At 47.7% G+C, this 56,327-nt stretch carries 42 protein-coding genes and 3 tRNA genes; 29 read left to right on the top strand and 16 right to left on the bottom strand.

All coding sequences use genetic code 11. The annotated features are described in order from the left end of the window. Nucleotides 1-281 precede the first annotated feature (281 nt). Nucleotides 282-1,403, top strand: coding sequence for a bifunctional chorismate mutase/prephenate dehydrogenase (gene tyrA / locus CWE08_RS05690; protein ID WP_126766516.1), 1,122 nt, complete (start codon nt 282-284; stop codon nt 1,401-1,403). A gap of 17 nt (nt 1,404-1,420) precedes the next feature. Here tyrA and CWE08_RS05685 read toward each other — a convergent pair whose 3' ends face one another. From CWE08_RS05685 to CWE08_RS05675, 3 genes are all read right to left on the bottom strand, one after another. Next, nucleotides 1,421-1,786 (bottom strand): response regulator, encoded by a 366-nt coding sequence (locus tag CWE08_RS05685; protein WP_126766513.1) that lies wholly within the window; start codon nt 1,784-1,786, stop codon nt 1,421-1,423. 211 nt (nt 1,787-1,997) lie between these two features. Further along, the gene (locus tag CWE08_RS05680) at nt 1,998-2,663 is read right to left on the bottom strand and encodes a cytochrome b/b6 domain-containing protein (RefSeq protein WP_126766511.1); all 666 of its coding nucleotides are present in this window, start codon (nt 2,661-2,663) and stop codon (nt 1,998-2,000) included. Nucleotides 2,664-2,805: 142 nt separating this feature from the next. Then, complete coding sequence (locus CWE08_RS05675; protein ID WP_126766508.1) at nt 2,806-3,288, bottom strand: c-type cytochrome; 483 nt, start codon at nt 3,286-3,288, stop codon at nt 2,806-2,808. A 340-nt stretch (nt 3,289-3,628) separates the two neighbouring features. Here CWE08_RS05675 and CWE08_RS05670 point away from each other — a divergent pair, with 340 nt between their 5' ends. The 4 genes from CWE08_RS05670 (at nt 3,629) to CWE08_RS05655 (ending at nt 10,196) form a co-directional block, all read left to right on the top strand. Then, nucleotides 3,629-6,784 carry an amidohydrolase family protein gene (locus CWE08_RS05670; RefSeq protein ID WP_126766505.1) on the top strand — a complete coding sequence of 1,052 codons (3,156 nt, stop codon included), beginning with the start codon at nt 3,629-3,631 and terminating at the stop codon, nt 6,782-6,784. Further along, complete coding sequence (locus CWE08_RS05665; protein WP_126766503.1) at nt 6,784-8,094, top strand: amidohydrolase family protein; 1,311 nt, start codon at nt 6,784-6,786, stop codon at nt 8,092-8,094. Before CWE08_RS05670 ends, CWE08_RS05665 begins: the two co-directional genes overlap by 1 nt. A gap of 143 nt (nt 8,095-8,237) precedes the next feature. After that, a complete protein-coding gene (locus CWE08_RS05660; protein WP_126766500.1) occupies nt 8,238-8,543 on the top strand; it encodes an STAS domain-containing protein in 306 nt (101 codons plus the stop codon). A gap of 6 nt (nt 8,544-8,549) precedes the next feature. Then, complete coding sequence (locus tag CWE08_RS05655) at nt 8,550-10,196, top strand: SpoIIE family protein phosphatase (RefSeq protein WP_126766498.1); 1,647 nt, start codon at nt 8,550-8,552, stop codon at nt 10,194-10,196. 119 nt (nt 10,197-10,315) lie between these two features. Here the strand turns inward: CWE08_RS05655 and yciH are convergent, their stop codons facing one another. After that, on the bottom strand, nt 10,316-10,642 hold the full coding sequence (yciH, locus tag CWE08_RS05650; RefSeq protein ID WP_126766495.1) for a stress response translation initiation inhibitor YciH: 327 nt from the start codon (nt 10,640-10,642) through the stop codon (nt 10,316-10,318). A gap of 155 nt (nt 10,643-10,797) precedes the next feature. Between yciH and cysB the strand changes: the two genes are divergently transcribed. Further along, on the top strand, nt 10,798-11,772 hold the full coding sequence (cysB, locus tag CWE08_RS05645; RefSeq protein ID WP_126766493.1) for an HTH-type transcriptional regulator CysB: 975 nt from the start codon (nt 10,798-10,800) through the stop codon (nt 11,770-11,772). A gap of 32 nt (nt 11,773-11,804) precedes the next feature. On the opposite strand, the gene CWE08_RS05640 is transcribed toward cysB, so the two are convergent. The 3 genes from CWE08_RS05640 to pabB all read right to left on the bottom strand — a co-directional run bounded on the left by CWE08_RS05640 (nt 11,805) and on the right by pabB (nt 15,387). Beyond that, nucleotides 11,805-13,178 carry an L-serine ammonia-lyase gene (locus CWE08_RS05640; protein WP_126766491.1) on the bottom strand — a complete coding sequence of 458 codons (1,374 nt, stop codon included), beginning with the start codon at nt 13,176-13,178 and terminating at the stop codon, nt 11,805-11,807. Between the two features lie 107 nt (nt 13,179-13,285). Continuing rightward, nucleotides 13,286-13,897, bottom strand: a complete 612-nt coding sequence (locus tag CWE08_RS05635) for a CoA pyrophosphatase (RefSeq protein ID WP_126766488.1) — start codon at nt 13,895-13,897, stop codon at nt 13,286-13,288. Next, a complete protein-coding gene (gene pabB, locus CWE08_RS05630) occupies nt 13,894-15,387 on the bottom strand; it encodes an aminodeoxychorismate synthase component I (RefSeq protein ID WP_126766486.1) in 1,494 nt (497 codons plus the stop codon). Before pabB ends, CWE08_RS05635 begins: the two co-directional genes overlap by 4 nt. 185 nt (nt 15,388-15,572) lie before the next feature. Between pabB and CWE08_RS05625 the strand changes: the two genes are divergently transcribed. Both CWE08_RS05625 and rmuC read left to right on the top strand, forming a co-directional pair. Next, complete coding sequence (locus CWE08_RS05625) at nt 15,573-17,084, top strand: fumarate hydratase (protein ID WP_126766484.1); 1,512 nt, start codon at nt 15,573-15,575, stop codon at nt 17,082-17,084. Between the two features lie 3 nt (nt 17,085-17,087). Further along, nucleotides 17,088-18,437, top strand: a complete 1,350-nt coding sequence (rmuC, locus tag CWE08_RS05620; protein ID WP_126766482.1) for a DNA recombination protein RmuC — start codon at nt 17,088-17,090, stop codon at nt 18,435-18,437. Nucleotides 18,438-18,604: 167 nt separating this feature from the next. Here rmuC and CWE08_RS05615 read toward each other — a convergent pair whose 3' ends face one another. Next, nucleotides 18,605-19,312, bottom strand: a complete 708-nt coding sequence (locus tag CWE08_RS05615) for a hypothetical protein (protein ID WP_126766479.1) — start codon at nt 19,310-19,312, stop codon at nt 18,605-18,607. A 295-nt stretch (nt 19,313-19,607) separates the two neighbouring features. Here CWE08_RS05615 and CWE08_RS05610 point away from each other — a divergent pair, with 295 nt between their 5' ends. The 3 genes from CWE08_RS05610 (at nt 19,608) to CWE08_RS05600 (ending at nt 22,103) form a co-directional block, all read left to right on the top strand. Next, complete coding sequence (locus CWE08_RS05610; protein WP_126766477.1) at nt 19,608-20,288, top strand: response regulator; 681 nt, start codon at nt 19,608-19,610, stop codon at nt 20,286-20,288. Nucleotides 20,289-20,292: 4 nt separating this feature from the next. Then, nucleotides 20,293-21,621: a sensor histidine kinase gene (locus tag CWE08_RS05605; RefSeq protein ID WP_126766475.1), complete on the top strand. Its 1,329-nt coding sequence runs from the start codon at nt 20,293-20,295 to the stop codon at nt 21,619-21,621. Nucleotides 21,622-21,755: 134 nt separating this feature from the next. Then, nucleotides 21,756-22,103: a hypothetical protein gene (locus CWE08_RS05600; RefSeq protein WP_198677087.1), complete on the top strand. Its 348-nt coding sequence runs from the start codon at nt 21,756-21,758 to the stop codon at nt 22,101-22,103. Nucleotides 22,104-22,274: 171 nt separating this feature from the next. On the opposite strand, the gene CWE08_RS05595 is transcribed toward CWE08_RS05600, so the two are convergent. Further along, a complete protein-coding gene (locus CWE08_RS05595; RefSeq protein WP_126766473.1) occupies nt 22,275-22,808 on the bottom strand; it encodes a sn-glycerol-3-phosphate transporter in 534 nt (177 codons plus the stop codon). 196 nt (nt 22,809-23,004) lie between these two features. Here CWE08_RS05595 and smc point away from each other — a divergent pair, with 196 nt between their 5' ends. From smc to ligA, 3 genes are all read left to right on the top strand, one after another. Beyond that, nucleotides 23,005-26,514 carry a chromosome segregation protein SMC gene (gene smc / locus CWE08_RS05590; protein ID WP_126766470.1) on the top strand — a complete coding sequence of 1,170 codons (3,510 nt, stop codon included), beginning with the start codon at nt 23,005-23,007 and terminating at the stop codon, nt 26,512-26,514. 177 nt (nt 26,515-26,691) lie between these two features. Beyond that, nucleotides 26,692-27,741 carry a cell division protein ZipA gene (zipA, locus tag CWE08_RS05585; protein ID WP_126766467.1) on the top strand — a complete coding sequence of 350 codons (1,050 nt, stop codon included), beginning with the start codon at nt 26,692-26,694 and terminating at the stop codon, nt 27,739-27,741. Between the two features lie 18 nt (nt 27,742-27,759). Beyond that, a complete protein-coding gene (ligA, locus tag CWE08_RS05580; RefSeq protein ID WP_241973838.1) occupies nt 27,760-29,805 on the top strand; it encodes an NAD-dependent DNA ligase LigA in 2,046 nt (681 codons plus the stop codon). On the opposite strand, the gene CWE08_RS05575 is transcribed toward ligA, so the two are convergent. Both CWE08_RS05575 and gloB read right to left on the bottom strand, forming a co-directional pair. Next, nucleotides 29,802-31,415 (bottom strand): lytic transglycosylase, encoded by a 1,614-nt coding sequence (locus CWE08_RS05575; protein ID WP_126766465.1) that lies wholly within the window; start codon nt 31,413-31,415, stop codon nt 29,802-29,804. The genes ligA and CWE08_RS05575 overlap by 4 nt on opposite strands. Before the next feature lie 81 nt (nt 31,416-31,496). After that, entirely contained in the window at nt 31,497-32,351 is an 855-nt protein-coding gene (gene gloB / locus CWE08_RS05570; RefSeq protein ID WP_126766462.1) for a hydroxyacylglutathione hydrolase, read from the bottom strand. A gap of 50 nt (nt 32,352-32,401) precedes the next feature. On the opposite strand from gloB, the gene CWE08_RS05565 reads away from it, so the two are divergent. Next, nucleotides 32,402-33,136, top strand: a complete 735-nt coding sequence (locus CWE08_RS05565) for a class I SAM-dependent methyltransferase (RefSeq protein ID WP_126766460.1) — start codon at nt 32,402-32,404, stop codon at nt 33,134-33,136. A 102-nt stretch (nt 33,137-33,238) separates the two neighbouring features. Here CWE08_RS05565 and rnhA read toward each other — a convergent pair whose 3' ends face one another. Next, a complete protein-coding gene (rnhA, locus tag CWE08_RS05560; protein WP_126766457.1) occupies nt 33,239-33,727 on the bottom strand; it encodes a ribonuclease HI in 489 nt (162 codons plus the stop codon). Nucleotides 33,728-33,792: 65 nt separating this feature from the next. Here rnhA and dnaQ point away from each other — a divergent pair, with 65 nt between their 5' ends. The 14 genes from dnaQ (at nt 33,793) to CWE08_RS05490 (ending at nt 51,812) form a co-directional block, all read left to right on the top strand. Continuing rightward, the gene (gene dnaQ / locus CWE08_RS05555; RefSeq protein ID WP_126766455.1) at nt 33,793-34,563 is read left to right on the top strand and encodes a DNA polymerase III subunit epsilon; all 771 of its coding nucleotides are present in this window, start codon (nt 33,793-33,795) and stop codon (nt 34,561-34,563) included. 169 nt (nt 34,564-34,732) lie between these two features. Continuing rightward, nucleotides 34,733-34,809, top strand: a tRNA-Asp gene (locus tag CWE08_RS05550). A gap of 23 nt (nt 34,810-34,832) precedes the next feature. Continuing rightward, nucleotides 34,833-34,909 (top strand) — tRNA-Asp (locus tag CWE08_RS05545). Nucleotides 34,910-35,047: 138 nt separating this feature from the next. After that, nucleotides 35,048-35,124 (top strand) — tRNA-Asp (locus CWE08_RS05540). Between the two features lie 553 nt (nt 35,125-35,677). Then, the gene (dnaE, locus tag CWE08_RS05535) at nt 35,678-39,148 is read left to right on the top strand and encodes a DNA polymerase III subunit alpha (RefSeq protein ID WP_126766452.1); all 3,471 of its coding nucleotides are present in this window, start codon (nt 35,678-35,680) and stop codon (nt 39,146-39,148) included. A 15-nt stretch (nt 39,149-39,163) separates the two neighbouring features. Then, entirely contained in the window at nt 39,164-40,120 is a 957-nt protein-coding gene (gene accA, locus CWE08_RS05530; RefSeq protein WP_126766449.1) for an acetyl-CoA carboxylase carboxyl transferase subunit alpha, read from the top strand. A 35-nt stretch (nt 40,121-40,155) separates the two neighbouring features. Beyond that, nucleotides 40,156-41,133, top strand: coding sequence for a tRNA lysidine(34) synthetase TilS (tilS, locus tag CWE08_RS05525; RefSeq protein ID WP_126766447.1), 978 nt, complete (start codon nt 40,156-40,158; stop codon nt 41,131-41,133). Between the two features lie 293 nt (nt 41,134-41,426). Continuing rightward, nucleotides 41,427-42,623 (top strand): efflux RND transporter periplasmic adaptor subunit, encoded by a 1,197-nt coding sequence (locus tag CWE08_RS05520; RefSeq protein WP_126766444.1) that lies wholly within the window; start codon nt 41,427-41,429, stop codon nt 42,621-42,623. A 3-nt stretch (nt 42,624-42,626) separates the two neighbouring features. Beyond that, complete coding sequence (locus CWE08_RS05515) at nt 42,627-45,791, top strand: efflux RND transporter permease subunit (RefSeq protein ID WP_126766441.1); 3,165 nt, start codon at nt 42,627-42,629, stop codon at nt 45,789-45,791. Between the two features lie 141 nt (nt 45,792-45,932). Then, nucleotides 45,933-46,661 carry a DUF599 domain-containing protein gene (locus CWE08_RS05510; protein ID WP_126766439.1) on the top strand — a complete coding sequence of 243 codons (729 nt, stop codon included), beginning with the start codon at nt 45,933-45,935 and terminating at the stop codon, nt 46,659-46,661. A gap of 47 nt (nt 46,662-46,708) precedes the next feature. Continuing rightward, nucleotides 46,709-47,752 (top strand): succinylglutamate desuccinylase, encoded by a 1,044-nt coding sequence (gene astE, locus CWE08_RS05505; protein ID WP_126766436.1) that lies wholly within the window; start codon nt 46,709-46,711, stop codon nt 47,750-47,752. Nucleotides 47,753-47,947: 195 nt separating this feature from the next. After that, entirely contained in the window at nt 47,948-49,141 is a 1,194-nt protein-coding gene (locus CWE08_RS05500; RefSeq protein WP_420837075.1) for a thiamine pyrophosphate-dependent dehydrogenase E1 component subunit alpha, read from the top strand. After that, nucleotides 49,141-50,118 (top strand): alpha-ketoacid dehydrogenase subunit beta, encoded by a 978-nt coding sequence (locus CWE08_RS05495; protein WP_126766433.1) that lies wholly within the window; start codon nt 49,141-49,143, stop codon nt 50,116-50,118. The genes CWE08_RS05500 and CWE08_RS05495 overlap by 1 nt, the downstream gene beginning before the upstream one ends. An 11-nt stretch (nt 50,119-50,129) precedes the next feature. Beyond that, nucleotides 50,130-51,812 carry a dihydrolipoyllysine-residue acetyltransferase gene (locus CWE08_RS05490; RefSeq protein ID WP_126766431.1) on the top strand — a complete coding sequence of 561 codons (1,683 nt, stop codon included), beginning with the start codon at nt 50,130-50,132 and terminating at the stop codon, nt 51,810-51,812. Nucleotides 51,813-51,952: 140 nt separating this feature from the next. Here CWE08_RS05490 and CWE08_RS05485 read toward each other — a convergent pair whose 3' ends face one another. From CWE08_RS05485 to CWE08_RS05470, 4 genes are all read right to left on the bottom strand, one after another. Beyond that, nucleotides 51,953-52,732: an SDR family oxidoreductase gene (locus CWE08_RS05485; RefSeq protein WP_126766428.1), complete on the bottom strand. Its 780-nt coding sequence runs from the start codon at nt 52,730-52,732 to the stop codon at nt 51,953-51,955. Between the two features lie 37 nt (nt 52,733-52,769). Continuing rightward, nucleotides 52,770-53,390, bottom strand: coding sequence for a ribonuclease HII (rnhB, locus tag CWE08_RS05480; protein WP_126766425.1), 621 nt, complete (start codon nt 53,388-53,390; stop codon nt 52,770-52,772). Beyond that, entirely contained in the window at nt 53,390-54,559 is a 1,170-nt protein-coding gene (gene argE, locus CWE08_RS05475; RefSeq protein ID WP_126766422.1) for an acetylornithine deacetylase, read from the bottom strand. Before argE ends, rnhB begins: the two co-directional genes overlap by 1 nt. Before the next feature lie 157 nt (nt 54,560-54,716). After that, the gene (locus CWE08_RS05470) at nt 54,717-56,273 is read right to left on the bottom strand and encodes an AbgT family transporter (protein ID WP_126766420.1); all 1,557 of its coding nucleotides are present in this window, start codon (nt 56,271-56,273) and stop codon (nt 54,717-54,719) included. Nucleotides 56,274-56,327 lie beyond the last annotated feature (54 nt).

The raw sequence follows: 56,327 nt of genomic DNA, 5'->3' as shown, positions 1-56,327 counted from the left end.
CTTGAAGCTCATAACAGGCCGTATATACGAGTGCAGTTTTATCCTGTTCACATCGCGCAAAGCTGGTTAAAAACAAAGTAAAACTATGTCACTAAACAACTTGCGTAATGTGAGGTGTCCATATATGTGCTCGAGCGGTTCGGTGGTGTAAGCCCCTACAGCACGGAAGGCATTCATAGCGGTAACACTCCCTTACTGCACGGAAGCCCCCACCGAAGCATTTGAATATTGCGTGCTGCATGGGTGCGCGGTAGTATCGGGGGATACTGAGGAGAAGTGGTGTGGATAGTAGGTTACAGCGGTTACGTGAAGAAATTGATGCAACGGATTCGGAGTTGGTGCGCCTGTTGGCTCGGCGGATGGAGATTTCGCGGCAGATTGGCGAAGTAAAGCATGATCTGGGGCAACCCTTGTATGTGCCGGAGCGTGAGGCTGCCTTAATTGCAGCGCGGCGGGAAGAGGCCGAAGCGCAAGGTATGAGCGGCGATGTGATCGAAGATGTGTTGCGCCGCGTTATGCGTGAATCCTATCAGCGCCAAAAGCATCAAGGTTTTCGGCGCACCGGCGATGGCCAGCGTAATGTTGTTGTTGTGGGCGGTAAAGGGCAGCTCGGTTCGCTGTTTGCCCGTTGGTTTGAGCTCTCCGGTTATCCCGTTGTGGTGATTGACCAAGATAACTTGCCAGAGCTTGCGGCAGCCACCGAAAATGCCGCGTTAGTGCTGATTTCGGTACCAGTATCGGTAACGCCGGACGTGATCGCTGCATTACCGGAACTACCAAGTGATTGTGTGCTGGCCGATTTAACCTCAGTGAAGCAAGAGCCTTTGGCCGCAATGCTCGCGCAGCATTCGGGGCCAGTGCTGGGCTTACATCCGATGTTTGGGCCCTCGGTGCCAACCCTAGCGAAGCAAACTATTTTAGTGACGCCAGGGCGGGATAGCACCGCGGCGCAGTGGTTGCTCCGGCAGTTCGAAATCTGGGGAACGAGTGTTACTGAACTTACCGCAGAGCAGCATGATAAAGCGATGTCGGTAATCCAAGTAATGCGCCATTTATCTACCTTTGTATACGGCTACCATTTGGCCCATGAAGATATCGACCTGGATGAACTTCTCAGCCTAAGTTCGCCGATATACCGGCTAGAATTGTTGATGGTAGGGCGTTTGTTTGCGCAAAGCCCGGAATTGTATGCCGATATTATTCTCAGTGATCAAGATCAGCATCGCATGATTCGACGCTACTTGAACCGGTTTAGCAATCTTTTAGATGTGATTGAAACAGAGGGCCGCGCTGGCTTCGTTCGCGAATTTCAGGCAGTTGCCCGTTGGTTTGGGCCGCATGCGAGCCATTTCTTGAAAGAATCGGTGAGCTTGTTACAACATGCCGATGATGCAAAGCGCTGAATTCGTGGCGCACACAACTAAATCATATTATAGGTTTCGAGTAACTGGGTGAGTGCATCGGGCGCTACCGGCTTGTGCAATGTTTCATTCATACCTGCATCGCGACAGTGATCAAGCTGAGTTGAACTTTGATGGCCGGTAAGGGCTACGATTGGCGTTTTGTTGAATGCTTCTTGTTGGCGCAACTTTGAACACACTTCAGCGCCAGTGAGATCGTCCATCTCATAATCAAGAATAATCAGCTGAGGTTGCTCTGCTTGCGCCAAAGCAAGCGCTTCAGTGCCGTTGATGGCGCTCACTACTTTTAAAGAATAACTTGCGAGCATCGCTTTCAAAACTTCTAGGCTGATAAAATCATCATCAGCAATGAGTATAGTTTTCATAGTACATCTTTGGTTGAGAGCTTATGTTCAGGTTGCCACGAGCGAACGGTGGGTGTCAATGGCTGCTCACTTACGGTGTGGTTCGTTTAAATGAGCGCCTGAGCTAGTATGCTTAACCAACCGAGCTGAGCCAGCCGAGCTGAGCCAACCGAGCTTAACCAACCGTACTCAGCTAACCGTACTCATTCAAATTTACTTAGCCTAAACGTAATCAGCCTAACCACCAGAAGATCCAAATTAAATTAACCGCCAGCAAAATGAAGCCGTACCCGCCGTGGCGCTGCTTGAGCGCTTCGGTTGCCGAGCTGGTAATCGCTTTCTTACCGGTAATCATTGGGCTGATAAGATTCTTTTTCATCAACAGATACACAAAGATAGCAACAATGTGCAACGCGATAATAGCGAGTATGAAATCGAAGGCTTGTTTATGGTAAGAGGTAAGCAAGCGAACAACATCGTTACTTACGGTACTTGCTAATGGGCCTCGAAAAAATATGGCGTCGTCAGAGAAAAGGCCGGTAATGGCTTGCGCCAGCAGCATAGCTAACATGATAACTACTATGATACCGCCACCGGGATTATGGGTGAGGTGCTCTTTACTGAAAGGGCTTTTGATATAGCCAATAATGGCTTTAGGGCCTTTTAAGAAAGTACTAAAGCGAGCAGGTTGGCTACCAACAACACCCCAAATGATTCGGGTGAGAATCAGAGCCAACATGATTAAGCCAAGCTTGTGGTGGACATCAACAAATTCAATAACGGTATCATTGATTTCAAGATAATCAACGCTGCCGCCGGTGTACCAAAGGCCTGCAAGTACAACCACCAGTAACCAATGAAAGCCACGTATAAAGCCATCCCAAAGCTTAATAACCATACCGCTCACTTCCTGTATTCATTCTCATCATGTTCATGGTTCTGGTGGTGATGTGCTTATTAATTACGATTAAGTTTGCACTTTATTTCGTATCGTTATCCGCACATTAATCGTTACAACAATTGGTTATTTAATCTGCACGTTAATCAGCACGGTATTCATCATGACACTGCTGGCACGTTCTTGCTGCGGCCATGAATTTTGGCCGTAATTCACGCAAACTGGCATCTTCAGAAGCACGGGCTAATTCGTGGGCTGCTTCTTTGAAAGCCTCTGCCTTATCATTAAAATCATCCCAGTTTTCCCAAATACCTGGAAGCGCATCGCTGCCATCGGTAATTCCCGCACCGGCGCCTGAGAAGCCATCAAATGGAATGTAGCTCAAATGTTTGAGTGCTTCTGCCCGCTTTTGAAATGATTCCGCATCGAATTCAATTTCGCCGCGAACCATGCCGGCCATATGGCCAAAATTCTCACGTATCAAAGAAAATGCGCCTTGGCGGTATTTTACGGCTTCATCGGCTTCGGCAAAGGCATCGGCTTTAGCCGGTGCACTGAATTGCAGTGCGGTAAGGGTGATAGCAGCCGTTGCTGCCAGAGTTAGAATCGAGGTAAAGCGCATCATGCGTACTCCTAAGCTATTTAGATTAACTATATACTTGCATTAAGCCCTTGGTTTTGCAAAACCTATGTTATTTATCATGCAAAATAAATGCTTGTAGAGCAAAACCTACCCAATAAAATAACATTTCCGTTGAATAAGGCCAGTGTAACGCAGAATTGTTGCAAGATAATGGCGTTTTCATCCCCTTAACACTGCATTTCATCGGAGGGTGGATTGTACGGAACGGCAATACAGGTTTTAATACTTAATATAAAAGCAACATTTCGCCAACTCATTTTTTGCGCAAGTGTTTTGCGTGCCATTTTGTGAGCGGTGCCATTACAACCAACAGGGGATACCCATGAAGCAACTTCCTATCAAGCGAACAGCCGTGCTGGTTGGCTCGGGTTTGCTTGCAGCTGGATTATCTTGGAGTAGTGTGGCGGATCAAACCACACCAGTTCAGGGCTTATATCAGCACAATCCAAATCTCATTGCATTTACCAACGCCACGCTAGTTACCGAACCCGGAGAGCGCTTAGAGAACGCCACTCTGGTAATGGAAAATGGCATTATTCGTTCCATTGAGCGGAATAACCGAGCGCCACAGGGTGCGCGCGTGATCGATGCTTCTGGTTATACTTTGTATCCAGGGTTTATCGACCCATACTCAAATTATGGTGTGGCCGAGCCTGGTAGCGCAGCGCCGCGTGGGCGTAGCGGAACACCAATTTATAGTAATGAGCGGCAGGGTGGTAATGCATCAAACTCAGCGATTCATGCCGAGAAAAATTGGGTGGATACCTTTCAACCCAATGCTGATCAAGCAAAAAATTACGTGGCACAAGGCTTTACCACAGTACAAAGTGCGCGCCTTGATGGTATTTTTCAAGGCCAAGCCACCACGGTTTCACTCGCCAATACGATTGCGAACGATGCCATTTACCTCGCCAACGGCCAGCACTTTGGTTCTTTTGATAAAGGAAGCTCAACCCAACAATATCCGGCATCCTTGATGGGCAGTATTGCGCTTGTGCGGCAAACGCTTTCAGATAGCCGTTGGTATGCAGAAGCCGCTGGCCTGCAAGCCAGTAATGGACAAGTTGAATTTAATGCCGCATTAGCCGCCTTGGCGGAACTCAGTAATCGTGGTTTAGTTTTTCACGCTGATAACGAACAAAATTTATTGCGCGCGCATCAAGTGCTGAACAGCTTCGAAGTGCCAGTTACCTATGTTGGTTCAGGTTTTGAATATGCCCGTATGGACGATATTAAAGCCACGAACGCGCGATTGATTATACCGCTGAATTTCCCCGCAGCGCCGCAATTAAGCGAACAATATTCCGAACTAGATGTTTCTTTGGCTGATTTGCGCCATTGGGAGCGTGCGCCAAGTAATCCCGCCGCGCTTGCTGAGGCCGATGTGGCTTTTGCATTCACGCTTCATGGTATGGAAAAAGCCGCGGATTTTTGGCCTAACTTACGCAAGGCAGTAGCGCACGGGCTTAGCTCAGAACGCGCGTTGGCGGCACTTACTACGGTTCCCGCGGAGATTGCAGGTGTTGCAAATCAAAGTGGTAAGTTAGCCCCCGGTTTTCGTGGCGATTTAGTTGTGAGCCGCGGCGATTTGTTTGCCGATGGTGAAATCGTATCGGTGTGGCTGCAAGGTGAAGAAACAAAATTACAATCCATGCATCCAGTTGATTTTAAGGGTGAGTGGCAGTTGCAAGCCATGGGTACTGAGTTTACGCTGAATGTATCAGGTAATGGTGCACTGCAAGGTAAGCTAAGTATTGGCTTCAGCGATGAAGCGGGCGATAACGATACAAGTGTAAAGGTAGCAAACCTAAATCAAGCCGATGAGCAGTTGCGTTTCACTGCTAATTTAAATGATCTCGGGATGCCGGGTGTGTTCCGTTTTGCGCTTACTCAATCTTCTTTGAATAGCTTGCAGGGCTCGGTCGTTGATGCCAACGGGCAAACACATCCGCTCATGGCACAAGCGAGCAGCGCAGCTTCTGCGGAGAATGAAGAGGCCTCTGCAGCATCTGCTAACGCGCAAGCAGAGCCTTTAATTAGCCGTGTTACTTATCCAAACGTTGCTTTTGGCCAAGAGCGTTTGCCGGAGCAGCAAAACTTGCACATCCGGAACGCCACGGTGTGGACAGCGGATGACCAAGGTGTATTGGAGAACGCTGATATCATTGTTCGCAACGGCATTATTCGCCGCGTTGGCCAAGATCTTTCTACGCCTCGTGGTTACCAAGTAATTGATGCTACTGGCTTACACGTGACACCGGGCATCATTGATGAGCATTCTCATATTGCCATCTCTCAAGGCGTAAACGAGGGCACCGAAGCTATCACCTCAGAAGTTCGCATTGGGGACGTGGTAAACCCAGATGACATTCACATTTATCGTTCATTGGCTGGTGGCGCTACAGTAGCACACCTGTTGCACGGTTCCGCTAACCCCATTGGTGGCCAAGGGCAAACGATTAAATTGCGTTGGGGCGAAAATGCCGAGGGCTTAAAGTTTCGGGAAACTCCACCTACGATTAAGTTCGCTTTGGGTGAAAACGTGAAGCAAAGCAATTGGGGTGGTGCCAACACCATTCGTTACCCACAAACGCGGATGGGTGTAGCGCAAATTATGCAAGATGCGTTTCAGCAGGCGCGTGAGTACGAACAAGCAAAACGCGATTATGAAAATCTTAGCCGTGCAGAACGCCGCCGCACCGCGCCGCCACGTACCGATTATCGTTTAGAAGCGATTTTGCAGGTGATCAATAGCGAACGCTACACGCACGTGCACTCTTATGTTGCTTCGGAAGTGTTGGCTTTGATGGATGTAGTAGAGCAGCAAGGTTTCAAAATCCACACCTTCACGCACATTTTGGAAGGCTACAAAGTAGCTAAAGAGATTGCGGAGCACGGTGCTGGCGCCTCGAGCTTTGCCGATTGGTGGGCTTTTAAAATTGAGGCCTTCGATGCGATTCCGCAAAATATGTGTTTAATGATGGAGCAAGGCGTTTTAACGAGTATCAACTCCGATAGTAATGATTTACAACGGCGTTTGAATACTGAAGCGGCGAAATCAGTTCGCTATTGCGGTATGAGCGAAGCCGATGCGTTGAAAATGATTACCCTCTATCCGGCGATGCAGTTAGAGATTGATGAATACGTTGGTAGCATCACAGAAGGCAAGCATGCGGATTTGGTATTCTGGAACGCACATCCATTATCTGCTTATGCACAGGTACAGCAAACTTGGATCGAAGGCCGCAAATATTTTGATCGGGAAGCTGATTTACAGGCTCGTGAAGCCGTGAATGCTGAACGCCAAGCGCTTATTCAAAAAGTACTGGGTGCTGGTGAAGAAGCCTATCGTGGCGCAAGTAATGGCTATCGGCAACAACAGCCAACTTGGCACTGCGAAGATAATCATGATGTTTGGTTAGATTGGTTTGGTGATCATCATCATGGCCACAGCCACGAGCTTGGAGGCACAGAATAATGAAAAAAGTAATACGATCGTTAGCATTAGGAATGGCAGTGGCAAGTACCCTATTAGCGGGTAGCGCAACTGCGAATAACATTGTACCCGGAGCGCCTCAAAGTGCGCCTGTGTTGTTGCAAGGCGGCACTGTGCATACGGTAAGTGATGGCGTGCTAGAAGGCGCCGATGTGATTTTTGCCGATGGTAAAATTGTAGCCGTGGGTAATAACCTTAGTGCGCCTGAGGGTGCGCGGATTCTCGATATTACCGGGCAACATGTGTATCCGGGCTTTATTGCCCTCGATACAACATTGGGCTTGGTAGAAATGGAAGCGGTTCGTGCAACGGTGGATACCAACGAGGTGGGGAACTTTACCCCTGAGGTACAAGCACATCATGCTTACAATGCGGATTCGAATGTAACGCCAACAATCTTGTATACCGGCATTACCCATGCGCAAATTGTGCCAGAGGGTTCGCTGGTTCGCGGGCAATCAAGCTTATTAAAACTAGATAGCTGGAATTGGCGTGATGGCCTGGAGCAAAGTGATTTAGGTATTCACCTCTCTTGGCCGCGAGTTGGGTTAAATACCGCCTGGTGGGAACGCCGTTCGCCAGAAGAGCAAAAGCAAGCTCAAGCTCGGCAACGGGAAGAGTTAGCCGAAATTATGGAAACTGCTGAGGTGTATCATGGTGCGCGGGAAAGTGGTGTACAAACTCGTATTGATCGCCGTTGGGAAGCCATGCGCGGCCTATTTAGCAAAGAGAAAAAGCTTTTTGTACATGCTGATGATCGGCGCCAAATTGAAGAGGTACTGGCTTTTAACGAGCGCCACGGATTTGATTTGGTGTTAATGGGCGGCCGCGATGCTTGGATGCTAGCAGATGCCATTGCCGCGGCGGATATCCCGGTGGTGTTTGGTTCCCCATACGGTTTGCCTGCTCGGGTAGATGAAGCATACGATACCGCTTTCTCAACGCCAGCTCGGTTGGCCGAGGCCGGTGTTGAATTTGCCATTGCGTACCCGGGTTTCTGGGATGTGCGTAATCTAGCATTTGCGGCCGGTAATGCGGTTGCTTTCGGTTTGGATTACGATCAAGCGGTAGCGGCGATTACCCATGCGCCGGCGAAAATTCTAGGTGTTGAAGATCGCCTAGGTTCAATTTCCGTAGGCAAGCAGGCTACTTTGATTGTATCTGCGGGTGATGCTCTTGATCACCTAGGGCAACGAATTAACTTTATGTTTATTGGTGGCCGCGAGGTTGATTTAACCAATAAGCAAAAAGAGTTGTACGAGAAATATCAGCAACGTGCTGATTCTGAGTAAAGGTTTCTCGAGAGGCTGGCATAAATATGTTGGCTGAAAAACAAAAAAGTGCCGATTTGTCTCGGCACTTTTTTTGTTTCTTGTTTGTTTTTCTATGGGCTGTGCTAACCTAAGGAAGTAAGCATGAACACAGGAGTAAGATCATGAGTTTGCACACAGAATATGCCAATGATGGCAAGCACTTCATAATTCATATTAAAGGGAAATTTGATTTCGGATTAGTTCAGGAGTTTCGGCAATCTTATGATGGTTTAAGCGATCGAGTAACTACAGTTATTATTGAGCTTAGAGAAACCGATTACATTGATAGTTCAGCCCTAGGCATGCTGCTAAACATGCGGAAATCTCTAGGAGCAGGTAGCCGTAACATTCATTTGATTAATTGTCGGCCAGAGATTCGTCAGATTTTAGATATCTCCCGTTTCGATAAACTATTTATTATTGATTAAGATAACGTGCGCGTACTCATTGTCGATCAGGAGAAAGCAAGTCAAGAAAGCCTAGTTAACGTGATTCATAGTTTGGGTTACGAAACTCGCTGCGTAGCTATTGGTAGCCAGGCTATCGAGGTTTGCAACGAATTTGCTCCTGATATAGTGCTTTTAGATGTTGCAACAAACGACATCGCCTTGAGTACTTTGGTGCCTGAGTTAAAAGCGCAAACTTCTTCAGTATACCTACCGATTATTTTATTAGCTGATGTAGATAACACTGCGTTATTAGATAGATACTTACAACAAGGGGGCGATGATTTTCTCACCAAACCCTTTAATGCCATTATCTTTCAGGCGAAAATTCGTGCGCATATTCGTACTCGAGAACTGAGCCGATCGGTTGCTGAGCAAAATCGAAGTTTGGCTTGGCATAGCGAGCACATGCAACAAGAGCATCGGATTGTGCAAAATATTTTCTCCAATGCATTGAGCCGAAGCTTACAAGATTTTGCCAATATTCAAACCTACTTGCGGCCTCACACTATTTTCAATGGCGATCTCTACTTGTTGGCGCGCGGCCCTTTGGGTAACTTATATTTACTTCTAGGCGATTTCACGGGCCATGGTTTACCTGCGGCAATTGGCACTTTGCCGGCATCGCAAACGTTTTTCGCAATGGCTGAGCTTGGGGCTCCTGTAGGCCAAATCGCAGAAGAAATTAACCGCCAACTTTATCAACTGCTTCCAGAGAGTATGTTTTGCTGCGCGACAATCTTAGAACTATCCCCTTCAGGTGAGCGCATTAGTTGGTGGAGTGGCGGCATGCCACCGGCATTATTAATTTCGCCCACTAATGAGATAAAAGAGCATTTACAGCCACAACATATGCCACTGGGCATTTTATCGACACCGGAATTTGAAAGTGGTATCACGATAACGCGTGCCACGCCAAAAGATAGATTATTGCTGTATTCAGATGGCGCTATTGAAGTGGGTGCACAGCAAGGCAATTCTTTTGGTTATGAGAATTTTAAAACGCTTGGTAAAGCGTGCCGTTGGCAGCTCGATGAACTAGCCAGTGAGATTGAGCGCCGCATCGAGCAAGATGGTTCGGAAGATGATATTTCCTTGGCGCTTTTACATTGCATACCAACCGGCCTAAGCCCAAAGGAGAAACAGCAGGAGCGCTTAAAATTACCTTTTCAGATTGTTACTCGCTTGGGCCCAGAGGAAATCCGTGGTGTTGATCCGGTAAGCACGATATTAAGCGGCTTATCGCAATTGGAAGGGTTTAAAAAATTTAAAGCGCCACTGTATACGGTGCTGGCCGAAGCCTATAACAACGCTGTCGATCATGGCTTGTTGCGTTTAACATCGTCGGCTAAAAGCTCGTTAGATGGTTTTGAAACCTACTATATTGAGCGCAGCCAACGGTTAATGCGATTACAACACGGATATGTTGAGATAATTTTGCAGTATGTACCAAAAGAAGGCTGTATTTACGCAAAAATTTCCGATTCTGGGCAAGGTTTTAAGGCCACAGGGAACTCAAATCAAGGGGATGAGTATACCTTCGGCCGCGGTTTGATGTTGATGAAAGAACTTACTCAAGATTTAGTTTGGAGCGACGATGGCCGCTGCGTGGAATTCACTTTTTCGGTTCGCTAACTTATGTAAAAGGCAGCGAAAATAGGTTGCTGTGGAGTAAGCGAGTTTAGCTGCTAAAGAAACGATAGAAAATCAAAAACCAAAAGCGGCAGAAAGATGCACCAAAAAAACAGGCAAGATCAACCTCCGCTCAATTTTACTTTATAGCCTTGCTGTTGCAGATATTGCATACAGGTTTCGCGCTGATCACCCTGAATCTCAATGGTGAATTCTTTTACACTTCCGCCCACACTGCAACGCTTTTTCAAGGCTTTGGCTAATGGTTTCAAATCATTTTCGCTCAAGCCGAGCCCTTCAATTACGGTAACCCCTTTACCTTTTCGGCCTTTCGTTTCGCGGCGAATTCGCACAATACCATCAGTTTCTGGAATCACTGGTTCGGCTTCCGGTTCGCCGATACGGCCTTGGTCGGTGCTGTAAACTAAGCGAGAAAGCTGATCGCGCATAAAAACTCCATTTGGTGAAAAAAAATCCAAGTTGAATCGCCGTGTTTGCGATTAAATATGAATGATAGCAAACAGGATGTTTGACACTCGGCATAGATACTGACAATCTTAGTTCATTATAGAATATAAGCTTAGTCAAACTCAAAGATACCATTATGAAATTACAGCAGCTCCGTTATATCGTTGAAGTGCTCAATAATAATTTAAATGTATCTGCTACGGCAGAAGCTTTGTATACATCGCAACCAGGCATCAGCAAGCAAGTACGCATGTTAGAAGATGAGCTCGGCGTGCAAATCTTCGGCCGTAGTGGTAAGCACCTTACCCATGTTACCGCGGTTGGTGAAGAAATTATCCAAATTGCTCGCGAAGTGTTATCTCGTGTTGAAGGCATTAAAGGGGCTGCAGCGCAATATAACAGGCCAGATCAAGGCACGCTGAATATTGCTACCACACACACCCAAGCACGCTACGCGCTACCTCGCATTATTCAGGGCTTTATTGAGAAATACCCGGGTGTTTCTTTGCACATGCATCAAGGCTCACCAGAGCAAATTAGTGCTTTTGCCGCGAAAGGTAAGGCGGATTTTGCTATTGCCACGGAAGCGCTGCACTTGTATCAAGATTTGATTATGTTGCCATGCTATCGCTGGAACCGTTGCATTTTAGTGCCGCCTAATCATCCGCTCGCAAGTTTATCGAAGGTGAGCATTGAAGATGTGGCGGAGTTTCCATTAGTAACTTATGTGCACGGGTTCACTGGGCGCTCTCGCTTAGATCAGGCGTTTAGTGAAGCAGGGCTTACACCCAAAATCGTATTTACCGCCACCGATGCGGATGTCATTAAAACTTACGTGCGTATGGGTTTAGGTATCGGTGTAATTGCTACTATGGCCTATGAAGCAGATAAAGATACCGACTTAGTTGCCATACCGGCCGGACATTTGTTTGCACCAAGTACTACTAAAATAGGGTTCCGGAAAGGGGTGTTTATTCGTGGTTATATGTATGATTTTATTGAGCGTTTCGCACCACACTTAACCCGCGCAGTAATTGATGAAGCTATTCAGCTGCGCGAATTAAGTGTCATTGAAACCATGTTCAAGGATATTGAACTACCCACCTATTAAGTGGAAACTTGAGCGCCGGCGCACTAAGTGATTTAACACTCGATAATGTTAACCGCTAGGCCGCCGCGCGCTGTTTCCTTATATTTACTCTTCATATCGTTGCCCGTATCCCACATGGTTTTGATCACTTTATCCAGTGATACCTTGTGATCGCCACTGCCGCGCATGGCTAAGCGAGCCGCGTTAATTGCTTTCACCGCACCCATGGCATTGCGTTCAATACATGGCACTTGCACCAAGCCACCTACTGGATCGCAGGTAAGGCCTAAATTATGCTCCATACCAATTTCCGCAGCGTTTTCTACCTTCACGATATCGCCGCCCATTAATTCGGCAAGTGCACCGGCAGCCATAGAGCATGCTACGCCTACTTCACCCTGGCAGCCAACCTCTGCGCCAGATATAGAGGCATTCTTTTTGTACAAGATACCGATAGCCGCTGAGGTTAACAAAAATCGCGTAATGGCATCTTCATCAAGGGGCTGAATAAACTTATCGGCGTATTTCATAACGGCTGGAATAATACCCGCAGCACCATTTGTAGGTGCGGTTACTACACGGCCGCCGGCGGCGTTTTCTTCGTTCACTGCGAGAGCAAATAAACTCACCCAATCCATTGCTTGCATAGGATCGGCTGATTTTTCCGTTTTCAGGGTTTGATACAAAATCGGGGCGCGGCGGCGAACTTTTAAACCGCCGGGTAAAATGCCTTCGGTGGATTTACCGTTGTTAATGCACTCATCCATAACTTGCCAGATATGCACTAAACCATCGCAAATTTCCTGTTTACTGCGGAACACCATTTCGTTTTGCATCATTAAAGAGCTGATGCGTAAACCATGGGTTTTACATTGTTGCAGTAACTCTGCGGCGCTATTGAAAGGATAAGGTATAGGCTTACTACTTTGTTCTATGGCTTCTTCTAAACTGTCATCAAAATCAGCATCACGAACGATAAAGCCACCGCCAATTGAATAATACAAATCTTTAAACAGCACTTCGGAGCCATTGAGTACTCGTAGCTCCATTGCATTGGCATGCTTAGGCATAGTTTTCCGGCGATGAAAAACAATCGCACCTTGGCGCGGGAAAGGTACTTCATGTTCACCGAGTAGTTTAATTTTTTGGGTTTTGTCTACTTCTGCAAGAAATGCATCTACCTGGGTGGTATCAACTTTCTCCGGCGATTCGCCAACCAAGCCCAACATTACGGCTTTTCCAGTACCGTGGCCTTTACCGGTTTGGCCTAATGAACCGAATAACTCAACTTCAATACCGGTTACTTTTTCGAATCCGCATTTTTCTTGTACTTGCAATAAGAATTCGCGCGCAGCCCGCATGGGGCCCACAGTATGTGAGCTTGAAGGGCCGATACCAACTTTATAAATATCGAACACGCTAATCATAAGTTTCAGTACTCCAATTCTCCAGAATGTGCGTAGTGTGGGGATAAATCACAGATTTCGCAAGCCCTAGCGTACTGGTCGGGCATTCTTCCGGTGGTGGCTTATATTTACAACCCGTGAAAGGGTAAATGCAGGTGCTTGTTCTGTGGGTAGAGCTGATCCGCGAGGCGACGAATAATGGCGGCGGTTGCACCCCAAATGAGTTGGCCATCAACCGGAATAAATACCAACTCATGATACGGCAACTGCTGTATCTTTTTGCTTTTGATGTTCTTGGTATAGTGAGTGCGGTGATCGACCAAGCGCTGCAATGGCACCCGAACCACTTCCGAAACTTCATTCGGATCTGGCCGAAACTCAGTTTCATTAGCAATGAAACCAATATAAGGTTGAATCATAAAACGGGAAAGCACAGGCTGGCTGGGAAGTTGCCCTAAAATTTCAATTTGCCCGGAATTCACTCCTAATTCTTCTTCAAGTTCACGCAACGCGGTGTTTAATAACGAACCATCACCGTGATCTTGGCGGCCTCCGGGGAAACAAATTTGTTGGGCATGGTTGCGCAGGTGTTCGGCCCGGCGTGTGAGAATTAAATCTAGCCCATGCTCGCGCTCTTGTAAGGCAACAAACACAGCCGAGGGTTGCAGCTCAATGGGTGGCCATTCAATGCTCGGTTGCGGGTGTAATAGAAACTGTTGCAAAAACTGGTGGCGATTCATGATGCCTGCCGCGTGTTTTGTTTCACCGCGTTGATAGTTACCGAATTTGGCTTTTCGGCACTGGTATCTTTAGCATTTGCACCTGCAACCGCTGTATCTAAAGCGCCAAATTCAGGTGTATTCACATTGAGCGAGCTCAAAACGGGTAATATTTTTGCTACCTTATCTAAGGTTTCCTGATATTCCGCTTCCGCTTTTGAATCAATTACAATTCCGCCTCCAGCCCAACAGTAGATGTGGTCATCAACGCAACAAAGCGTACGAATGGTAATGCTGGTATCGCTGTGGCCATGCACACTAAAGTAGCCAATTGAGCCGCAATACACCGAGCGCCGATGGGGCTCAAGGCTTTCAATTATTTCCATAGCACGAATTTTCGGCGCGCCGGTAATAGAGCCGCCAGGAAATGCCGCAGCTAACAGTGAAAGTGGTGTTTGCGCCGGCGCGAGCTTGCCCTGAACGGTACTAACAAGATGATGCACTGCATGGAAGCTTTCAATTTTAAATAGTTCTGGAACCGATACGCTGCCCGGTGTGCAAACTCGGCTTAAATCATTGCGCAAAAGATCAACGATCATCAGGTTTTCGGCACGATCTTTAGCTGAGTTCTTGAGGATTTCGGCTGAGCTGGCATCGTCGGCTGCATCTTTTCCCCGCGGCCGCGTACCCTTTATCGGACGTGTTTCCACGCTACCATCTGGGTAAGTTTGCAGAAAACGCTCGGGGGATAGGCTTAAAACAACACCGCCCGGAATATTTAGCCAAGCAGAAAAGGGCGCTTGGTTCGTTTCCCGCAAGGCCAGATAGGCGCCCCACGGATCGCCAGAAAATTCGGCGTGAAAACGTTGGGCAAGATTAATTTGATAACAATCACCGGCGCGGAGAAATTCATGAATGGCATTAATGCGCTGAGTGTACTCAGCCGCATCCATGTTACTTTGCCAAGGCGTACGTAAGGTGAATTTACCTTGATTCGGATACTTGGCCCCAGCGCTGTTATTTGCAGCCCAAAATGCTTCTGGAGTGATAGTGGCGTTTTTGGGGTGTATTGCTACAACGCGCTGGCGCTGATGATCGATAATCAAAGCATGAAAATATAAGCCTACCGCGATATCGGGTAGTGCGATATCCGCCGTAGCAATTTCAGGAATATGCTCTAACGTGCGGCCCAAATCATAACCAAATAAGCCCGCAAGGCCGCCTTGAAAGGGTAAATCTGCGTATTCTTCAGGCAGTTCAGTAACCGTGGCAGCGTTCAACCATTGGTTAATTTCGGCGAAGGGCTCGCCGTCTATTGTGCTTATTTCGGTGCATGTTTTTTCGGGTTGGCGTAGCAAAATATCATAGCGGCTATTAGGATGCTCAGCACCCGCGGAATCGAGCAACATGGCCCAAGGTTCATGAGCAAAGGGGGCGAAAATAGCACAGGTATCCTGCCATTTTTCATAGGCTAAAGGGCTTGCAGTAAGCTGAGGATGCTTAAACGCCAATGTGAAATCTCCTAAACCAAGCCAATGATGTAGCGCATTCTGAAACCAATCACGAAACACGTGCTGAAAAAACAACCCGTATTGCGCCTATTTACGGGTGGCGGAAACTGGCAGCACAACGCAGAACAGAGTATCATAAACCACACATTTCAGCACCGTATTCAATAGCCTGAACGAGGTTTGGCATGGCAACAATTCGACAGCAAGATTTTATCGATAGCATCGAAGATGCACTTCAATTTATCTCCTATTATCACCCCTTAGATTTCGTTAATGCTCTGGCTGAGGCTTATGAGAAAGAGCAAAGTGAAGCAGCGAAGAATGCCATTGCGCAGATGTTGGTGAACTCACGGATGTCGGCTCAGGGCCACCGCCCGTTATGCCAAGATACCGGCATTGTTACCTGCTTTGTGAAAGTAGGTATGGATGTAGCTTGGGATAAAACCGATTTAACCGTGCAACAAATGGTAGATGAAGGAACGCGGCGTGCTTATTTGAACCCAGATAATCCGCTTCGCGCTTCTATCGTTGCCGACCCGGCGGGTAGCCGAAAAAATACGAAAGATAATACGCCAGCTGTTGTGCACATTGATATGGTGCCGGGTGGTGAAGTGGAAGTAATGATTGCCGCCAAGGGTGGTGGTTCGGAAAACAAAACCAAAATGGCGATGCTGAACCCAAGTGATTCGGTAGCTGATTGGGTGGTAGAAACCTTGCCGAAAATGGGGGCTGGTTGGTGCCCACCGGGTATGCTGGGTATTGGTATTGGCGGCACTGCGGAAAAATCAGCAGTGCTTGCGAAAGAAAGCTTAATGGAGCCCGTTGATATTCAAGAATTGATCGCCCGTGGCCCAAAAACAGCCGAAGAAGAGCTGCGCTTAGAAATCTACAACCGAGTAAATCAATTAGGCATTGGCGCCCAAGGCTTGGGTGGCTTAACCACTGTGGTAGATGTGAAAATTAATAGTTTACCCACCCATGCGGCCTCGAAGCCGGTAACTATGATTCCAAATTGTGCGGCCACGCGCCATGTGCACTTTCATTTAGATGGTTCTGGCCCCGCAGATTTGCAGCCGCCAAAACTGGAAGATTGGCCGGATATTACCTTTGAAGTGGGTGATAACGCTCGCCGGGTAAACCTCGACACCCTAACCGCTGCCGATGTGCAAGAGTGGAAAATGGGGGAAACTGTGTTGTTATCCGGCAAGCTACTCACAGGCCGTGATGCTGCTCACAAGCGCATTAAAGATATGCTGGATAAAGGTGAAGAACTGCCAGTAGATTTTACCAATAAGTTTATCTATTACGTTGGTCCGGTTGATCCTGTAGGCAACGAAGTGGTTGGCCCTGCTGGCCCTACAACCGCCACACGCATGGATAAATTTACCGATATGATGCTCGAGAAAACCGGTATTATCGGCATGATTGGCAAAGCGGAACGTGGGCAACAAACGGTTGAAAGCATTGCTAAACACAAGGCCGTTTATTTAATGGCCGTGGGTGGCGCCGCTTACTTGGTAGCGAAAGCCATCAAGAAAGCCGAAGTGGTAGCTTTTGCCGATTTAGGTATGGAAGCCATTTATGAGTTTGAAGTTGAAGATATGCCGGTAACCGTAGCTGTGGATAGTGCGGGTGAGAATGCGCATACCTCAGGGCCGGCGATTTGGCAGGTTAAAATTGCTGAGATGGAGAAATAAAGTTTGTTGCAAACTGAGTTTCTACTTTGGATAGCCGCTACCTTAGTGAGCGGCTTATTCTTGGGTTGGTTGTTCACTTTTTTTGTTTTTCGCCGTGCTGTGGCGCGAGAGCAGGTTGAGTTGCAGCGCACTCAGGTAGCGCAACAAGGCTTGCAAGAGCGCCTCGAACAAGAGCAAAAAGAGGCTCAACATTGGTATACCGAGTTTGAAAAAACCAAGGTAGGCGCCGAACAAGCACAAGCACATTTACAAGAAAAACTAGCGCTGCTGCAAAAAAGTGAGGAGCGGCTGCAAAAAGAGTTCGAGAACCTAGCGAATCGTATTTTTGAGCAAAAAACAGCTGCATTGGAAGCCCGGCAGGAAAAATCACTAGCTGGTACCTTGAGCCCATTACAAAAGCAGCTCGAAGGTTTCCGCCAACAAATAGCGCAACAATTTAGTGATGAAACCAAACAGCGCAGTAGCTTGCAGCAAGAGATTTTGAGCCTGCGGCAGCTGAACCAGCAAATGTCGGCAGAAGCTGAAGCGTTAACGCGAGCACTGAAAGGTGATAGCCGCCAGCAGGGGGCTTGGGGCGAAGTGGTGTTAGAGCGAATATTGCAGCAATCGGGTTTGCGTGAGGGGCACGAATACACCACGCAAACGCAACATCGAAATGATGATGGCAAACGCTATCGACCTGATGTAATTGTGCATTTGCCACAAGATAAAGATGTGATTATTGATTCTAAGGTTTCATTGGCGGCTTATGAGCGGTATTTCAATGCTGACGATGAACAACTGCGTGCTCAGGCGCTTGATGAGCATGTGCTTTCGCTCAGAAATCATATTCGCGATTTAGGTAAAAAAAGTTACCAGCAGCTCGAAGGTGTACGCACGCTCGATTATGTGCTTTTATTTGTGCCTATCGAACCGGCTTTCTTGCTTGCCGTTGATCGCGAGCCAAACCTTATTCGGCAAGCTTTAGAGCATCATATTATGCTGGTAAGCCCCACCAATTTGTTGGTAGCACTGCGTACTGTAAATAACATTTGGCAGTATGAGCAGCAAAACCAAAATGCCCAGAAGATCGCGCAAGAAGCGGCAAAACTTTACGACAAGTTTGTTGGCTTTGTAGATGATCTACAAAAAGTAGGTAATGCCCTAGATACCAGCCGTAAACATTTTGATGGTGCGATGAATAAATTGGCCAGCGGTAAAGGCAACCTGGTAAGCCGCGTAGAAAAGTTTCGTGAGCTAGGCGTACAGCCAAGCAAACAAATTGATCGCCAGCTCCTGCAGGAACAAGAAGAGAGCGAAGGTTCTGGCGAAGCAGTAGAATCTTCTCAGCCTCACGACAAACCGAAAACTTAACACGATTTATAGCGCAACTTTTCTCTCTAATCACTGCCTTGCGCATCGGCTCAGACAATAAGCACAAGCCCAAACATAAGCCAAAATATAAGCTCAAGCATAAGCCCGAATATAGGCTCGAATATAAGCCCCAGAACAGACGTAAACGAAGATCAAATAAACGCCATTTAAACTAACTCGGTGAGTAATTGCCGAGCTTTACGCAGGGCAAAATCGATCAACTCTGTATTGTTTCGGGTTTGCGTAGCGCGCACAAAACCGGCCCACACTCTTTGTTTTTGATCGGGCAAGGGAATACACAAATAGCGCACATGTTGTTGGTTATGAGCAACACAGAGATCAATTTGAAAACCCTGATTTGAGCCCTCTGCAAACAAGGATTGGCTAAACAGATCACGCTGGCTTGGCAGGTACCATTGCATAAATTGGCGAAGATTAAATCCACGTATTTTCAGGCTGGGTTCGTTGCTTGGGCCGTTATCCGAAGTTTTGCAATTCCCATTAATTGCTGAACGATATGGTGAGGCATAACCTATGTTTCGTGCAGAGCCAGCGCTAGGTTGGTTTACAGCATTTATGATTTCACCATGCAAGGCCGCAGCTGGCTTATTCCAATACACTTTGTTTAGTTCCGGTAAGAAAAGAACAAAACCGAAATCGCCTTGTTGAAAATAGTGGGTTAAATCACTTTGGTAGCCATTGCCTTGCGCGGGTAGCGGCTCATGAACAAACGCTTTCTCAGTAACTGGCTCCGCAGTAATTGGCCCCGCAGTAACTCGCTCCGCAGACCCAGTAGTTTTTCGCTTGGGCAGCGCTCGCTCATTGTTGGATCTATTGCTGGAATGGTTCGTGTTGTATTTAATTTCACAGGCCATAAATTACCTCCATGTAACTCAAATGGGCCTAAACTTAATGTGTTCGCTTTCAAGATTTCATTATGAGTAAAAAATGCTTGAGTTGGGAGGGGAGAAACCGCAGTTGCGCTTTATCGGACACTTATTCGATTTTTGCGAATGCAAGGTTCAACGTTAAAGAGTAGGTTATGAAATAGGGTAAGAATATAAACTCTCTCATTAAACTCTATTAGCACCAATGCTTTGCAAAGATACTTGGTTTGCTAAGAATTGCCCATCATAATGAGAATACATATTTTTTCGGAGTATACATCTGATGCGTGTGTTGCTTATCGAAGATCATCCTTCTTTATCGGAGGCTATGGTTCATGCCATTGCTCGAGCCGGCTACGCAGTTGATCATGCCGCTACTGTAAAATTAGCATCGCAAATGGCCGAAATTACCGATTATGCACTCATTATTTTGGATTTAGGGCTGCCCGATGGCGATGGTTTAGAGCTACTACCGAAGCTTCGCAAGCAAGGAAGCGTGCCTGTGATTATTTTAACGGCGCGAGAGGAGCTTTCGGCACGCTTAGCAGGGCTAGATGGTGGCGCCGATGATTACATTGTAAAACCCGTTGAGATGTCAGAATTACTCGCACGGTGTAGAGCTGTTTTGCGTCGTCCTGGGGAGAGAGCCTCATCCACATTAACAATAGATGGGTTGCAACTAAATACCGCTTCACGCAGCGTAACCTTTGAAAAACAGCCAATTTCATTGGGGCGCCGTGAGGTAACCGTACTTGAACACCTTATGCGTGCTGCGGGCCGGGTGCTGAATCGAAGAACGCTAGAAGAAGCCGTTTATGGCTTTGATGATGCCTACAGCCCTAATGCGCTCGAAGCATCGGTATCCCGATTACGCCGAGCGCTAGCCGAAGCTGGCTGTGAGCTAGCCATTATTACTGTGCGCGGTGTGGGCTGGATGTTACCGCAAAAAAATACGAGCAAATAAAACTATGGTGAAATCAGGCCCACCTCTGGCAAAAGTGTTAACACGCAGGCTAACGTTGATAGCCATCGTGGTGTTTCTTGTTAATTCAATGATTGTTGGCGTCTATTACGCATCAAATTCGAGAGCGATTGATTCCGAAGTGATTGCAAATCAAATGCGCCTACTTGAAGAGGGATTAAATGGGCAAATGGTACCGGCAGATGCTGAGGTGCGTGCTCTATTTAACGAGCACCCTGAATCTTATGGCTTTGCATTAATCGATAGAGGCGGCAACGTTCTTGATGCTATGAACTCGGAATTAATTCCGCCTGGTGCAATCGATCTCTACGCTGATGAGTGGATGACCCGCTCGCAACACTTGGAATCAGAGGCGCTCGTTGGAGGGATAGAATTTTATCAACGAAACGATGGATTACGCGCTGTTTTTGTGATGAAGGATGATCCCGCAAAACTAAAATGGCGCGCTTATGTATCTGAATTTTATGCACACGTGTGGTTACCTATTTTGCCACTTATCTTTTTATTGATTGGCACAAATTTGTTTTGGGTTCGCAGTGAGCTTAAACCTATATCGAAAGCTGCTGCTTGGGCGCGAGAATTACAGCCCGGTAGTTCTGAACCGCCTCCTGAGTTAGCATTTCCTGCCGAAATAGCTGATTTGGTGCAGGCTTCACAGCGAACTATTAAACGATTAGAGGATGCGTTATCGGTAGAAAGCCGCAGGGCTGCAGAAATCGCCCACGCATTGAGAACACCAGTTGCGGTTCTGCTTGCACGCATGGATGCCTTACCGGAGAGCGAATTGGCCAATAAATTACGAGCCGATACGTTAGCGCTCTCGCGAACTGTTCAACAAGTACTGGCATCGGCACGTGTTGAAGTTTTAGCTGAAAAATCTATGGAACAAGTTAATCTCTGCGAAATTGCGCAATCCGTGGTTGCCGCCCTCGCGCCGGTTGCTTATGAGAATCACTTAGATGTCAGCCTAGTAGCGCCTGCTAAACCGGTTTTCGCAAGGGCTATCGCTGAGGGTGTTGAAGTTGCACTGTATAATTTAGTGGAAAATGCAATTTTTCATAGTAGAAAGGGCCCAATTGAAATTAAGGTTGGCCCCGGATGCAGGATTAGCATTAGAGATTATGGTGAGGGCCTACCGGCTAATTTTGAACAGCAACTGTTTAAACCATTTTGGCGAGGTAGCAATGCGGCCCAAGGAGGAACGGGCTTGGGCCTCTCTATCGTGAAAAGAATTCAACAGGCCCAAGGCGGCAGCGTTAGTGCACGCAACATGCACGATGGGGGTGCTGAATTCACTCTAAGCTTTCAATCATAAAAATTAATTTCGTCAGGTTCTTGTCAGGAAAGGCTGGCACTCTATTGGTGTAGGGTAACGTTGTATCGGTTAAATACAATGAGCTACTACGAAGTGATGAGTGTTAATCGAGAGCTAAGTTGAGGAAACTTGTGATGAAATTATCTAATTTAATGATGTTTGCGTGTTTAGTGTCTGCAACGATATCTGTTAAAGCAGTTGCCGAGCAAAATGTAACGCCGATTAGCGATATTCAAAGAGGTTCAATGGTTGTTGTAAGTGGCACCGTTGAGCGGATAACTGATGAAGATGAATTTCGCCTCGCCGATTCAACAGGGAGTGTTCGAGTATATGTAGGCCCTAATTGGGTGCCTGCTAGTGTGGGCGAGGCGGTTACCGTGAGTGGCTTCGTTGATAACGGTTTTGGTTTCACGGAGATTTATGCACGAACCATGACACGAGAAGATGGCACCATTGTTACTTTTGAGCATCGCTACGATTAAGCAAGGTGTTTCCAGAGTTAGGAGAATTCCCGTTCGGCGGTTATGCTTACTCTGTTTATGTTTACTGTACCATCTTAAAAAAGGGCAAATCAGTTAACGCTGATTTGCCCTCTACGTTTATAACGAATGAAACACTATCTTTATTCACGTTAAATATGCCAGCTGTATCGCTCAAAAATTCAGACCCACGGTGAGCATTACACCGGATACGCCGAACAATGTGAGTTCGGCGAAACTGTTTTGATATTGAGCACCCAACATGGGCAGCACTGCGGGTGCTATTCCAAGTTGATTAAAGGGAATTTTATCTTTGTACTCGCCGCGATAGCCATGAATCAAGCCTGCGGTAAGCTTGCCATAGGTTTGTACTTCGCCATAACGGACAAAGTTTTGGCGCACGCCACCATAAGCATATAAGGATTTTTGCCCAAATGAATTGCGAAACCAAGCCACGCCGGCTAACGGCCGAGCATAATCGGAAATACCGCGGTAGCGTTGGTATCGGCTTGGGGGTAAACGATCGCCATAAAACTCAAAACCAATTAAATTTTGATCGTTATTGTGCTCAGGTTTCGGGTTGAAATGTGTGGTCCACAAAGAAACATGGATTTGATAATCGAAATCTTCTGAGGGTGCGGCGAATGCGGCCGATAAATTTGTGGCGGTGAAAATCAATATCGATATCAACTGTTTTATTACGCGCATAATACCCTCGAACTCCAAATGCCTGTTTATTATACAGCGATCATGGGTAGATAGTGCACTTAATTAATGTAAGGATTTGCTTCAGATGTTGTCGGCAAGGCAACGAGGAATTACACTGAGTTATTGAAATAACAACAATAACGCTAACAAGCATTGGCGAACGGTGAGGGCTCGTTTTGAGCCCTAATAAGAGAGCATGCGATTAAAACATATTAAGCTTGCGGGTTTTAAATCTTTTGTTGACCCAACCAAGGTGGCCTTTCCGGAGCAAATGACATGCATCGTTGGCCCTAATGGGTGTGGCAAATCAAACGTGATTGATGCGGTGCGCTGGGTTCTCGGAGAGAGTTCGGCGAAAAACTTGCGTGGTGATGCCATGACAGACGTTATTTTTAACGGCTCGCAAGCACGTAAACCTGTATCCCAAGCTAGCGTAGAGCTCGTGTTTGATAACACCTCGGGCAGAGTGCAAGGCGAGTTCGCTAGCTTCAACGAAATCTCGGTGAAACGCATTGTTACCCGGGAAAGCCAATCGCTGTATATGTTAAACGGCAGCAAATGCCGGCGCCGGGATATCACTGATCTATTTTTAGGTACCGGCCTAGGGCCTCGCAGTTATGCCATAATTGAACAGGGTATGATTTCGCGGCTTATTGAATCACGGCCACAAGAGCTGCGGGTGTTTATTGAAGAAGCGGCTGGAATTTCGCGCTACAAAGAACGGCGCAAGGAAACGGAAAGCCGCATGTTGCGTACCCGCGATAACTTAGAGCGGTTAGCCGATGTGCGGGAAGAATTAGGCCAGCAGTTGGCGAAATTACAAAGGCAAGCGGCGGCCGCCAAGCGTTATCAAAATTTAAAAACAGAAGAGCGTGAGTTAAAAGCGCAATTGCAGGCCATGCGTTGGCAGCAATACCAACAGCAATGCGATCGGTTAGAACACGAGGTGCAACAAGAGCAGGCTGAGCTTGAGCGCTGGGTAGCCGAGCAGCGCGGTAGCGAACGTGGGCAAATTGAACTACGCGAACAAGAAGCTGATTTAAAACAGCAGGTTGATACCGCGCAACAAGGGTTTTACCAAACCAATACACAAATTGCTAAGCTCGAGCAGCAAATTCAGCATGAACGGCAGTTGCAGGTGCAAAAGCAACGGCAACTCGAGGCCTTACAAGTACAGCAACAGCAACTCGACGAACAAATTACCGCCGATAAATCTGAGCTTGAATATCTTGCGGAACAAAGCGCAGCATTACAAAGCCAGCTTGATGAAGCGGCGGAAGCCTTGCAAATGGCGGAGCTTACGCGGGAAGATGCGGAGCTTGCTTATCAGGATTGGCAAGATAAGTGGCAACATTGGCGTGATACTGCAAATCAGCATCAGCAGCAGCTTTCGCTAGCGCAAGCTGATAGGGCTTCAGCTAAGCAACTTGCCGAACGAGTAGAAGCGCGGTTAGCGGCAGTGCAGCAGGAATTGGCAGAATTACCCAATATTGATGGTGCTGCTGAAGCAACCATAACGGCCGAGCTAACCATGGCTGAGGAAACTTTACGCCAAGCTGAGGCGGCGCTAGAAAACGGGGAAACCGAGCGTTCTGCTGCGCAACAACAAATAAAATCGATAGATGCGCAGATTCATCAGCTGCAACAAAAGCAACAACAACAGCAGGGGCGAATCGCATCGTTGCAGCAATTACTTGCTGGCCGTAATCAGCCTAACGAAGATGATAAATGGTTGAAAGATCACGTTCATTTGGGGCGCTTACGAGAGCTTTTAGCTGTGCCTGAGGTGTGGTTATTAGCGGCAGAAACAGCTTTATTTCCGTGGTTAAGTGCACCGGTGGTTGCCGCTGAGTTGGCGTCAGAAATACAGGGTAATGCCATTAGTTGTGCGCCTCTCAATTCTGGAGCGGAAACGGCTGAGGCGGAGATAAAAGCTGAGATAAAAGCTGAGAGTTTGGCGGCCGTAGTATTGGCCCATGGGCACAGCGAGCATTCAGCAGCGGCGGCACATATTTCGTTGTTGCAGCAAATTGCTGTTGCCGAAACGCCGGAAAAAGCGGCGGCTTTATTGGCAGAGAATCCTGATTATTTTGCGGTTTTACAGCCTGGTGGGGTTGTGATTGGGCGCGGCTGGCAACTGCAAGCAGCGGATCAAGCCGATTCGGAATTGCTATGGGAGCAACAACTGCGAGAATTAATCAGCGAGTTAGCGCAAACCGAATCTGAGCTTGCAAATCTCACTGAAAAACTAGCCGAAGTAGAAGCTGAATTAACAGAGAATAATACCTCAATTCGTTTACTTAGAACCGAGCGCACTGATGCGCATGCGGCTGTAGTGCGCTTAACCGAACGGCGTTCCGCCCTAATTCGTGATGCAGCGCAACAAGAATCTCGGCGGCAAAAGTTACAGGATGAAATTGAAACACTAGCCTTGCAGCGCGAGGAAGAGGCGGAGCGTTTATGGCAGGCCGAAAGCAAAATAACTGAGCTAGAAGAAAAAATAGCGGCGCAGGCGCCGGAACAAGCTGCTCGGCAGCAAGAGGGTGAACAATTACAGGCAGCTCGGCAACAAGCGCAGCGGCAACATCAGGAACAACAGCAAGCTTTACATAGCAAGCAACTAGCGCATTCACAGGCGGCAAGCCAACAGCAACATTTGCAACAATCACTAGCGCGAAGTAGCGAGCAACAAGCGCAACTTAAGGAGCGAATAGCTGATTTGCAACGGGAGGGTGAAAGTGCGGCAGATACAGATACGCTTGAAGAAGATTTAGCACAACAATTAATGCTGCACTCGGAACAAGAAGCAGAGCTTCAAGAACTGCGTGAACGTGTAGCTGCTGTGAGTGAGAAGTTGAGTGTTTTGAATCAAGGGCAAAGTGCGGTAATAGAGCAAATAGCAAAGCAGCAGGAGCGCGTGCAGGCGAGTAAATTATCCCTCGCTACTGCGCGCGAGAGAGGGCATTCGTTGCTTGATGCTTTGCAGGAAATGAATGTTTCATTGAAGGCGGTTTTGCAAAGCATGCCGGAAGATGCCGAGGAAACAACTTGGCAGCAACGCTTAGAAGATACCGGGCGCAAAGTGCAACAACTCGGTGCGATAAACCTAGCGGCGCTTGAGGAAGTTGAGGTTCAGGGTGAGCGCAAAGCGTATTTAGATGCACAACATGATGATCTCACCGCTTCTTTGGAAACCTTGGAAGATGCAATAAAGAAAATAGACCGTGAAACTCGGCAGCGATTTAAGCTAACCTATGACCAAGTGAACGCTGACCTTCAGCAACTATTTCCCAAGGTGTTTGGCGGTGGCCAAGCGTATTTAGATCTCACCGATGATGATTTATTGGAAACCGGTGTCACTATTATGGCGCGGCCGCCAGGCAAGAAAAACAGTACCATTCACCTGCTCTCGGGCGGTGAAAAAGCGCTCACCGCATTGGCACTGGTGTTTGCCATTTTCCGTTTGAACCCAGCGCCTTTTTGTTTGTTGGATGAAGTGGATGCGCCGTTAGATGATGTAAACGTGGGTCGGTTTTGCCGTTTAGTGCAAGAAATGTCAGAATCGGTGCAGTTTATTTATATTAGCCACAACAAAATAGCGATGGAAATGGCAACGCACTTAGCCGGTGTTACCATGCAAGAGCCGGGTGTATCGCGGTTGGTAGCAGTGGATGTAGAAGAGGCTTTAGCCTTAGCGGAAGCATAGGTTTTGCCAGTGTTTTAAGATATAAACGTTAACGCAGAATTTTAGGTAATAAATGAAGATAAAACTTTGCGTTAATAGTGTGATGTAACTGCTCATGTAACTGATAAGCTAGATGCAGCAGGTATTTGGATCAATAAACCAAAGGTGAAAACCGGCGGAATACAGGTAGAAGCAGCAATGGATAGTTTTCGTATAGTATTGATTATAGTGGGCGTAGTGCTAATTGCGGGCTTGGTGATTCATGGTGTTTGGACATTGCGGAAAAACAACCAAGCCGGAGAGAAGAAACGCGAATCGGTGCAGCGGAAGCGTCAGCAGTATGAAAACAGCCAAAATGATTTGCTAGCGAATACCACGGATTCTGAAAGCAGCGCTAGCTCGGATAGTTTTGACGAATTGGGTTTAGGTAGAGTGAAAGCTCGGAAGGTATCTGAATCAGGCGCCTCGGCGAAAAGAGCGAGTGATGCGGGAATAGGTAATGAGAGAAGCGAGGCTTCGGCAAAAGTAACGGCGAAACCACAACAAGCATGGGGTGATGACGATACAGAAGTAGAACCTGGCCACCGAAGCTTAGCTGCGGTAAGAGGTGTTCGCACAGGCACTGGTTCTGTTTCCGAACAAGCCAAGGAAGATACTGGCGAAAGCTTTGGTGACAACCCTATGCAAGCAGCAACAACGCCTGAGGCAGACCCTGAGTTACCCTCTGTGCGAGCTAAGCGTGATGATGGTGAAGTTGAGCAACTTCCGATTGATTTGGCCTCGGCGGAAGAAAATGAGGAAGTAGAACCGCCACAGGAAGAAGTGATCACTTTATTCGTTTCTGGGGATATTAAAGGCACTAGCTTGCTAGAAACCGTTACTGAACTAGGCATGAAATTTGGCGAGCTGGATATTTTCCATCGCTACGAGCAGCCATCGGGCCGTGGCCCTTTGTTATTCCGCATGGCGAATATGTATAACCCCGGCACGTTTAACCTTGATGATTTCAGCAATTTCAACACCCGAGGCGTGGTGTTGTTCATGACGTTACCACTCAAATATGATGGCCATAAAGCCTTCACTATGATGTACAACGCAGCCAATAAAATTGCCGATGCTATGCCACGGGCGGCGGTACTAGATGGTAACCGTAACCCCATGACCAAACAATCGGTACAACACACCTATCAGAAGATCAGAGAATTTGAACGGCGCATGCGGTTGGCAGGTTTGCGGCAAGATTATTAATTAGGATTTTTGAATTACATGACTTTGAATTCCATGAGCGGGCAGGCATCGGAGGATGTGAAAAAACGGCTGCAAGAATTACGCGACCGTTTGGATGAACTCAACCATGAGTATTATGTACTGGATGAACCAAGTGTGCCGGACGCGGAATATGATCAGTTATTTCGCGAAGCGCAAAGTATAGAGAAAGAATACCCCGAGCTTTTTTCCATCGCTTCACCCACGCAGCGAGTGGGGGCGCCACCTTCTGGTGCCTTTAACGAAGTAGCCCACGAAGTGCCTATGCTATCGCTAGATAACGCCTTTGATGAGGCGGAAATGCAGCAATTTTTGCGCAGGGTAGCCGAGCGTGTTGATGTCGATACCGATCTTGCTTGGTGTGCCGAGCCGAAATTAGATGGTCTCGCGGTAAGCTTGCTTTATGAAAATGGATTATTAGTGCGTGGCGCTACGCGCGGCGATGGTTATTCTGGTGAGGATATAACAGCCAATGTACGCACGATTGGCGCTATTCCCTTGCACTTGCGTGGTGATTTCCCTGATCGCCTAGAAGTGCGCGGTGAGGTTTTTATGCCTTTAGCAGGTTTTGCAAAGTTGAATGAAACGGCTCTTGCGAACGGTGAGAAAACCTTTGCCAACCCCCGTAATGCCGCTGCAGGAAGTTTACGGCAGCTGGATTCTCGGATAACCGCAAAACGGCCCCTTGCGTTTTATGCTTACGCTATGGGAACAGTAGAGCCAGAGCGGCAATTGGACGATGATAGCCACTTTCAACGCTTGCAGCAGCTGCGTGAGTGGGGCCTGCCAGTGTGTCCTGAAGTGAAAGCGTTGGATACCAGCGCCCAATGTTTTGATTATTACGCGGATATTCTCGAGCGGCGTGGTTCACTCGCCTATGAAATCGATGGTGTGGTGTTTAAGCTTGATAATATTGAGCTACAAGAAGAATTAGGCTTCGTTTCGCGAGCGCCCCGTTGGGCAATTGCTTACAAGTTTCCAGCACAAGAAAAAGTAACTACTTTGCACGGTGTTGATTTTCAAGTTGGCCGCACCGGTGCAATTACGCCAGTGGCACGATTAGAACCGGTTGAAGTGGCCGGTGTTATGGTGGCTAATGCTACCTTACATAATGCCGATGAAATTGCTCGGTTAGCGGTGCAGATTGGCGATCAGGTTACCATTCGCCGTGCCGGTGATGTTATTCCGCAGGTTGTTGGCGTATTTGCCAAAGCCGATGATGGCCAAGCCATTCACTTTCCTGAAGATTGCCCAATTTGCGATTCAGCCATTGAACGTGTTGAAGGTGAGGCGGTAGCCCGGTGTACCGGTGGGTTATTTTGTAGTGCTCAACGCAAAGAGGCTATTAAGCATTTTGCATCGCGCAAAGCCTTCGATATCGATGGGCTCGGCAATAAAATTGTTGAGCAACTGGTGGAGCGGGAGTGGGTAAAAGATCCTGCGGATCTGTTTCAACTTAACGCCCGCGATATCGCCTCTTTGCCGCGCATGGGCGATAAATCTGCTGAAAACTTAGTAGCCGCGCTGGCCAAAAGCCGAGAAACAACGCTGCCTAAATTTTTATATAGCCTTGGCATTCGTGAAGTAGGGGAAGCTACAGCGCAAAACCTAGCCTTGCATTTTGGCGATCTTCCCGCCGTTATGGCGGCTAGTGAAGAAGATTTACAAGAAGTAGCCGATGTAGGTGTAATTGTTGCCGCGCACGTGTACAACTTTTTCCGCGAGCCGCACAATATCGCGGTGATTAAGCGCCTCATAGAAGGGGAAAATGCGGTGAGTTGGCCTGCCATCGAAGTTAAAGCTGCGGAAGAGCAGCCTCTTGCTGGCAACACTTATGTGCTTACTGGAACACTTACCGAACTTACTCGCGATGAAGCAAAGGCTAAATTGCAAGCCCTCGGTGCAAAGGTAAGTGGTAGCGTATCGAAGAAAACCACCGCGGTGATTGCCGGTGAGGCCGCAGGCTCCAAGCTAACGAAAGCCGAGAGCTTGGGCGTGCCGATTCTCACCGAAGCGGATTTAATCAATTTGTTGCAAGCGAGCTAGAGCGTTACCTTAGTAACATCAACATGGAGCGTAAGTTTTTGCCCCGGTTGCAGGTAACGTTCTCGGCTGATTGAATTCCAGCGCTCAATATCGCTAATCCGCACACGAAAGCGGCTCGCAATTAGCGCTAACGAATCACCACTGCGCACTTGATAATGCACAGTGCGCATTACTGGTGTGCTTGCACTCGTGTTGCTTATACTTACCGTTTGTGTGTTTGGGGTTCCTTGCCATACTGCCAAGGTTTGCCCCGGGCGCAGCATATCCCCTGGCGCCATGTTGTTCCAACGCGCGAGGTTGTTAATCGATACGTTATATTGCCGCGATAAATCCCAAAACGTATCGCCTCGCTGTACGCGATGCTCAATTTTTTGTTGCCCTTGTGGCCGATCTTGGGCGGCTGCCAAGCGCTGTTCAGCCGATAAGGTGTACCGTTCAAGTGCCTGGCTGGCAACGGGTATCAATAAGTAATCACCCTGGCGAATTAATGAACCATTGATATCATTAAATTGCTGAATGGTTTGCGTGGTGGTGTTGTAGCGCTGTGCAATGGTGCTTAAACTCTCACCCGAGCGCACTTGGTGGCGTTGCCAAGCGAGCCAATCACTCGGATCGGTTTCTGCCAATGCCGCTCGAAACTGATTTGCCCGCTCTACGGGCAACAGCAGAGTATGCGGGCCATCAGGTGCAGTAGCCCAACGGTTGTAGCCAGAGTTATAGCGGTGCAATTCTTCCAATGTCATGCCCGCCATTTCCGCTGCTAATGCCAAATCAATTTGCTGGCCCACATCCACAATATCGGTAACACGTTGATTCGGTATATGTGGCCAAACTACATTCCAATCTTCGCTGTCACGCAACAATTCCGATAATGCCAAAATCTTTGGCACATAATTGCGCGTTTCCCTTGGTAAACTCAAACTCCAAAAATCTGTGGGCTTGCCTTCACGCTCATTACGGCGCACTGCGTTCATTACCCGTCCTTGGCCACCATTGTAAGCGGCCATTGCGAGCAACCAATCACCATCGAATAGGGTGGCCAAACGATCAAAATAATCAAGGGCGGTGGTGGTGGCAGCCATCACATCGCGGCGGCCGTCGTACCACCAATCGATACCTAAACCATAATGGCGTGCTGTGCTAGGGATAAACTGCCAAATACCGCTGGCGCGGCCATGAGAATACGCGAAGGTATCGTATGCGCTCTCCACTACGGGAACTAATACCAGTTCTAACGGTAAATCTCGTTTTTCAATTTCTTCCACTATGAGATGTAAAAATGGCGCGGCTCTTTGCGTAATCCGGTCGATATAGGCAGGGTGGCGCAGATACCAATCGCGGTGGCTCTCAATTAATTCATGCTCGGGAATATCTAACGCCATTTGTAGGCGAATTCTATCCCATAAATCAGCCTGTAATTGCGCAGGCAATTGCCGGTCAATCATTGGCGCCGGCTGCGCGCCCGGATGAATAAGGGCGTAACGTTCAATACCCGCTTCTTGCGTGTATTCGGGCAGCTCTTCAGGAGGAACTGGGCGTGATTCCGAACTTAATAACTGGCAGCCACTTAACAGGCCTACCACTGATACCAGCCATAAAATTTTCTTCATATTCTTCGTATTCTCTTTAAGTAGCGCGCCGATAACCGAGCTATTGTACTGAATAAACGCGAGTGCGCAAAAAATAATCGGTTAAAAGTTGTTTTTCCAATCACGAATGCAAGCAAATACTTCCGGGTTAGTGTTGAACACCTTGCCGGAATGCTGCTCAGCGGCTTGCTGCACCGATGGTAAATGGGTACGCAAAAAAGGATTCGTTGCATGTTCAAGGGCTAATTCTGCCGGTAATGTTGGTTTATCCTGAGCCCGCAAGGCTTTCACCTCCGCAATTCGTTGCTGAATTGCCTGATTATTAGGCTCTACGGCGGCGGCAAAGGTTAAATTTGCCAGCGTATATTCGTGAGCACAATAGATCTGCGTATCCGCCGGCAGTGCGGCTAATTTATTCAGTGATTCAAGGTATTCTGTAGGCTCACCTTCGAACATTCGGCCACAGCCGCCAGCGAACAATGTATCACCGCAAAATAAATAGGGAGCGCCATAAAACGCGATATGATCCAGGGTGTGGCCTGGGCATTGAATAACATCTAACACTAGCTGTTCATCTAGCAACGCAATTTGCTCACCTTCTTTTAATGGTTGAGTAACCACATCGGTTTTGCTTGAATGAGGGCCATACACTGGGCAGTTAAAATGATCTTTTAAGGCGTTCACGCCACCGGTATGATCATAGTGGTGATGGGTTACTAAAATAGCGCTCACCGTGCAATTATTATCCTTGAGCCACTGAAACACCGGTTCGGCATCGCCCGGGTCAACAATAACGCAAGGCGTAGTTGCATTTTTTGATATTGCATTGTCTTCCATTGCGCGCGGGTTTTCGTTTGCGCTTGGCTGCTTGGCAACACTCGAGCCGTTATTTGAGTTGCTCGCGGTGATGCTCCAAATGTAATTATCGTCAAATGCTGAAATAGGTGCTATACGCATCGTTACCCTCAACCTGTTATGCTTGAGTTAACAGTATAAAAGGAATCCCTATGTGGTTAAAACCGGCAACGAGTGAATATTCGCAACCTTTACTCGAAGATTGGCAGCAAATGCGCCATGGGCAGTGGTGGTGTGATGCGCTAGAAGATGTGCTGGCGCCGCACTGGGAAACGGTTTTTGGGCATTATTTGCTAAAGCTCGGTAGTTTGAGTGCTAGCTTGCCGAATAATTGTCGAATCCGCGAACAATACTCGGTTGGTATTGGAAAAAATGCAGAAGTTAAGGCGCAACTCCATGCCCTTCCTTTTTTTGAGAACACTGTTGATGCCGTGTTGCTCGCCCATGAGCTGGAATATCACGCGGATCCACACGCAGTTTTAAGAGAAGTAAATCGAGTTATGCGCGCTGATGGTCATTTAATTCTCGCATTGAATAATCCCTTTTCGCCTGGCCAATTGATTCGTGTGGTGCCGGGTGCGGGCCGATATGCGCCATGGAACAGCCGTATGTTTAGCCCGCAACGAGTTCGCGATTGGCTCTCTCTCATGCATTATGAGGTATTGGCGTTTGGTTATTTTGCCGCGGGTGTGCCGTGGTCGAAAACGCGCGATCCGGAACAGGGATGGGCTTGGTTATTAGATAACGCCCCTTGGTTGCAAGCTGGATATTATTTGGTAGCACGTAAGCGTGAATGGCCGCTAACACCTATGCGGCTGGCTGAACGCCGGCAAAAACGCAGCTTAAGGCCAGAATCGGTGGCCGCAGGTCGCTACAGTAAAAGCTAGCGCCTTACCGCCAAAGCCCTAAGCGGAAGCAACATAGCCCTAAGCGGGGGGAATATAGCCCTAAGCGGAAGCAACATAGCCCTAAGCGGGGGGAATATAGCCCTAAGCGGAGGGAACATAGCCACTATCTTCATGCTCGGCAGCGTAAGTAGCCGCTTCGCGAGCCAAAACATCGCAACGCTCGTTACCCGCATTCCCAGCATGACCTTTAACCCAATGCCATGCCACATCGTGGCGTTCTTGCGCTTTATCTAAACGTTGCCACAAATCTACGTTTTTAACTGGTTTTTTCTGGCTAGTACGCCAATTATTGCGCTTCCAACCTACTAACCAACTGGTGATACCTTGGCGCACATACTCACTATCGGTCCAAAGCTCAACCGCGCAAGGGCGTGTTAAACTCTCTAGCGCCACCGCAGCCGCTAGCAACTCCATGCGGTTATTGGTAGTGAGCCGAAAGCCCTTTGCTAATTCTTTTTTATGTTTACCAGCTTGCAACACCACACCATAGCCGCCCGGCCCTGGATTGCCCAAGCAAGAGCCATCGGTATAAATAATCACAGTTGCTTTCTTTGGTTTGTTATCGTTCATGGATGCTATAAGATAAGTGGAATTCTATTGGTGAGTATACGTGTCGGGGTAACGAGGTACAATTCATGCAACCCACAGATTTAAGTAAAGAACAGGAACAAATTGATCGCACGAAACGACAAATTGTGTTGGATACTGAAACTACCGGTATCGATCCTGCATTAGGCCATCGGGTGATTGAAATCGGTTGTGTAGAAATGATTGGCCGCAAATTAACCGGCAAGCACTTTCACGTTTATCTAAACCCTGAGCGCTTTGTTGAAGAAGATGCCATTCGTGTTCACGGTATAACCAATGAGTTCTTGGTCGATAAGCCTGTATTTGCGCAAGTAGTGGATGATTTTTTAGCTTTTATCAAAGACTCGGAATTGGTTATCCACAATGCACCGTTCGATGTGGGGTTTTTGAATAACGAATTACGCTTACTCGGCAGCCAATACGGAACCGTTACCGACGTGGCCAGTGTGTTCGATACTTTATCCTTTGCACGGCAGCAGTTTCCTGGACAACGCAATAGCCTTGATGCGTTATGTAAACGTTTCGATGTAGAAAATGGTCATCGAACTTTGCATGGGGCTTTGCTCGATGCGGAAATTCTAGCCGATGTTTTTCTGTTAATGACAGGTGGGCAGCGTAAATTATTCCAACCCGCCCAATCGCAGCAAACTGCAGCGGGCCGGGAACAAGAAATTCGCCGATTAGGTAGTGAACGTAGCCCGTTAAAAATCATTTCTGCCAGCGCCGATGAGCGCAGCGCCCATGAAAATTACCTGCGTGAGATTCAACAAGAAAGTGGTGAGTGCTTGTGGCAATTGGATGAAACTGCAGCAAATTAAGATGCAAATTTCAGCAATTGGTTTAAAGCTGAGCGATCGAGCTACAAAGAGTTAAAAAAGGGGTTGACTCCGCGCGGTCGGCCTCGTATTATCCTCGCCGCGTTGAGGGTGTGCTTAACACACAAAACGCAGATGAAAGCAGCAAGAGTGAAAACGAATGCTTTGGTGCGGAGCGGTAGTTCAGTTGGTTAGAATACCGGCCTGTCACGCCGGGGGTCGCGGGTTCGAGTCCCGTCCGTTCCGCCAATTTCATCAAAATATCCAGGTTTGGAGCGGTAGTTCAGTTGGTTAGAATACCGGCCTGTCACGCCGGGGGTCGCGGGTTCGAGTCCCGTCCGTTCCGCCAACCTTGATATGTAACACTCAAATTAGCTAATCCTTGCCAATCAAGTTAACGCCAGTTACCTTAAGCTAGGTAAGTTAAAGCAAAACAAGCAAGTGAAAGAAAAGAAAGAGCAAGAAAAGTAAGCGCTAGATAAAATGTGGAGCGGTAGTTCAGTTGGTTAGAATACCGGCCTGTCACGCCGGGGGTCGCGGGTTCGAGTCCCGTCCGTTCCGCCATTTTATCCCCATCTTGGTTGATTCTTAAGTTCTCCTCTTTTGCCAGCAATAATCCCCCTTTTGTCTGTAATAGCCCCCTTTATATATTCTATGCTGCAGTTAGGTTTTTCTGTACCATCTCACCTAAACATCATTAATCATTCTATGCATTTATAAAGCTCAGAAATCGTTTGCTAGTTTTCGTTTTAGCCCCCTGCAAACAAAGTTCTGAATCAGTGTGAGAGGAACCAAGTAAGCCGTTGATGCATCTTATACTGCTATTTCTAAGTGCAACTTTACGGCCGGTTTAGGTGACACCCTCACGTGATTAAGGCACAATAGATGGCTACTCAATTAGGATTGAATTTGCACGGTATAAATTGCCTGCCAATCCTTGTTCAAGCTGGCGGATAGGCTCACAAGTAGGCCCATAAGCAGGCCAACGAACAGGCCAGCTAGCAGGCCAAAAATAAGCTAAAAAACAGGCCCAAAAATAAGCCAGCTAGCAGGTTAAAAAGCAGGGCCAAAAAACAGCTCAATAAAAAATAAAATAAGCCAACAAAAGCGGGAGTTTATGAGCGCACAGCCATTTGTTCATCTGCGTATTCATAGTGATTTTTCTATGGTAGATGGCTTGCAAAAAATCAAGCCAATTTGTAACCGCGTTGCCGAACTCGGTATGCCTGCCATGGCATTAACCGACGAAATGAATTTGTGCGGTTTAGTGCGTTATTATCAAACCTCTCGCAGCCTTGGCCTGAAGCCCATTATTGGTGCTGATTTAAATGTTCTCAGCGACGATTGGCCCGATGAACCCTTCCGCCTTACCGCCCTAGCCATGAATGCAGAAGGTTATAAAAATCTCACCATTCTTATTTCTGAAGGTTATTTGCGCGGCCATCGTTGCAACAAGCCTTGTATTGATCAAGCGTGGCTGGCCGAGTGGGGTGCAGGGTTAATTTTGCTTTCGGGCGGAAAAGATGGCGATATCGCCAGAGCGCAACTGCGGAATCAACGTAAGGCATTAGATAACAGCATAGCCTTTTACCAAACAAATTTTACTGATCGCTTTTATCTCGAGCTCGTAAGAACCGGCCGTGCAGAAGAAGAGAATAGCTTGCATGCAGCGGTAGCACTGGCGGCAGAACACGAGCTTCCAGTTGTTGCTACGAATGAAGTAGTGTTTCTCAAAGAAGATGATTTCGAAGCCCATGAAATTCGTGCGGCGATTCATGATAGCTACACGCTTGCTGATCCGCGGCGGCCAAAAAAATACAGCCAACAGCAATACTTACGCTCTTCCGAAGAAATGCAGGCGCTATTTGCCGATATTCCAGAAGCCATCAGCAACACAGTTGAAATTGCCCGCCGCTGTAATGTTAGTGTGCGCCTTAATGAATACTTTTTGCCGAACTTTCCCACCGGTGGCCTTACCGAAAAAGAATTTTTAGTTAAAAAATCTCAAGAAGGCCTTGAAGAGCGCTTGGAATTTCTCTTTCCTGATCCAGAAAAGCGGGCGGCAGCTCGTGGTGAATATGATGAGCGCCTCGCCATTGAGCTGGAAGTAATTAATAACATGGGGTTCCCTGGTTACTTCTTGATCGTGATGGAGTTTATCCAGTGGAGCAAAGATAACAACATTCCCGTAGGCCCTGGCCGTGGTTCCGGTGCCGGCTCTTTGGTGGCTTACGCACTAAAAATCACTGATTTGGATCCCCTTGAGTTTGATCTACTTTTCGAGCGTTTCTTAAACCCTGAACGAGTATCCATGCCAGATTTCGATGTGGATTTTTGTATGGATCGCCGTGATGAGGTAATTGACCACGTTGCCGAACTCTATGGCCGCGAAGCGGTATCGCAGATCATTACATTCGGAACCATGGCGGCGAAGGCGGTAGTGCGTGATGTTGGCCGAGTGCTGGGGCATCCTTACGGGTTTGTGGATCGGATTTCAAAACTTATTCCCCCCACACCGGGCATGACCTTAGAACAAGCCTTTGTTGAAGAACCGCGGTTGCCGGAATTGTATGAAAGCGATGATGATGTTCGCGAAGTTATCGATATGGCACGGCGTTTAGAGGGCGTTACCCGTAATGCGGGTAAGCATGCCGGTGGTGTGGTAATTGCACCTACCAAAATCACTGATTTCACGCCACTTTATTGCGATTCGGAAGGCCGTTTCCCGGTTACACAATTTGATAAAAACGATGTGGAAACGGCCGGCCTAGTAAAATTCGATTTCTTAGGCTTACGAACCCTCACTATTATTCAATGGGCATTGGATATGGTGAATCCGCGGCGGCAACAAGAAGGCAAAGAGCCGATTTTAATTGAGAGTATCCCACTTACCGATCAGCGTTGTTTCGATGTTCTGAAAAAAGGCGATACTACCGCGGTATTCCAGCTGGAATCGCGGGGTATGAAAGAACTAATTAAACGGCTACGGCCAGATAGCTTTGAAGATATTATCGCCTTGGTAGCACTCTTTCGGCCAGGCCCATTGCAATCGGGCATGGTGGATAACTTTATCGATCGGAAACACGGCAAAGAAGCTGTTTCGTATCCAGATTCTACCTATCAACACGATAGCCTGAAACCTATTTTAGAACCAACTTACGGCGTTATTCTTTATCAAGAACAAGTGATGCAGATTGCGCAGGTGCTCGCTGGTTATTCACTCGGTGGTGCTGATTTATTACGCCGCGCTATGGGTAAGAAAAAGCCGGAAGAAATGGCAAAACAGCGGGAAGTGTTCCGCCAGGGTGCCGCAGAAAATAACATTGACCCAGAATTGGCAATGAAGATTTTCGATTTGGTGGAAAAATTTGCCGGTTATGGGTTTAACAAATCCCACTCCGCGGCCTATGCATTGGTTTCTTATCAAACCTTGTGGATGAAAGTGCATTATCCGGCTGAGTTTATGGCTGCGGTGATGTCAGCGGATATGGATAACACCGATAAAATTGTTACCTTGGTAGATGAATGTGAGCGCATGGGGCTGACCATTCTTCCACCGGATGTTAACGCCGGCCAATACAAGTTTACGGTTGATGCTGAAGGCCGCGTAGTGTATGGCATTGGCGCTATTAAAGGGGTAGGTGAGGGGCCGATTGAATCGATTATCGCGGCGCGTGCCGAAGGCGCGTTCACAGATCTCTTTGATTTTTGTTGCCGAGTTGATTTAAAGCGGCTAAATCGGCGAGTGATGGAGCGTTTGATTCGCGCTGGCGCCATGGATTCATTGGGGCCACACCGCGCTACGCTCATGGCGAGTTTAGATAAAGCTATGCGCCAAGCGGAGCAGCACGCCCAGGCGGAAGCGGTTGGGCAACACGATTTGTTTGGTGTTTTGGCGGCAGAGCCCGATAAAATTGAACATGAGTTTGAACATGTGGCGCCTTGGCCCGAGGGGGTATGGCTTGAAGGGGAGCGGGAAACCCTAGGGTTGTATCTTACTGGGCATCCAGTGAACCGTTACCGCAAAGAGTTGTCGAAGTATACCAGTTGTCGTTTAGCGGATATTCGCACTACACGGAAGGGCGAGCAGCTCTCAGTTGCCGGTTTGGTGCTCGATACGCGCTCGATGATCAACAAAAAGAATCAACGTTGGGGGTTATTTACCCTAGATGATAAAAGTGCGCGTTTAGAAATTCGCTTGTTTAATCGCGAATATGAGCAATATGAAGCATTGCTCGAGAAAGACCAAATTCTCTGGGTGAAAGGAGAGATCCGATTTGATTCTTTCGCTGGGGGCAATACAATGACCGCCAGTGAAGTTATGACTTTAGAGCAAGCGCGGGCACAATATGTTCGCGCTTTAGAATTATCGCTTACACTTAAAGACAACGAAATACCGCAACAAGTGATAAATATTATCCGGGAAGCACCGAGAGGAACTTGTCCGGTTCGTTTTGTTTGTCAGATTGAAGGCGCTGCGGCGTTGCTCGAGGCAGGACCCGATTGGTTTATAGAGCCGGGCGATGATTTGCTATATGAATTAAAATTGCAGTTGGGCGAAGAGAATGTCCGGCTGAGCTTTGAATAAATTTGGAAGCCACTGATGAATCTTAATTTTTTAGACTTCGAAAAACCTATTGCGGAACTGCAAGCGCAAATTGATGAATTGCGCGCAGTTGGTGCGAAAGGTGATCTTGATATTGATTTAGAAAAAGAAGTTAAACAGCTACAAAAAAAGCGTACTGAGTTAACTGAAAAGATTTATGGCAATTTAGGCGCATGGCAAGTAGCCCAATTAGCGCGGCACCCGTTGCGCCCTTACACGCTTGATTACATCAAGCTAATCTTTACCGAGTTTGATGAGTTAGCCGGTGATCGCGCGTTTGCGGATGATAAAGCGATTGTGGGCGGAATTGCTCGCTTGGATGGCAAGCCGGTAATGGTGATTGGCCAACAAAAAGGCCGAGAAACCAAAGAAAAGGTACGCCGCAATTTTGGTATGCCAAAGCCCGAAGGTTATCGCAAAGCCCTACGCCTGTTGGAAATGGCGGAGCGCTTTAATATGCCGATTATTACCTTTATCGATACGCCTGGCGCCTACCCCGGTATTGGCGCTGAAGAGCGGGGCCAAAGTGAAGCGATTGCTCGAAATCTGAAAGTTATGGCGCGGTTAAATGTGCCGATTCTTTGCACGGTTATTGGCGAGGGCGGATCTGGTGGTGCGTTAGCCATTGGTGTTGGTGATAAAGTGAATATGCTGCAGTACAGCACTTACTCGGTAATTTCGCCTGAGGGCTGTGCATCGATTTTGTGGAAGAGTGCCACAAAAGCAAACTTAGCTGCTGAAGCCATGGGTGTTACCGCTCAGAGTTCTTTGGAGCTTGGCCTTATCGATGAAATCATTGCCGAACCTCTCGGTGGTGCGCATCGTGATTACAACGAAACCGCCAGCCGCATTAAGCAACACATTCTAGCTGATTTAGATGCGTTATCTGGTTTATCGAAAGAAGAGCTACTTGAACGCCGCTATCAGAAATTAATGTCGTTCGGTTACAATTAAAAACATCAATCGCGCTTCGTAAGGAGCTTAAAGTATTGGTTACTACCGATCTATATCCTGATTTCGCCAAGCAGCTGGATAGCTTAGCGCTTAGCCCCGGCCACCAAATTGTGGTGGCCCTCGGGGGTGGTGCAGATTCACAGAGCGTGCTTGATCTTACCTTGCGTTACCGTGAAGAACATCCAGAATACACTTACCTAGCGATTCACCTTGATCATTACTTTCACCCAGATTCACCCAAGTGGGCGGAGTTTCTGCGCGCCTATTGCCAAAAATCGGAAATTTCTGCCGTTGTGGAGCCCCTGGCTGTGCCCTCGGGTGCTCGATTAAGTAAAGAAGAGCAAGGGCGCAATGCCAGGTATCAGCGCATGGCTGAATTAACCGAAGATAACGCGGTTATTTTGCTGGGCCAGCATCGCAACGATCAAACCGAAACTTTCTTATTGCAGTTAAAGCGCGGTGCCGGGCCCAAAGGCTTAGCTGCAATGGCGCGAGAATCGGCATTTGTGGGTAATCGCCGATTATTTCGGCCCTTGTTAAGTATTACCAAGGCAGAGATTTATGCCTATGCCCATGCCCATGGTGTTGAATGGATTGAGGATGACACCAACACCGATACCACCATTGAGCGTAACTTTTTACGCTGCGAGATTATTCCCATTTTAACCGCGCGTTGGCCGCAATTTCTCGATACGGTGGCGCGTTCAGCTCAGCTATGTGCCGAACAAACAGCGTTACTCGATGAATTACTGCAGGAGCATCTACAAGCTCAGTTAGAAAGTGATGGCCGCTTGCACCTGCAAGGCTGGTGGCAGCTTTCGGAGATGCGGCAAAGAGCGCTTTTGCGGGCATGGCTGCAGCACCTTTCAGCGCCTATTCCAAGTTTTGCGGTACTGAATGAACTGACTACGCAAATTCAGCGTAGTACTGGCGGAAAAAAAGTGCGTGTGCAATGGGCTAATATAGAAGTGTACCGCCAACAGAAGTGGTTAGTTTTGAAGCGCGAGCGATAAACTAGCGAAAATGCACGATGAATGGATTTTTGAAACATTTTGTTACATTTTCCTTGCCGTTTTCGCGAATAAGTTGAATTTTAGGCGCTGACAAGGGGAATAAATAAGCGGATAATACGGTTATAATTTCAGCGCGGTTGGGTAGTTGTAAGCGAATGAGGCGGCAAACTACCAAAATGTGCAGAAAAGTGCGAACTAGGCCCGAGCCAATAAGCACCAAGTACGCAGAGCGAAAACAGCGCAACCTTAAAACATTTACTACAATAAGAATTTAAACAAGGTAACTTCCTACCATGGCCATGAAAAAACGCTTTATCTTCCTGCCGATCATTTTGATTGCTGCTGCCATTGTAATTTTTATTTTCATGGGTAAGGCGCGAACGCCGCCGCCGCAACAAACTAATGAACGTTTGCCGGTTTTAGTTGAATATCACTTGGCGGAACGCAAAGAAGTGCAGTTTTCAGTGCCGGCGCAGGGAAATGTTATGCCCCGCTTTGCAACGCAAGTTACAGCTGAAGTGTCCGGGCGTATTGCGTGGGTGTCGCCTAAGTTTGAAGCTGGTGGTTTTTTCGATGCTGGCGAACCAATGCTGCGAATCGATGAGTTTGATTACGCTACTGCCGTAGAGGAAGCCAAAGCAAATCTTGCCCGAGCGCAGGCCTCAGTAGCAGAGGAACGGGCTCGCGGCCAAGTTGCCGAGGCGGAATGGCGCTCCATAGAAGCAGGTGACATACCAGATCTAGGCTTACGCCGGCCGCAAATTGCCAGCGAACTTGCCAATTTGCGCTCAGCAGAAGCGCGATTAGCACAAGCCGAGCGCAACCTTGAGCGAACCGAGATAAAAGCCCCATTTGCCGGGGTGCTACAAGCACGCAATGTGAACCTCGGCCAATATATTTCAGTGAACAGTAATGTGGCTACCTTATTCGGTACCGATACTGCCGAAATTCGTTTGCCCCTCTCGGATTTCGATTTAGCGTTACTTGATGTGCCCACCGGCCGAGAGCCTAATTTTGTTGGGCCAAGAGTGATTTTACGGGCCGAGATTGGTGGCCTTACGCGGCAGTGGCTGGGTAACCTAGTTCGAACCGAAGGTGTAGTGGATAGTGATCGGCGCGTAACCTTTGCGGTAGTGGAAGTGCTCGATCCCTACAACCGCGATGAAGCACCACACGCACAGCCGCTTACCTTTGGCCGCTTTGTACGTGCAGAGGTACAAGGCATTAGTGTACAAGGCCTCATTGAATTGCCGCGCTACGCTGTGAATAGTAATCAGCAAGTTTGGGTGATTACCTCGGAAAACACCATTGAACAGCGCACAATCGATGTGTATCGGCGCATTAACGATACCGTTTATGTAAGCGGTGGTTTGCAAGATGGTGAGCGCGTTATGCTCACGCAGTTAGAAACGCCCTTGAATGGTATGCGCGTGCGCACCCCCGATGATATTGAAAGCCCTCGTGGCCAAACCGCGGCGAACGAGGAATAAGCAATGGCGAATGAACCAATAGAGAAAGAAACCGGGATTATTGCTTGGTTTACCCGAAATCGAGTAGCAGCTAACTTGCTCATGATTCTGATTATCGTGGCGGGGGTGATTTCGGTATTTCAAATCCGCAAGCAAACCTTTCCTACTATCGAGCCTAATTTAATTAGTGTTCGGGTCATATACCCGGGCGCGGCGCCGCAAGAAGTAGAGCAAGGCGTGGTTATTCGTATTGAAGATGCCATTGATGAAATTGAGGGCATAAAACGCATTAATAGTACCTCGCGGGAAGGGATGGGTACCGTAAATATTGAGGTGGAAAGCGGCTACGAGATCCAGGAAGTAATGGATGAAGTGCGCATGAATGTGGATGGCATTTCCAGCTTTCCAAATCAAATTGAGCCGCCATTGGTATATCGAATTCGCCCGCAACAATCGATTATTTGGGTGTCGATTTACGGTGATCTCGATGAACGCTTACGCAAAGATTTAGCTCGCGAAGTGCGTGATGATATTCGTTCGCTGCCGGGCATTTCCAATGCAACCTTGGTAGGCGCGCGCAACGATGAAATTTCCATTGAAATCACTGAAAATGAATTGCGCCAACACAACTTAACCTTTCAAGAGGTAGTGCAAGCGGTTCGTGGCACATCAATTGATATTCCGGGCGGCACGATTCGCACGCCAACCGGCGATATTTTGTTGCGAGCGAAAGGGCAAAGCTACAGCGGTATGGAATTTGAAGATATCGTGCTCAAGCGCTTCCCCGATGGCACTCGCCTTACCATTGGTGATATTGCCATTGTGCGCGATGATTTTGTGGAAACCCGTTCCTTTGCCGAATTTGATGGCAGCCGAGCTACCTTTGTACGCGTGAACTCTGTTGGTGAACAAAACGATTTAGCCATCGCGCAAGCGGTAAAAGGCTACATTGATGAGAAGGCACCTACGTTGCCTGAAGGTGTAATGCTAGCCCATTGGGGTGATAGCTCATATTACTTGCAGGGCCGCCTCGATCTCATGTTGAAAAACATGTATTTCGGTATTGCCTTGGTGTTTATTGCGCTTACATTATTCTTGCAGTTGCGTTTAGCGTTTTGGGTGATGATTGGTTTGCCGGTGTGCTTCTTGGGCGCATTGGCAATGATGAACCTTGGAACCTTTAACGTTTCCATTAATATGATTTCGTTGTTTGGCTTCATTCTCGTGCTGGGGATAGTGGTGGATGATGCCATTATTATCGGCGAGAGTGCCTATTCCGAAATAGAGGAAAACGGAAAATCAGAGGAAAGTGTTATTCGCGGTGCGAAGAAAGTAGCGCTACCGGCAACTTTTGGCGTGTTAACCACCGTAGTGGCCTTTTTACCCATGCTCATGGTGGGCGGCACGATGGCGCCGATTTGGGAATCTATCGCCTATGTGGTGATATTCTGTTTGCTGTTCTCTTTGGTGGAATCGAAATGGATACTACCAGCTCACATTAATGGCATGAAGTATTCAAAAACCTCTGAAAGCAAACAAAATGCCTTCCAACGCTTTCGTAATCGCTTCGCCAATGGTTTAAAAACCTTTGTTGAAAATCGTTATCGGCCATTTGCAAATCTGTGTGTGAAGCATCGCTACACCACCATTGCCAGTTTCATTGCGCTGGCAATCATTATGGGCGGTTTGTTATCAGGTGGCTTTGTACGTTGGGTTTTCTTCCCGAATATCCCAAGTGATTTCCTACAAGCTAACGTAGAAATGCAGCCAGGCACCAACGAGGAGGTTACCGCCCGTACCTTAACTACGATTCGTGAAGAGCTTTACAAAATGCACGAAGAGTATAAGCAGGAAGAAGGTGAAGATCTGCTTGCTCACGTGAACATGTTCTTAAATAGCGCTGAGCAGGGCACGCTGTTCGTTGAATTATCGAAAGGTGAGCAACGGGAAATTGATGGTTTTAGCGTGATTAATGAATGGCGTGAGCGTATTCCTGAGTTAGCCGGTGTGAAAGATTTGAATTTCAGCGGTTCTGCGGGTGGCCCTGGTGGCGGTTATGATATTGAATTTCAACTTAGCGGCACCGATTTAGATGCTCTATCCGCTGCAGCGGTGGAGCTAAGAACAGCACTCGCGCAATATGGCGGTGTGTTCGATATTTCCGATACATTCGGTGCTCCGCGTGAAGAAATTCAATTGCGGTTATTGCCGGCAGCCGATGCCGCAGGGATTACCTTGCAAGACCTTGCAAGCCAAGTGCGCAGTGCGTTTTATGGTGCCGAAGCGCAACGCTTGCCGCGGGATGATGAAGAAGTTCGCGTAATGGTGCGCTATCCGTTGGAAGAGCGGCAATCCATTGGTAACCTCGAAAATATGATGATTCGCGCCGCCGATGGGCGCGAAATACCTTTCCGCGAACTTGCCACCAACGAGGTTGGTGATGGCTTCAGCACCATTAATCGGGTAAACGGTGTGAGAAGCGTGAACGTGCGCGCGCGGGTAGATAAAGATCGGGTAGAGCCCAGTGCGGTTATTCGGGATATTCGTGAAAACTATCTACCGGATATCTTGCAGCATTATCCACAGGTACAGTTCGGTTTAGAAGGGGCTAGCTTAGATGAGCAAGAAGCATTAGGCGCGCTGGCATTAGGCGCTGTATTTGCCATGTTTGGTATCTATGCCTTAATGGCGATACCGTTAAAATCGTATAGCCAGCCATTGATCATTATGTCGGTTATTCCTTTCGGTATCATCGGTGCCATTTTTGGCCACTTTGTGCTGCAAATGCCGCTAAGCCTATTAAGTTTATTCGGTATCATTGCCCTTGCTGGGGTAGTAGTAAACGATAGCTTGATTTTGGTGGATTATGTAAACAACACCAAAGCGAAAGTGAAGAGTTTACAAGAAGCGGTAGTGAACGCGGGGTGCTCACGGTTCCGAGCTATTGTGCTTACCTCACTCACCACCTTTATGGGCTTGGCGCCCATTGTATTAGAGCGCAGTATGCAGGCTAAATTTGTAATACCCATGGCAATCTCGTTAGCCTTTGGTATTCTTTTTGCCACTGTAATCACCTTGTTGCTGATTCCTTGTTTGTATATGGTTCTTGATGATATTAAACGCTTATTCGGTGGCGGCCACGACAAAGAAATCGCTGCCGCTGATGAGGAAACAGTAATCCAAGGATGATGCGCTCGGTGTTAAATTTTATTATCGCTTTAGTTTTTGATTAAGGTGGAAAATTTGGAAGGGAATGTGCACGCATTCCCTTCTTTCTTTTGCTAAATCCGCTACACTTGTGCCATTAATGATTAACTTTTAGGGTGCGCCATGCCATCAATTCCTCTGATTGATATTATTGCTTTCGCTTGGTTTCTGTTTGTTTGGATTGGTTATGCAACCTTCGCTCGCAAACGTGCAAAAACCTATCATTGTTTATCAAGTATTCTATGCACGCTACGCGTTGAGTGGATGAATGCTGTGGTGCATAAGGAAAATCATATTGCGGATGCGGCGCTAGTGGGTAATGTTGAGCGCACGGTAACCTTTTTTGCCTCCTCAACCATCTTCGTTCTCGCTGGTGTACTTACCGTAATTGCCTCAAATGATGCCTTCGTGCGGGTGCTTGAGGAAATGCCCTTTACCGCCGAACAAAGCCATGGCCTAGTTTTAATGAAACTCTGTGGTATTGCCGCCATTATGGTTTACGCATTTTTCAAATTTACTTGGGCGGTACGCCAGTTTGGTTTCGTATCGATTTTGCTCGGTATGGCCCCCTCAATTTCACGGCCAACCGTGGAATTAAAAGAGCGAGAGGCCTTTTCTTTGAACACCGCAAAAGTGCTGGATCAAGCTGGCCATGAATATAATTATGGTTTACGTGCGTATTACTTTGCGCTGGCTTACTTATCTTGGTTCGCGAGCCCTTGGCTATTTATTTTGATGAGCATAATTGTGATCGCCATCTTGTATCGCCGCGAATATAAATCGCATGTGTTGCGCGCACTTTTAGCCACAAAAGGCTATGAGCCGGGGCCAAAAAACAAAGGCGATTTTTGATTTAACGAACGCATTGAAATGAGCTAACAATAAAATATGGAGTGGTTGTGATTACCGAATTTTCAGAACAGAACTTTTTAGCATTTACTCGAGAGCATGAGTGGGGCGCTGATATCCAGGTTGAACAACAACTGAGTAGCGGCATTACCATGCAGATATGGGATAGTGGTGTGGTGGTTTTCACACCGGCGCAAGAAACTGCAGCGCTGGATTTAATTCTATCTTGCGCTGTGCATGGCGATGAAACCGCACCCATCGAAATCTGCGATGAACTCATTGAAAATATCCGTTCTGGCCGATTGCAGCTAGGCTGCCGCGTGATGTTTTTAATCGCAAACCCGGCGGCCATTAATATTGGCAAACGCTTCGTTGAAGAAAATATGAACCGTTTGTTTAGCGGCGTCCACAGTAAGGGTGAGGGCTTGGTAAATCGGGAGCGTGAGCGAGCAAAGGCCATTGAAGGCTATGTTGGCAAGTTCTTCCACAGTGCGCCGTCCGGCGTTCGCCAACGCTTGCATTATGATATGCACACGGCTATTCGTGATTCCAAACATGAGAAATTTGCGGTATATCCTTTTACCCACGGCGCGCCTTATAAAAAGCAACAGCTGCAGTTATTACAGCAATTGGATGTGCCGGTCGTTTTATTGCACGATGGCCCCACCACCACATTTTCCTATTTTTCCGTAAACGAATTTAACGCCGATGCATTCACGTTGGAACTCGGTAAAGTAAAACCTTTCGGTGAAAACGATATGCAACGGTTTGCAAAAACTAAAAAGCAATTAGTTCGTTTATTAACTGAGGGGCCAGTTCTTGACCATGAGTTTGCGGCTGATGCCTTGCAGATCTACAAAGTGCAACGCAGCATCAATCGTACGCAAGAAGATTTTCGCTTACATTTCCCCGATGATGTCGCCAATTTCACACCCTTTAGCTTAGGTGATGTTTTGGCCACCGACGGTGAGAACGCCATTCCTGTAGAAACCGAAGGCGAGGCGGTTATTTTCCCAAATGCGAAAGTGGCCATTGGCCAGCGGGCGCTATTAACCGTGTTACCGATTCCCGCGGAACAGTTAGCATTACAATAATCAGATAAGCGCTATTTTGGTGCTAGCTCAGCGGTTTTTCAGCGCGAGAGCATGAATAGCCGAAAGGCTGTACGCCAGAATGAACAGTTATTTGCGGGAACTGATGCAACAAAATTTGCAACACAGTTAACGTAAAGGTAAAGTTCGCGACAAAGTTTTAACATCTTAGAGTTCTAACATCTTAGAGAGAGAGCTATGGCTAAGCAAATGGCAAAGGATCCTCAGAAAACCGCAGTGGTTACTGAACTGCAGGTGATCGAGGGTAACGCATTGAATATCCCAATGTATCAGTTGCTGAAAGAAGATGGCAGCGTGCACAAAGGTGCCGAGTTACCAGAGATCGATAAAGAGCTGGCATTAAAAATGTTTGATACCATGCAGTTTATCCGCGTATTGGATGAGCGCATGATTGCTGCCCAGCGGCAAGGGCGAATTAGCTTTTACCTTTCATCACTTGGTGAAGAAGCGGCGGCTATTGGTTCCGCGGCGGCATTAAAATTTGAAGACATGATCATGGGCCAGTACCGTGAACAGGGCGCTTTGGCGTTCCGCGGCTTCACTATTGAACAATTCATGAATCAATTATTCTCGAATGCAAAAGATTTAGGCAAAGGCCGGCAGATGCCGGTGCACTATGGTTCTGCTGCACTTAACTTCATGACCATCTCTTCACCGCTTGGAACACAAATTCCCCAAGCTTCAGGCTATGCCTTTGGGCAAAAGCAAAGTGGCGATAAAACGTGCACCTTATGTTATTTCGGTGAAGGCGCTGCCTCTGAAGGCGATTTCCACGCTGGTATGAATATGGCAGCAGTATTGAAAGTGCCTGCTATATTTTTCTGCCGCAACAATGGTTACGCAATTTCTACGCCAGCAGCTGAACAGTTTGCTGGTGATGGTATTGCGCCCCGTGCGGTAGGTTATGGCATGAAAGCGATTCGGGTTGATGGTAACGATATTTTTGCGGTTTACAAAGCTACGCAAGAAGCACGCCGTTTAGCCGTGGAAGAAAATGAACCTGTGCTGATTGAAGCGATGTCGTATCGTATGGCTGGCCATTCAACTTCAGATGATCCAACGGGCTATCGCTCGCGGGAAGAAGAAGAAGCACGCCGGGTTCGCGAACCTATGATTCGGTTCCGTAATTGGCTAGTGAAGCAGGGCTGGATTACCGAAGAAGAAGCCGATGCCCAGCAAAAAGCACACAAAGACACCGTGCTCACTGCCTTGAAAGAAGCTGAGAAGATTGAGGTTCCACGCATTGATGAAATCATTACAGATGTGTATGCCGAGCCTACAGAGGCCCTGAAAGTTCAGCTGGAAGAGTTAAAAGCGCATATTCGTAAATATCCAGATGCATACCCGAATACCGCAGGAGGTGCAAAATAATGGCTAAAATGAATTTGCTCCAAGCCATCAATAGTGCCCTCGATGTGGCGATGGCGAAAAACGATAAAGTGTCTGTTTTTGGTGAAGATGTTGGCCACTTCGGTGGTGTTTTCCGCGCTACCAGTGGTTTACAAGAAAAATACGGCCGTGCCCGTTGCTTCAACACGCCATTGGTTGAGCAAGGCATTATTGGTTTTGCCAATGGTTTAGCGGCGCAAGGCAGCTTTCCGGTGGCAGAAATTCAGTTCGGTGATTATATTTTCCCGGCCTTCGATCAGATCGTAAACGAAACCGCTAAGTTCCGTTATCGCTCAGGTAATGAATTTAATGTGGGTGGTTTAACCATTCGCACACCATACGGTGGCGGTATTCATGGTGGCCACTATCACTCACAATCACCAGAAGCTTACTTTGCCCATACACCTGGCTTGAAAATTGTAATGCCGCGTAACCCTTACCAAGCGAAGGGCTTATTGCTAAGCGCTATTTTTGATCCAAACCCAGTGCTCTTCATGGAACCAAAGCGTTTGTATCGCGCGGCCGTGGGCGAAGTGCCAGAAGAGGAATATACCTTGCCACTCGGTAAAGCCGAAGTAGTGCAGGAAGGTACCGATGTTACTGTAATCGGTTGGGGCGCTCAGGTTGAAGTAATCGAACGGGCCGCAGAGCTTGCGAAGAAAGATGGTGTGAGCGTTGAAATTATTGATTTACGCAGCATTCTGCCGTGGGATGTAGACACAGTAGCGAAATCTGTTATGAAAACTGGCCGCGCCGTGGTAAGCCAAGAAGCGCCGCATACTATGGCTTTTGGTAGTGAAGTTGCTGCAACGATTCAAGAGCGTTGTTTCTTGTATCTGGAATCACCGGTAATGCGTGCTTCTGGCATTGATACGCCGTATCCACTAGCGCATGAGAAAGAGTACTTTTCAGACCATCTGAAAACGTATGAAGCCATTAAGCGTTCACTGAATTACTAATAGGAGCTCGCATGAGTACTGATTTCATTTTACCGGATATCGGCGAAGGTATCGTTGAGTGTGAAATCGTTGAATGGCAGGTCCAGGAAGGCGATTCAGTTCAAGAAGATCAAGTTGTGGTTGAGGTAATGACCGATAAAGCGGTGGTAGAAATTCCCGCGAAATTCGATGGCACCGTAACCAAGCTGTATTACGCGAAAGGCGATATCGCCAAAGTGGGTGAGCCTTTGTTTGCCATTGATTCGGAATCAGGGAACGCGCCGGCAGTAGCTGAGAGTAAACCACAACCAGCAGAGCCTGCGGATTCTTCTGCCGAGGAAGTAAAAACAGAATCAAACGCAGAGCCAGTGAAAGAGAGCCAAGCTGATAACCAAGGCGATGCCGCCAATTTTATCTTACCGGATATTGGTGAGGGTATTGTTGAATGCGAAATCGTTGAGTGGCGCGTGAGCGAAGGCGATAGCGTGGAAGAAGACCAAGTTGTGGTTGAAGTAATGACCGACAAAGCAGTGGTTGAGATTCCGGCTAAATCAGATGGCACCGTAAGTAAGCTGTTTTATGCCAAAGGCGACATTGCTCGCGTAGGCGAGCCGTTATTTGCGCTTACAACAGCTTCTGATGCGCCCGCTAACAACGCCGGCAGCGATGTTAGCACTAGCACGAACACCAGTACAAAGGGTGCTGCACAGAGCCAATCGCAAGCGCCTGTTGCATCAACGGCTCGAGAAGCCGGTGGAGAGTTTGAACCACCACAACCTGCAGCCGATGGCAAAGCACTAGCAAGCCCTGCGGTGCGCCGCCGCGCCCGTGAAGCCGGTATTGATTTAGTAAAGGTGCAAGGTTCGGGTAAGAAAGGCCGAATTCTCAAAGAAGATTTAGAAAATGTAGCTGGGCAAGGTTCACAACCCACAGAGCAAACTGCGCGCGCGGAACAAACAGAAAGTGCGAAATCAGCACCGAGCTCTAACACCGGTGCTAAGCCTACTGGCGGTTCTCGTACTGAGCCAGTTCGTGGTGTACGAGCTGCAATGGCCAAGCAAATGGCGGAATCGGTTCGCACCATTCCACATTTCACCTATGCCGAAGAGTTTGATTTAACTGATTTGCGTATCATGCACGCGAAGTTAAAAGCTCAGTATGCAGAGCAGGGCGTTCGCCTTACCTTGATGCCGTTCTTCATTAAAGCGATGAGCTTGGCATTGAGCGAATTCCCAATTATGAACGCGCAAATTAACGATGATGCTACGGAAATTACCTATTTCGATGACCACAACATTGGTATGGCAGTAGCCACCAAAGTGGGCTTGATGGTGCCAAATATCAAGCAAGTGCAGAATAAATCACTGCTTGAGGTGGCCGAAGAAGTGAATCGATTAACAGCATCGGCTCGAGAAGGGAAAGTAGCCCAAGCGGATATGAAAGGTGGCACTATCACCATCTCAAATATCGGCGTTGTTGGTGGAACGGTTACTACTCCAATCATCAACAAACCAGAAGCGGCTATTGTGGCGCTCGGTAAAGTGCAAACACTACCGCGCTTCGCCGCGGATGGCAGTGTTGTGGGCCGTGATTTAATGACCGCGAGTTGGTCGGGCGATCACCGTATTATCGATGGTGCAACGATTGCCAACTTCAACAAGCGCTGGCAGCAGTTCTTAGAAGATCCCATGCAGATGCTCACGGTTATGCGTTAGGTTAAATGAGTTGATGTTGGTTATCGGAGTGTAACTTGATAGCTGAACATCACAGATAATTAAAAAGGGCTCCTTCGATCTTTGAAGTGAGCCCTTTTTGTTTGCTTGGCTGTGCTAATGTTTGGCTTTAACGTTTGGTTTCAACGCTTGGCGGATAATTTACGCACTAGGTTTGGAAAAAAGCGTTGCAGCGTAGGCGCCAGCTTACTTAAACCTTTACCTACAATTACTTCATCTCGATCTTGCTCAATGGCTTTAATAATCGCTGCTGCGCACTCTTCAGGGCTAATGCCACCGGTGATATCGGGATCTTCTTGATTGAGTTTACTGCCATCGCCGGTAAGTGCGTTATGAGAAACTTGGGTGCGCACAAAACCGGGGCAAATAGTTGTGAAATGCACATTGTGCTCGGCCATTTCGGCGCGAGCACAATCCATAAAACCAATCACACCAAATTTAGCACCCGAGTAGCCACTGCGTAACTTACTTCCCACTTTTCCGGCCACGCTGGCGATGGTAACTACGTGGCCTTGTTTGCGTGCTTGCATTTGCGCTAGCACTGATTTTGTTAATGCAATAACACTAAAATAATCGATTTCCATAAGCTGACGATAAACGCTTAAATCGGTATCGAGAACGGCACTGCGTTGGGAAACACCGGCATTGTTTATCAAGACATCGATAGTTTCGTTAGCTACCAGATCCTGGCCATGTTGAAACGCGTTTTCGGGGTTGCTCAAATCTAGGGAGAATACCCGATGATTGCCAGGTAAACGCTCGGCAAGCTCATTGAGCGTAGCTTCACTGCGCGCGGTAAGAATGAGGCGTGCTCCTTTTTCTGCGAGTGCTTCGGCGAGCGCTAAGCCAATTCCTGAAGATGCTCCCGTGAGCCATATGGTTTTGCCGTTAATCTTGCTCATGTGCTATTCCTCATCATTGCCTTGAGTACAAACGCGCTTATCGCTGCTGGCCAGCTTCGATAACATCGCGAACAGGTTTAAAGCTCTTACGGTGAATCGGGCTTGCGCCATGCTTTTGTAAGGCTTCGAGGTGGGCAGCGGTGCCGTAGGCTTTGTGCTGAGCAAAATTATACTCGGGGTAGCGATCATGCCATTCGAGCATTTGCCGATCGCGCTCAACCTTCGCCAATATGGAAGCGGCGCCAATGCAGGCCTCTTTTAAATCACCTTTGATAATGGCTTCCGCTGGAATCGCCAACTTGGGCACACGGTTCCCATCAATTAAGGCTTTGTGCGCCGCAATGGGCAAGGATTCAATCGCCCGCTTCATAGCTAACATCGAGGCTTGCAAGATATTGATATCGTCGATTTCATCGGCATCACATTGCGCTATCGCCCAGGCTAAGGCTTTTTCTTTAATCTCAATGCTGAGCGCCGCCCGCTTTTTTTCACTTAACTTTTTCGAATCAGTAATGCCGGTGATCGGGTTTTCCGGGTCAAGAATTACCGCCGCGGCAACCACCGGCCCAGCAATGGGCCCGCGGCCGGCCTCATCGGCTCCGCAAATGTAAAAGGGCCCAGCATTTAAGCCCGCACTCTCGGTAGTGTTCGCGGTCATTAAAAACACACCTTATGAACTAGCGTGCGAATCTGTGCTTGCGCTGGGCTGATTTCTGCCAAGGTAATGAATTCATCCGGTTGGTGCGCCTGTTGAATTGAGCCTGGGCCCATTACAATAGTTTCACAACCTAAGGCATCAACAAAAGGTGCTTCAGTGCAGTAATTTGCCGGTTCAGCAGGGTTACCACTAATCGCTTCAGCCATTTTCACCAAGGCAGAATCCGCAGGGCATTCATAGCCAGGAATGGGATCGTGCATAGGTATAATCTCTAAAGCACCGGGGTACAATGCTTGTAGCGGCGCTAGCTGGGTGCTCAACATCTCATTCAAGGTATCAATGCGCATACCGGGTAATGGCCGCATATCCATGTGCAGCTCACAACATGCGCAAATACGGTTAGCGGCATCGCCACCATGAATGTGGCCGAAGTTTAAGGTTGGATACGGTACTTCGAAAGCGGCGTGATGAAACTTATCTTTAAACGATTGCTCCAGCTTTTTCAGTTCGCCAAGGGCCTCATGCATGATGCTTATGGCATTTAAGCCTGCTGCTGGCTTGGAACTATGGCCTGAGCGGCCGGTGATACGCACACAATCGGTAGTGTGGCCTTTGTGCATGCGCACAGGCACCATATTGGTTGGTTCACCGATAACGGCAAATTCGGGCTTTAAGTTGGCAAAACGGTGCAGCTCGCGGGCGCCGGCCATACTAGTTTCTTCATCAGCGGTCGCTAAAATCCGTAGTGGCTTTTTCAGCTGGCTTAAATCGAGATCGCGAATCGCTTCGATAACAAAGGCGAAAAAGCCTTTCATATCGGCGCTGCCCAAGCCATACAGGCGGTTATCAGCTTCCGTTAAAGTAAATGGGTCGCGCGTCCAGCGGCCTTCATCCCAAGGCACGGTATCGGTGTGGCCGGCTAAAAGCAGGCCACTGGCTTCACCATTAGTAGGGGCCGGGCCAATGCTGGCAAGTAAATTATATTTACCCGCTTGTTTTTCCAATTCCTGAATTTCTACTGTAAAGCCTAAGCTGGATAGCCACAAACCCAGTAAATCAATAACTTGGCGGTTACTAATATCCCAAGTGGGCTCTAGGCATGATACCGAGGGCGCAGCAATAAGCTGGCGATACATTTCAATAAAAGAGGGTAGCGTTGCAACAGACATTTAGGCTCCTTTCACTTGGAAAGCAAGTAACTCATCGATGACCAACCATCGATGAACAATCATGGAATTTATCTTAGCACGCTTACTAAAAAGAAAGGAGCCAAACCCATACCGGGCTCAGCTCCTTTTTATCTAACTTAAACGTTGTGGTTATATATTAAGCAGGGTAGGTGTAGCTAGATTGTAACCCCAGCGGTAAACCAATTCCCCAGTAAATTAATAAGAACGCTGACCACAATACCAAGAGCGCCACAGAGTAGGGCAACATCAGCGACACCAAGGTGCCAATACCAGTGCCTTTCACGTAACGTTGGCAATAAACAACAACGAGCGGGAAGTACGGCAGCAACGGCGTGATAATGTTACTCGATGAATCCCCCACACGGTATGCTGCCTGAGTTAAATCAGGCGAGATACCGAGCTGCATAAGCATAGGTACAAAAATCGGCGCGATAAGCATCCACTTGGCTGAAGCTGAACCAACGAAAAGGTTGATAAAGGCCACCAAGAAAATAATACCCACCAAGGTAACGCCACCCGGCAACGCTAGAGCTTGTAAAATATTTGCGCCTTTAATCGAGAGCAGGATACCTAAGTTGGAATCGCCAAACGCTTTGATAAAGAGCGCACAGAAGAATGCCATTACCATGTAATAGGCCATGCCTTCCATGGATTTGGTCATGGCAGTGATCACATCACGCGATTCTTTAAAGTTACCACTTACGTAACCGTGCACAATGCCAGGCACCCAAAACAGCAAGAAAATCAGCGGTACAATTGATTGCATCAATGGCGCGTTGAAAGATGCAATTGCCGCTGTTTCTGGATCCCGCAAGGCTGAACCTTCAGGCACAGTTACCGCGATTAGAATGATAACACCCAACAGCATAGTGAACGATGCGCTGTAAAATGCTTTGCGATCTTTTGGCGATACTTCTTCGATTTGTGGCATCGCATCGGTATCACCATCGATTTCAGTTGCTTTTAAGCGTGGCTCAATCACCTTATCGGTTAAATACCAACCCACAGCTACCACCAGCAAGGTTGAAGCTGCAGTGAAGCCCCAGTTGTTGAGCGGGTTTAGCATCACTTCCGGGTTGTGCATTTGTGCAGCTGTTTGGGTAATGCCCTGTAGTAAGGGGTCGATCGCACTGGGCACAAAGTTGGCACTAAAGCCGCCCGATACACCCGCAAACGCGGCTGCAATACCCGCTAAAGGATGGCGCCCAGCAGCATAGAAAATAACACCGCCCAAGGGGATAACCAGCACATAGCCGGCATCTACCGCTGTGTGGCTCACAATCGCCACTAAAATCAGCATAGGCGTTAGCAAGGCTTTTGGTGTGGTATTCAATAGCAGTTTGATGCCCACGTTAATAAAGCCACTGCGCTCGGCAACACCGATACCTAACATGGCCACCAGCACTACCCCAAGTGGCGCAAAGTACATAAAAGTATTCACCATGGTGGCTAAAAAGTTCGCCATTGCGGTAGGTGCTAGGAGGTTATTCACCGTGATTTCAACACCGGTGCGCGGGTCGATTTCTGAATAGGTGAATTGCGAAAAGATTAAGCTTAAAAACCAAATAATAACCAATAAACCTGCAAACATTACGGCTGGGTCTGGAAGTTTATTACCTATTACTTCAACTTTATTTAATAAACGGTTGAGCAAGCCGGATTGTGCATCCGTAACTTTATTATCTTCGCTCATTATGAAATTCCCCGTGGTTAACCACTGTTATCATTGTTGTATCGCTTCGGTATA

Source organism: Aliidiomarina iranensis, from assembly GCF_003987135.1.
GTDB classification, from domain to species: Bacteria; Pseudomonadota; Gammaproteobacteria; order Enterobacterales; family Alteromonadaceae; genus Aliidiomarina; species Aliidiomarina iranensis.
Note: the sequence above shows the minus strand (reverse complement) of the source record. Positions and strands in the feature narration are given on the sequence as shown.

Coding starts and splice junctions, on each gene's coding strand:
- CWE08_RS05685 (WP_126766513.1), bottom strand. CDS start 1,786: ATGAAAACTATACTCATTGCTGATGATGATTTTATCAGCCTAGAAGTT.
- CWE08_RS05680 (WP_126766511.1), bottom strand. CDS start 2,663: ATGGTTATTAAGCTTTGGGATGGCTTTATACGTGGCTTTCATTGGTTA.
- CWE08_RS05675 (WP_126766508.1), bottom strand. CDS start 3,288: ATGATGCGCTTTACCTCGATTCTAACTCTGGCAGCAACGGCTGCTATC.
- CWE08_RS05670 (WP_126766505.1), top strand. CDS start 3,629: ATGAAGCAACTTCCTATCAAGCGAACAGCCGTGCTGGTTGGCTCGGGT.
- CWE08_RS05665 (WP_126766503.1), top strand. CDS start 6,784: ATGAAAAAAGTAATACGATCGTTAGCATTAGGAATGGCAGTGGCAAGT.
- CWE08_RS05660 (WP_126766500.1), top strand. CDS start 8,238: ATGAGTTTGCACACAGAATATGCCAATGATGGCAAGCACTTCATAATT.
- yciH (WP_126766495.1), bottom strand. CDS start 10,642: ATGCGCGATCAGCTTTCTCGCTTAGTTTACAGCACCGACCAAGGCCGT.
- cysB (WP_126766493.1), top strand. CDS start 10,798: ATGAAATTACAGCAGCTCCGTTATATCGTTGAAGTGCTCAATAATAAT.
- CWE08_RS05640 (WP_126766491.1), bottom strand. CDS start 13,178: ATGATTAGCGTGTTCGATATTTATAAAGTTGGTATCGGCCCTTCAAGC.
- CWE08_RS05635 (WP_126766488.1), bottom strand. CDS start 13,897: ATGAATCGCCACCAGTTTTTGCAACAGTTTCTATTACACCCGCAACCG.
- CWE08_RS05625 (WP_126766484.1), top strand. CDS start 15,573: ATGGCAACAATTCGACAGCAAGATTTTATCGATAGCATCGAAGATGCA.
- CWE08_RS05615 (WP_126766479.1), bottom strand. CDS start 19,312: ATGGCCTGTGAAATTAAATACAACACGAACCATTCCAGCAATAGATCC.
- CWE08_RS05610 (WP_126766477.1), top strand. CDS start 19,608: ATGCGTGTGTTGCTTATCGAAGATCATCCTTCTTTATCGGAGGCTATG.
- CWE08_RS05605 (WP_126766475.1), top strand. CDS start 20,293: ATGGTGAAATCAGGCCCACCTCTGGCAAAAGTGTTAACACGCAGGCTA.
- CWE08_RS05600 (WP_198677087.1), top strand. CDS start 21,756: ATGAAATTATCTAATTTAATGATGTTTGCGTGTTTAGTGTCTGCAACG.
- CWE08_RS05595 (WP_126766473.1), bottom strand. CDS start 22,808: ATGCGCGTAATAAAACAGTTGATATCGATATTGATTTTCACCGCCACA.
- smc (WP_126766470.1), top strand. CDS start 23,005: ATGCGATTAAAACATATTAAGCTTGCGGGTTTTAAATCTTTTGTTGAC.
- zipA (WP_126766467.1), top strand. CDS start 26,692: ATGGATAGTTTTCGTATAGTATTGATTATAGTGGGCGTAGTGCTAATT.
- ligA (WP_241973838.1), top strand. CDS start 27,760: ATGACTTTGAATTCCATGAGCGGGCAGGCATCGGAGGATGTGAAAAAA.
- CWE08_RS05575 (WP_126766465.1), bottom strand. CDS start 31,415: ATGAAGAAAATTTTATGGCTGGTATCAGTGGTAGGCCTGTTAAGTGGC.
- gloB (WP_126766462.1), bottom strand. CDS start 32,351: ATGCGTATAGCACCTATTTCAGCATTTGACGATAATTACATTTGGAGC.
- CWE08_RS05565 (WP_126766460.1), top strand. CDS start 32,402: ATGTGGTTAAAACCGGCAACGAGTGAATATTCGCAACCTTTACTCGAA.
- rnhA (WP_126766457.1), bottom strand. CDS start 33,727: ATGAACGATAACAAACCAAAGAAAGCAACTGTGATTATTTATACCGAT.
- dnaQ (WP_126766455.1), top strand. CDS start 33,793: ATGCAACCCACAGATTTAAGTAAAGAACAGGAACAAATTGATCGCACG.
- dnaE (WP_126766452.1), top strand. CDS start 35,678: ATGAGCGCACAGCCATTTGTTCATCTGCGTATTCATAGTGATTTTTCT.
- accA (WP_126766449.1), top strand. CDS start 39,164: ATGAATCTTAATTTTTTAGACTTCGAAAAACCTATTGCGGAACTGCAA.
- CWE08_RS05520 (WP_126766444.1), top strand. CDS start 41,427: ATGGCCATGAAAAAACGCTTTATCTTCCTGCCGATCATTTTGATTGCT.
- CWE08_RS05515 (WP_126766441.1), top strand. CDS start 42,627: ATGGCGAATGAACCAATAGAGAAAGAAACCGGGATTATTGCTTGGTTT.
- CWE08_RS05510 (WP_126766439.1), top strand. CDS start 45,933: ATGCCATCAATTCCTCTGATTGATATTATTGCTTTCGCTTGGTTTCTG.
- CWE08_RS05500 (WP_420837075.1), top strand. CDS start 47,948: ATGGCTAAGCAAATGGCAAAGGATCCTCAGAAAACCGCAGTGGTTACT.
- CWE08_RS05495 (WP_126766433.1), top strand. CDS start 49,141: ATGGCTAAAATGAATTTGCTCCAAGCCATCAATAGTGCCCTCGATGTG.
- CWE08_RS05490 (WP_126766431.1), top strand. CDS start 50,130: ATGAGTACTGATTTCATTTTACCGGATATCGGCGAAGGTATCGTTGAG.
- CWE08_RS05485 (WP_126766428.1), bottom strand. CDS start 52,732: ATGAGCAAGATTAACGGCAAAACCATATGGCTCACGGGAGCATCTTCA.
- rnhB (WP_126766425.1), bottom strand. CDS start 53,390: ATGACCGCGAACACTACCGAGAGTGCGGGCTTAAATGCTGGGCCCTTT.
- argE (WP_126766422.1), bottom strand. CDS start 54,559: ATGTCTGTTGCAACGCTACCCTCTTTTATTGAAATGTATCGCCAGCTT.
- CWE08_RS05470 (WP_126766420.1), bottom strand. CDS start 56,273: ATGAGCGAAGATAATAAAGTTACGGATGCACAATCCGGCTTGCTCAAC.